General features: G+C 46.0%; 39 protein-coding genes, 1 tRNA gene and 1 pseudogene. 19 read left to right on the plus strand and 22 right to left on the minus strand.

Annotated elements, in window-relative coordinates:
• The first annotated feature begins 684 nt into the window (after window positions 1-684).
• The 5 genes from QUB61_RS02070 to QUB61_RS02090 all read left to right on the plus strand — a co-directional run bounded on the left by QUB61_RS02070 (window position 685) and on the right by QUB61_RS02090 (window position 9,486).
• On the plus strand, window positions 685-2,925 hold the full coding sequence (locus QUB61_RS02070) for a lipoxygenase family protein (protein ID WP_333122727.1): 2,241 nt from the start codon (window positions 685-687) through the stop codon (window positions 2,923-2,925).
• Window positions 2,926-3,067: 142 nt separating this feature from the next.
• Entirely contained in the window at window positions 3,068-4,432 is a 1,365-nt protein-coding gene (locus QUB61_RS02075; protein WP_333122729.1) for a hypothetical protein, read from the plus strand.
• 308 nt (window positions 4,433-4,740) lie between these two features.
• Complete coding sequence (locus QUB61_RS02080) at window positions 4,741-6,444, plus strand: hypothetical protein (protein ID WP_333122732.1); 1,704 nt, start codon at window positions 4,741-4,743, stop codon at window positions 6,442-6,444.
• Window positions 6,445-6,748: 304 nt separating this feature from the next.
• The gene (locus QUB61_RS02085) at window positions 6,749-8,035 is read left to right on the plus strand and encodes a cytochrome P450 (RefSeq protein ID WP_333122734.1); all 1,287 of its coding nucleotides are present in this window, start codon (window positions 6,749-6,751) and stop codon (window positions 8,033-8,035) included.
• 323 nt (window positions 8,036-8,358) lie between these two features.
• Window positions 8,359-9,486: a DUF4419 domain-containing protein gene (locus QUB61_RS02090; RefSeq protein WP_333122736.1), complete on the plus strand. Its 1,128-nt coding sequence runs from the start codon at window positions 8,359-8,361 to the stop codon at window positions 9,484-9,486.
• A gap of 184 nt (window positions 9,487-9,670) precedes the next feature.
• On the opposite strand, the gene QUB61_RS02095 is transcribed toward QUB61_RS02090, so the two are convergent.
• Window positions 9,671-14,674: an nSTAND1 domain-containing NTPase gene (locus tag QUB61_RS02095; protein WP_333122739.1), complete on the minus strand. Its 5,004-nt coding sequence runs from the start codon at window positions 14,672-14,674 to the stop codon at window positions 9,671-9,673.
• 391 nt (window positions 14,675-15,065) lie between these two features.
• Here QUB61_RS02095 and QUB61_RS02100 point away from each other — a divergent pair, with 391 nt between their 5' ends.
• Both QUB61_RS02100 and QUB61_RS02105 read left to right on the plus strand, forming a co-directional pair.
• Window positions 15,066-15,476: a hypothetical protein gene (locus QUB61_RS02100; protein WP_333122741.1), complete on the plus strand. Its 411-nt coding sequence runs from the start codon at window positions 15,066-15,068 to the stop codon at window positions 15,474-15,476.
• Entirely contained in the window at window positions 15,458-16,102 is a 645-nt protein-coding gene (locus QUB61_RS02105; protein WP_333123010.1) for a hypothetical protein, read from the plus strand. Before QUB61_RS02100 ends, QUB61_RS02105 begins: the two co-directional genes overlap by 19 nt.
• 630 nt (window positions 16,103-16,732) lie before the next feature.
• Here the strand turns inward: QUB61_RS02105 and QUB61_RS02110 are convergent.
• Entirely contained in the window at window positions 16,733-21,580 is a 4,848-nt protein-coding gene (locus tag QUB61_RS02110; RefSeq protein WP_333122744.1) for an nSTAND1 domain-containing NTPase, read from the minus strand.
• Window positions 21,581-21,939: 359 nt separating this feature from the next.
• Here QUB61_RS02110 and QUB61_RS02115 point away from each other — a divergent pair, with 359 nt between their 5' ends.
• Together QUB61_RS02115 and QUB61_RS02120 are read left to right on the plus strand one after the other, a co-directional pair.
• Window positions 21,940-22,236, plus strand: a complete 297-nt coding sequence (locus QUB61_RS02115) for a hypothetical protein (protein ID WP_333122748.1) — start codon at window positions 21,940-21,942, stop codon at window positions 22,234-22,236.
• Window positions 22,237-22,302: 66 nt separating this feature from the next.
• The gene (locus QUB61_RS02120) at window positions 22,303-22,473 is read left to right on the plus strand and encodes a hypothetical protein (RefSeq protein WP_333122751.1); all 171 of its coding nucleotides are present in this window, start codon (window positions 22,303-22,305) and stop codon (window positions 22,471-22,473) included.
• 60 nt (window positions 22,474-22,533) lie between these two features.
• On the opposite strand, the gene QUB61_RS02125 is transcribed toward QUB61_RS02120, so the two are convergent.
• Window positions 22,534-22,734 (minus strand): transposase, encoded by a 201-nt coding sequence (locus QUB61_RS02125; protein ID WP_445300161.1) that lies wholly within the window; start codon window positions 22,732-22,734, stop codon window positions 22,534-22,536.
• Between the two features lie 550 nt (window positions 22,735-23,284).
• On the opposite strand from QUB61_RS02125, the gene QUB61_RS02130 reads away from it, so the two are divergent.
• Entirely contained in the window at window positions 23,285-23,461 is a 177-nt protein-coding gene (locus tag QUB61_RS02130; protein ID WP_332953658.1) for a hypothetical protein, read from the plus strand.
• A gap of 920 nt (window positions 23,462-24,381) precedes the next feature.
• Window positions 24,382-25,956: a peptidoglycan-binding protein gene (locus tag QUB61_RS02135; protein ID WP_333122754.1), complete on the plus strand. Its 1,575-nt coding sequence runs from the start codon at window positions 24,382-24,384 to the stop codon at window positions 25,954-25,956.
• 181 nt (window positions 25,957-26,137) lie between these two features.
• Here QUB61_RS02135 and QUB61_RS02140 read toward each other — a convergent pair whose 3' ends face one another.
• The 4 genes and pseudogenes from QUB61_RS02140 to lipA form a co-directional block, all read right to left on the minus strand.
• On the minus strand, window positions 26,138-26,665 hold the full coding sequence (locus QUB61_RS02140; protein WP_332943884.1) for a transcriptional repressor: 528 nt from the start codon (window positions 26,663-26,665) through the stop codon (window positions 26,138-26,140).
• A gap of 270 nt (window positions 26,666-26,935) precedes the next feature.
• Complete coding sequence (sigC, locus tag QUB61_RS02145) at window positions 26,936-28,201, minus strand: RNA polymerase sigma factor SigC (RefSeq protein ID WP_333122756.1); 1,266 nt, start codon at window positions 28,199-28,201, stop codon at window positions 26,936-26,938.
• A 523-nt stretch (window positions 28,202-28,724) separates the two neighbouring features.
• Window positions 28,725-28,865: a hypothetical protein gene (locus QUB61_RS02150; protein WP_333122759.1), complete on the minus strand. Its 141-nt coding sequence runs from the start codon at window positions 28,863-28,865 to the stop codon at window positions 28,725-28,727.
• Window positions 28,866-29,158: 293 nt separating this feature from the next.
• Window positions 29,159-30,034: pseudogene (gene lipA, locus QUB61_RS02155) on the minus strand (lipoyl synthase); the annotation flags it as partial.
• A gap of 91 nt (window positions 30,035-30,125) precedes the next feature.
• Between lipA and QUB61_RS02160 the strand changes: the two are divergent.
• From QUB61_RS02160 to QUB61_RS02170, 3 genes are all read left to right on the plus strand, one after another.
• Window positions 30,126-30,199 (plus strand) — tRNA-Pro (locus tag QUB61_RS02160).
• Window positions 30,200-30,211: 12 nt separating this feature from the next.
• Window positions 30,212-30,364 (plus strand): hypothetical protein, encoded by a 153-nt coding sequence (locus QUB61_RS02165; RefSeq protein WP_333122762.1) that lies wholly within the window; start codon window positions 30,212-30,214, stop codon window positions 30,362-30,364.
• Window positions 30,365-30,677: 313 nt separating this feature from the next.
• Window positions 30,678-31,799: an EAL domain-containing protein gene (locus QUB61_RS02170; protein WP_333122765.1), complete on the plus strand. Its 1,122-nt coding sequence runs from the start codon at window positions 30,678-30,680 to the stop codon at window positions 31,797-31,799.
• A gap of 206 nt (window positions 31,800-32,005) precedes the next feature.
• Here QUB61_RS02170 and QUB61_RS02175 read toward each other — a convergent pair whose 3' ends face one another.
• From QUB61_RS02175 to QUB61_RS02185, 3 genes are all read right to left on the minus strand, one after another.
• The gene (locus tag QUB61_RS02175; protein ID WP_333123013.1) at window positions 32,006-32,881 is read right to left on the minus strand and encodes an SDR family oxidoreductase; all 876 of its coding nucleotides are present in this window, start codon (window positions 32,879-32,881) and stop codon (window positions 32,006-32,008) included.
• Window positions 32,882-33,117: 236 nt separating this feature from the next.
• Window positions 33,118-33,903 carry an exodeoxyribonuclease III gene (gene xth / locus QUB61_RS02180; protein ID WP_333122768.1) on the minus strand — a complete coding sequence of 262 codons (786 nt, stop codon included), beginning with the start codon at window positions 33,901-33,903 and terminating at the stop codon, window positions 33,118-33,120.
• The gene (locus tag QUB61_RS02185) at window positions 33,900-35,375 is read right to left on the minus strand and encodes an ATP-binding protein (protein WP_333122771.1); all 1,476 of its coding nucleotides are present in this window, start codon (window positions 35,373-35,375) and stop codon (window positions 33,900-33,902) included. The genes xth and QUB61_RS02185 overlap by 4 nt, the downstream gene beginning before the upstream one ends.
• A gap of 360 nt (window positions 35,376-35,735) precedes the next feature.
• Between QUB61_RS02185 and QUB61_RS02190 the strand changes: the two genes are divergently transcribed.
• Window positions 35,736-38,255, plus strand: coding sequence for a GTPase (locus QUB61_RS02190; RefSeq protein WP_333122774.1), 2,520 nt, complete (start codon window positions 35,736-35,738; stop codon window positions 38,253-38,255).
• Window positions 38,256-38,261: 6 nt separating this feature from the next.
• On the plus strand, window positions 38,262-40,019 hold the full coding sequence (locus tag QUB61_RS02195) for a GTPase (RefSeq protein WP_333122778.1): 1,758 nt from the start codon (window positions 38,262-38,264) through the stop codon (window positions 40,017-40,019).
• A gap of 76 nt (window positions 40,020-40,095) precedes the next feature.
• Here QUB61_RS02195 and QUB61_RS02200 read toward each other — a convergent pair whose 3' ends face one another.
• From QUB61_RS02200 to QUB61_RS02225, 6 genes are all read right to left on the minus strand, one after another.
• Window positions 40,096-40,413 carry a transcriptional regulator gene (locus QUB61_RS02200; RefSeq protein WP_333122781.1) on the minus strand — a complete coding sequence of 106 codons (318 nt, stop codon included), beginning with the start codon at window positions 40,411-40,413 and terminating at the stop codon, window positions 40,096-40,098.
• The gene (locus QUB61_RS02205) at window positions 40,385-40,729 is read right to left on the minus strand and encodes a type II toxin-antitoxin system RelE/ParE family toxin (RefSeq protein WP_333122784.1); all 345 of its coding nucleotides are present in this window, start codon (window positions 40,727-40,729) and stop codon (window positions 40,385-40,387) included. The genes QUB61_RS02200 and QUB61_RS02205 overlap by 29 nt, the downstream gene beginning before the upstream one ends.
• Before the next feature lie 56 nt (window positions 40,730-40,785).
• Window positions 40,786-41,025, minus strand: a complete 240-nt coding sequence (locus QUB61_RS02210) for a DUF2283 domain-containing protein (protein WP_333122788.1) — start codon at window positions 41,023-41,025, stop codon at window positions 40,786-40,788.
• A 92-nt stretch (window positions 41,026-41,117) separates the two neighbouring features.
• Window positions 41,118-41,339 carry a hypothetical protein gene (locus QUB61_RS02215; RefSeq protein WP_333122792.1) on the minus strand — a complete coding sequence of 74 codons (222 nt, stop codon included), beginning with the start codon at window positions 41,337-41,339 and terminating at the stop codon, window positions 41,118-41,120.
• A 147-nt stretch (window positions 41,340-41,486) separates the two neighbouring features.
• Window positions 41,487-41,714 (minus strand): hypothetical protein, encoded by a 228-nt coding sequence (locus QUB61_RS02220; RefSeq protein ID WP_445243308.1) that lies wholly within the window; start codon window positions 41,712-41,714, stop codon window positions 41,487-41,489.
• Window positions 41,704-42,042: a DUF6972 family protein gene (locus QUB61_RS02225; protein ID WP_333122797.1), complete on the minus strand. Its 339-nt coding sequence runs from the start codon at window positions 42,040-42,042 to the stop codon at window positions 41,704-41,706. The genes QUB61_RS02220 and QUB61_RS02225 overlap by 11 nt, the downstream gene beginning before the upstream one ends.
• 138 nt (window positions 42,043-42,180) lie before the next feature.
• On the opposite strand from QUB61_RS02225, the gene QUB61_RS02230 reads away from it, so the two are divergent.
• Both QUB61_RS02230 and QUB61_RS02235 read left to right on the plus strand, forming a co-directional pair.
• Window positions 42,181-42,390, plus strand: coding sequence for a type II toxin-antitoxin system HicB family antitoxin (locus QUB61_RS02230; protein WP_333122798.1), 210 nt, complete (start codon window positions 42,181-42,183; stop codon window positions 42,388-42,390).
• On the plus strand, window positions 42,383-42,610 hold the full coding sequence (locus tag QUB61_RS02235) for a type II toxin-antitoxin system HicA family toxin (RefSeq protein ID WP_333122801.1): 228 nt from the start codon (window positions 42,383-42,385) through the stop codon (window positions 42,608-42,610). The genes QUB61_RS02230 and QUB61_RS02235 overlap by 8 nt, the downstream gene beginning before the upstream one ends.
• Window positions 42,611-42,828: 218 nt before the next feature.
• Here QUB61_RS02235 and QUB61_RS02240 read toward each other — a convergent pair whose 3' ends face one another.
• The 6 genes from QUB61_RS02240 to QUB61_RS02265 form a co-directional block, all read right to left on the minus strand.
• The gene (locus QUB61_RS02240; protein ID WP_445300162.1) at window positions 42,829-44,466 is read right to left on the minus strand and encodes an acetolactate synthase large subunit; all 1,638 of its coding nucleotides are present in this window, start codon (window positions 44,464-44,466) and stop codon (window positions 42,829-42,831) included.
• Window positions 44,467-44,612: 146 nt separating this feature from the next.
• Entirely contained in the window at window positions 44,613-45,980 is a 1,368-nt protein-coding gene (locus QUB61_RS02245; RefSeq protein ID WP_333122804.1) for an NAD-dependent succinate-semialdehyde dehydrogenase, read from the minus strand.
• Between the two features lie 423 nt (window positions 45,981-46,403).
• The gene (locus QUB61_RS02250) at window positions 46,404-48,731 is read right to left on the minus strand and encodes a polysaccharide biosynthesis tyrosine autokinase (RefSeq protein WP_333122807.1); all 2,328 of its coding nucleotides are present in this window, start codon (window positions 48,729-48,731) and stop codon (window positions 46,404-46,406) included.
• 142 nt (window positions 48,732-48,873) lie between these two features.
• Window positions 48,874-50,601: an SLBB domain-containing protein gene (locus QUB61_RS02255; RefSeq protein ID WP_333122809.1), complete on the minus strand. Its 1,728-nt coding sequence runs from the start codon at window positions 50,599-50,601 to the stop codon at window positions 48,874-48,876.
• Between the two features lie 37 nt (window positions 50,602-50,638).
• Window positions 50,639-51,163 carry an adenylyl-sulfate kinase gene (gene cysC / locus QUB61_RS02260; protein ID WP_333122813.1) on the minus strand — a complete coding sequence of 175 codons (525 nt, stop codon included), beginning with the start codon at window positions 51,161-51,163 and terminating at the stop codon, window positions 50,639-50,641.
• A gap of 149 nt (window positions 51,164-51,312) precedes the next feature.
• Window positions 51,313-52,746, minus strand: coding sequence for a transposase (locus QUB61_RS02265; RefSeq protein WP_333122816.1), 1,434 nt, complete (start codon window positions 52,744-52,746; stop codon window positions 51,313-51,315).
• A 414-nt stretch (window positions 52,747-53,160) separates the two neighbouring features.
• Here QUB61_RS02265 and QUB61_RS02270 point away from each other — a divergent pair, with 414 nt between their 5' ends.
• Window positions 53,161-54,975: an FAD-dependent oxidoreductase gene (locus QUB61_RS02270; protein ID WP_333122819.1), complete on the plus strand. Its 1,815-nt coding sequence runs from the start codon at window positions 53,161-53,163 to the stop codon at window positions 54,973-54,975.
• Window positions 54,976-55,601: the final 626 nt, after the last annotated feature.

A 55,601-nucleotide genomic window follows, 5' to 3' on the forward strand; every position in this document is an offset into this window, starting at 1 on the left:
TGCTTTGGTTAGGCAAAATCGCTTTGATAATGCGATCGCGGATTACCAAACCGCACTCCAATATCACCGGGTGAAACTAGCAACTTTACATAAATTTACCCGCTTAGTTGCAACGACATGGTAAGCTCAAGCTTAATCGCTAAATCAGTCTCTCACCACTACAGGAGGGCATATGCCTTTATCTTCGGGAATCCAAATTCTCCTGCGGACAAAACCACCCTAATCAATACTCTGTTAACACTTGATAAGTTCGTCAAATTTGCTTTCAGTTTTCGTCCCGGGCAACATAATTATCATGATGATTATATTCCCAGCCTCGCTATGACGACTTAGCCTCAGATAGAGATTGACTTGCGGACAATGTAATTCAGGGCGAATGATGTGCTAATTGAAACGGGTCCGAGTGATTAACACAACTCAAATCCGATCTCCAACAAACTCAGGGAGTAGAGGGGATAATCAGCTACTATCGCTCTGGCATCGCATCCCACCCGACTACATGAAACTTTACCATCAGGCATAGATAATTAAGCCAGAGGATGCTGTAATCCGTTGGCAGTTAGCTAATGCTTTGGTTAGGCAAAATCGCTTTGATAATGCGATCGCGGATTACCAAACCGCACTCCAATATCACCGGGTGAAACGAGCAACTTTACAAAAATTTACCCGCTTGGTTGCAACGAGATGGCAAGCTCAAGCTTACTTGCTAAATACTTGCTAAATAAGTCTTTCACCACTACAGGAGGGCATATGCCTTTATCTTCGCAAAATCAAACTTCTCCTTCGGACAAATCCACCCTAATCAACACTCTCTTAACACTTTATAAGTTCATCAAATTTGGTTCCATTTTTTTTCCGGGGTCATATAATTATAATTATGATTATATTCCCAGCCTCGCTATGACGACTTCGCCTCCATTGCCTGTGATTAAACTCAACATACCAAGTCAAGAGCTACCCAATACAAAATGGGTAACGCTAGTCATACAACAAATTACACTTTTGAATGCGAATAAAGCTCGACATTTTGAGAATGACATCCCATCTTTTAGCGTGGGTGATAGTGAAGAAGAAAATGCAGGGGTCGATCGCCAGATAGAAGTATTAAAAAGTACTGAACAAGAAATTGAAGCGGCTGATAGTAAGGAAGATTTGAAAAATATTGCTTGGAAAATAGCCTCTGCTGCCAAAGAAATTACGCAAGAGATTTCTCCTGAGGAAGTATCTTTCAGCGTAGGTGATAGTGACTCAGTAGAAAGTTCTGAAATTGATGAACAGCTTAGAGAGATAGATGAGCAATTTGCTCAAGCCTACCAATCTAGTGAAACTTCAGAGGCATTAGACTTTAGTACTGGCTCTGACTTGGAAGATACGTCAGGAGAATCGCTGGATTTAGCTTTCAAGGAAATTATTAAAGAAAACATAAAATTGTTGGAGTTAGAAAGTGAGCCAAGTTCAGATGTAGCTTTTTCAATAGGAGGAGTTGAAGATTTTCCCAGCCTGGAGAATTACGATAGCTTATTTGTAGATATCCGCTTACCCCAGATTAGCAAACGCTTTCAAGAAGATTTGATTTTTGCCTATATGCGAGTTGCTGGGCCAAACCCACTTATGCTCCAGCAGCTATCAGAAGGCGATCGACCTTTGCAGGTTACCAACGAAAAATATCAGCAAATAATCGAAAGATTTAAGTTTTCCGACTCACTTGAAGCTGCTCTGCAAGAAGGCCGACTTTATAAAGCTGATTATTCCATGTTAAAAGACATGGCACAGGGGAGTTTCCCAAACAACTTCAAAAAATACCCTGGTGCGCCTTTAGCATTATTTGCGGTTCCCCCAGTTAATAGTTCATCTCGTTCTCTAATCCCAGTAGCTATTCAATGCCAACAACCTTCTGCAAGTGAAAATCCACCAGTATTTACGCCGCTAGATGGCGACAACTGGATGGTAGCTAAAACCATTGTTAATATGGCAGATGGCAACTACCACGAATTAGTTAGTCATTTAGGTCGCACTCATTTATTTGTAGAACCTTTTGTTCTAGCTACTAAGCGGAAATTGCCAGGAAATCACAAATTAAGAATTTTGCTAGAGCCTCACTTTGAAGGAACAATATTAATCAATTACGGGGCTCATAAAACCTTAATTGCTACCGGAGGGAAAGTAGATATCCTTCTAGCTAGCACTATTGAGAACGGTCGAGTTATTGCCGTTGAAGGAGCAAAAAGCTATCTGCACAACTTCAATGATGTAATGTTTCCCAAAACCTTGACAAGTCACGGTGTCGGCGACAGCGCTCAGTTACCTGATTATCCTTATCGAGATGATGGACGGCTGATTTGGGATGCTATTCATACCTGGGTTGGTGCTTATTTAAGGCTTTACTACACTAGCGACCAACAAGTACTCGAAGATAAAGCTTTACAAAATTGGGCACAGGAATTAGTTTCCGACCAAGGGGGTCGCTTAAAGAATTTTGGAGAAGATGCTTCAGGTGCGATTAAAACACTCGATTATTTAATTGATGCTGTCACTAGTGTCATTTTTACGGGAAGTGCTCAGCACGCTGCAGTAAATTTCCCTCAATCCGAATTAATGAGCTATGCGCCGGCTTTTCCTTTAGCCCTCTTCTCCCCAGCACCTACAAGTTCTGAGGAACAAGAGAACTTTATGAGTATGCTACCTTCCCTAGACCGCGCCCAAACCCAAATTGAGGTAGTTGGTTTACTTGGTTCGGTATATTACACGCAGCTAGGTCAATACAACAAAGGACACTTTAAAGATGCCAAAGTCAAGTCATATCTGGACAAATTTCAAAATCAGCTAAGAGATATTGAAATTGAGATTAGCAAGAAAAACTTTTCCCGGCTCATGCCTTACAAATTCTTGCTACCTTCTCAAATTCCCCAAAGTATCAATATTTAGCTCTACTTTATGGATTCAGGCAGCGTTACCCAAAGTAGCTGCCTGATAACGTAGGCAGAAAAGCGGAAACAAAACACCGCCATCAGAACCCCGGTTTCTTTATCCAACCGTTCGGCCGGTTTTTCTTAAGTGAGTAAATGCCATGCCAATTGAACAAGTACCTAATGCTTCCTTGAAATACTATCTGATTTTATTCGATGAGAAGGGCAATGAGCGCGATGAACCTGATGGGAAGAAACTGAGCGAACAAATCTTCTCAGAGCTAGCCAAGGATCCAATCACAGATGTATTCATAATGAGCCACGGGTGGATGGGTGATGTCCCCGCAGCACGCAAGCAATACAACGAGTGGATTGGCGCTATGGCAGGGCAAACGGCTGATATTGAAAAAATCAAACAGGCGCGACCGGGATTTCGTCCCTTAATGATCGGATTGCAGTGGCCCAGCAAGCCCTGGGGCGATTATGATTTGACAAGTGATTCGGTGTCTTATAGCGTGAACGACGAAGATCCAGTCGATCGGTTAGTCGATGAATATGCCTCGTGCATCGCTGACACTGAACCAGCGCGGCAAGCCCTACAAACAATTCTCAGGGCGGCGATGGAAGACGGCGAACCCCCCGAAACCTTACCCCCTGAGGTACTGGACGCCTACCAAGTGTTGAACCAAGAGGCAAACTTGGGTAGCGAAGGTCCGGGAGGGCCACCGGGTTCGGATTGGGAAGGTTTCGATGCAGAAGCCATCTATGAAGCGACGGCAGAGGAAGAGGAACCAGTGAGTTTCGGCGTGGGAAGCTGGTTTAGAAAAGCGCGGGAAAGCATCGCGGACGGCGTGCGACTAACGTCTTTTTGGAAAATGAAAGAACTGGCTCGCAAAATCGGTGAGAGCGGTGGTTTCAACTTGTTAAAAACACTGCAAGAGAAAGCTGGTGAAGCGGTGCGATTCCACCTGATGGGTCACAGCTTCGGATGCATTGTTGTCTCTTCCATGCTCAACGGTCCGAAAGGGGAGGGCCGCTTAGTCCGTCCAGTGGATTCTCTGGTGTTGATACAAGGAGCTGTATCGCTCTGGTGTTACTGTTCAAAGATTTCATACCACCCCGATCGTCCTGGCTACTTTAATAAAATCATCGCTCAACGTAAAGTCGCAGGTCCGATCGTTGTAACTTACTCGCAGTTCGACCATGCAGTCGGCAGAATGTACCCCCTAGCTGGAAAAGCTAACCTCTTGAATAGAAATGTGGACTTTGCCCCCGGTGAGTTGCCCAAGTATGGTGGAATTGGCAGCTTTGGTCTAGCCGGAGATGACCTGGAAGCGGAAAACACGTACATGCTCGGCCGAGCTGCCTCTTATGATTTTAAACCGGGCAAAATCTACAACCTAGAAAGCAGCCAGTTTATTTGTGAGGGCAGCGGACGGTTTGTCGGTGCCCATTCCGACATTGCCAAGCCGGAAGTCGCTCATGCTGCGTGGTTGGCAGCTTATCCCGTTAACCGCCAGAGTTAGACCCAGGAAAACACGAACATGCTCGGCGGAGCTGCCTCTTATGATTTTAAACCGGGCAAAATCTACAACCTAGAAAGCAGCCAGTTTATTTGTAACGAGGACCTGGGAGGAATGGGCACCGGCCAATCCGACATTGCCAAGCCAGAAGTCGCTCATGCTGTGTGGTCGGCAGCTGATCCCAGTTAACCGCCAGAGTTAGACCCAATAGAAACTCAGAAAGTCCTTGTTTCAAAGGCTCGTGGGGTTTCTATCTGTTTATTCACAAATCAAATGCCGATTGTTAGCCCAATCAACTAGGAACTAAAAATATGAGCGAACAAGACCTGTTATTTTTCAATGGGATTAATGGCTCGACGGGCGATTATTTGCTGCCTCCTATGACCCCTGAGCAAGTATCTAGGATTGCCCAGGGCGAAGAATTCCATCCAGACCAATTAGAAGATATCGCGCTAAAAAAGCGACAAGTAGAAGAGCCTGATTTTGCTCCGATAGAGGGAGTAGATCCCAAAGACCTCGCACAAACAGGTTGGGGAGTAATTTTCGCTTTCGGTGCCGATCCAGCAATCCGAGAAGCGCTTAGCGAACTATTAGATCATCGCAAAAAGCAAGCCACCCAAAAGCACGAGCATTACTACAAGGAATACATCGGCCCCAAGGGCTATCGTCCCGGCGAGTCAAAAAAGAACTTCCTGGCGCGTCAGGGAGTAGGGCCAGGTCCTGCCGATCCAGACAAAATGCCGTATTACCTGCTGATTGTTGGCGATCCAGTAACAATTCCCTATGCCTTTCAGTCCCAGCTCAGCGTTCAGTACGCAGTGGGTCGCATTCACTTTGATACGCTACAGGAATACGCGCAGTACGCTCACAGTGTAGTAGAAGCTGAAACTAGCAATTTATCCCTATCCCCTAGCGCTGCCTTTTTCGGTGTGTGCAACGGAGAAGACCAGGCCACTAAGCTCAGCACTAAACACCTCATTCAGCCGTTATCTGAATGGGTTGTCAAAGAACATTCCAACTGGGATGTGAAAACGATTCTTAAAGAAGAAGCAACCAAAGCCCGCTTGGGGCAATTGCTAGGAGGCAGTGAAACACCTAGTTTGCTTTTCACGGCCAGTCATGGCATGGGCTTTGACAACGGCGATCCGCGTCAGTTGCTCCACCAAGGCGCACTGCTGTGCCAAGACTGGCCGGGGCCGGGTCGTCCTGGGGCAAAGCCGATGCGGGAAGATTTTTACTTTTCTGGGGATGATATTGGCGAAGAAGCTCGGCTTTTAGGAATGATTGCTTTTTTCTTTGCCTGCTATGGCGCAGGCTGCCCCCAATATGATGAATTCGACGGTCACAGAAAAGCTTCACGACCAGAGATTGCGCCGCGCTCGTTTCTTGCCCGCTTGCCGCAGAAACTTCTGAGCCATCCCAAGGGAGGTGCCTTAGCTGTAATTGGTCATATAGATCGAGCTTGGGGCTGTTCTTTCTTTTGGTCAGATATTAAGGGTTCTACTAGAGTTGCCATTCAGACAGAAATAGAGCGCAGGCAGATCCAAGTTTTTCAAAGTAGCGTGAAGCGCCTGCTGGAAGGCCATCCAGTAGGATCGGCATTGGAGTATTTTGACGAGCGCTATGCGGAAATTTCCTCCGACCTCAACATTGAGTTAGAAGAGATTAAGTTTGGCACTCCGCCCAATCATGCGAGTTTGGCTGGGTTGTGGACGGCTAACAATGACGCCCGCAACTATGCGATTATTGGCGATCCAGCAGTCCGGCTAGTAGTTAGTAGTAGTAAAGATGCCAGCACCGCTCGCCCTACGATGGAAACTGTGCATTTGCCGGCTAGCCTGGAACAAAAGCCCGCAGAAACCAGCGCGGGATCGGTGGCTGGTGAAATTGACCTCAAGCAGGCTCAGACACAGCTAGTATCATCACTAGAGCAATTTATCAAGAGCGCCGAAAGCGTGCAAACAGCAACATCAATAGCCACCAATCTGTTGAATGTGTTGAAGGGATTAAAGTAATTGGGCGCGCTTAAGTGAACGGCTGAAGGGATCGATCGTGTTGGATAACCAAACACTAGCGAATATCTGAATTTTCACGGCATTTTGTAGTGAAGTCGCGGGTGTGGGGCGTGGGGTACGGGCAGAACACTTCCACCAAACCCTACACCCTGTCTCTACTAAATTTTGAGACAAGACGTGAAAAGTATCGAGAAAAATTTTTCTTTTACCAAAGCACAACAGTCTAGAAATAAGGATTTTACCAGTGAATAGCAAAAGCAAATCTAAAGTGAAGAGCAAAAGCAAATCTAATCCAGGTAACAGCTTGTCCAATGTCCAATTTATTAAACAGCTTCAAGATATTAACCAGCAGGTTTCCAATCCGGTGGAAGCTGCCCGCCAGAAAGCAGGCTTGGTAGGAAAATGGATGCAGGAATCCCCTCTAGAATTTTTTGGGGAAATACGAGATAACCATCCAATATTTCCGACACCTTTGTTTACAATAGTCACCCGTTATACGGATGTCATGGAGGTTTTTCATAACGACGAAATATTTACAATTGATATCTTCACACCTAAAGTGCTGCGCGACATCGGGCCTTTTCTTTTGAGCATGAACAACTCGCCTGAGTATGAGCGGCAAAAATCTATTCTTCGTCTAGCTTTTCCTAGAGAGGATGCCAATCGCTTTCATCAGATTGTCGCAGAAGAGTTGCACAAACTGCTAGGAAAAATTGCCGCTAGCGAAACTTTCGACCTTGTCAGCCAATATGCTCGATTGCTGCCGGCACTGGCAATGCGTTGCTATCTGGGGCTTGAGGAAATCCCTCCAGAAAAGGTAATGCAATGGACGCGCCCGTTATTTCGGGATGTCTTTGTTAACATAAACAACGCTCCGCAGGTATCACAAGAGGCAGTTGCTGCTCGCGAGGAAGCAGCACCTTTTATCGATAACCTGATTGCCCGTCGCCACGAACACCTAAACCAACACCCGCAGCAGCCGGCAACAACAGTTTTAGATCGATTGCTAGTGATGCAAACTATACCGGCAACTTGCCTCAGCGATGAAGAGGTCCGTAACTGCCTGTTGGGATTTTTCATGGGCACTATCGACTTAACATCGGTCGCGATTATTAATGCAGTTGTGGAATTGCTCAATCGTCCCGCAATTTTAGCAGAAGCAATAGAGGCGGCCAAACAGCAGGGCGATCAAGCGATCGCTGGATATGTTTGGGAAGCGCTGCGTTTCCAACCGCCAGCAACAGGATTGTTCCGCAGTTGCACTCAAGACTACACGCTTGCTCGCGGAACAGATCGAGAAACGCAGATCAAAGCTGGCAGCTTGATTTATGCAGCCAGCGCTGCCGCAATGCACGATCCAACGCATATAGATGCTCCTGCGGAGTTTCGTGTCGGACGCCCTCAACAAAGTTACTTGTTCTTTGAAAGCGGTATCCATACCTGCTTCGGAAAGTATTTTTCTTTAGTGCAAATACCTCTTGCAATTGAGGGTCTGCTGCGCCTCGGCCAGCTTGAGATTGCAGGAGAATTTCAAAAAGATAGGGGCTTGCCTGAAAGCTTACCTATGAACATTATAAAACCTGCAAAATAGCCACAATTGTTTTTGATTGAAGGATTGAAGAGCTAATTTTATTTGCTCATAACCTGTTACAGCTATTGTCAGCAGACTACTGAGCTGTTCTCCTTGTTGTTTGCCAAGCAAGGTAAGAGGTGGGTTACTCAATGTCCCTAACCCGACCTCCCACATCATGATAATGGAGAAACAATTTTTCTCTTACCAAAGCACAACAGTCAAGCAGGTTGTTAGGGAGCGATCGCAACAGCGGACTGGCGTCCTCGTTTTGGTTCGCATAGTGCTACTTGCCTACATAAAGCTGAGTCTAAGATATGGACTATACGAGTGATTTACGATCTATGTACAATCCAGTCACAAATTCTGAAGGTACCAGCACCGCGATCGCCAGAACTTTTGCTGTTTCAAAGGTATCTCCCACAACCACCCCCTTGCGTGAAATTCCTTACTATGAAGCAGTTGCAGAGTTTTTAGGGAGACCGGTCGAGGCTTGTTCTCGATATCGTGGGCAGTTGGTGGAGAGTGTTGATTTCTATCATCCACTCATTGGCGCACTACATACAGCTTTTGCCTTCCATCATCCAATTTGCCTTTCCCCTGACATAATTTGGCTAACTTTAACACAGGGACTAGCACAGCACATTAACATGAATGCCGAAGAACTGCGTCATCACTTCGTGCAGCATTCGGGAAAGTTGAAGATTAAGGTTCGCCGTGATGACTTTGTGAAGGGTTCGCCTGACAATCCTTGGGCAGAAGTGTTTGGGGAGTTTTCCGAACAAATTCACCAACATATTGGCAAAGCACAGGAGTTAATTGTGGCTAACTTCTCAACCACAGGCCCTATTGAACGTGCTGCCTCGGAAGTCGTATTGCTAGATGCAATGCAGTCTTACTTTCAGTACGAGGTAGTCAGCTTGTGTGGTATACCTACGATTAAATTGGAGGGAACGGTAGAGGATTGGCGTTCTATTGAACAGAGGGTGGAAGAGTTTGCTCGCTTTGGTTTGGAGTGGTGGGTTGAGCCGTTACGACCGATTCTAAAGGAATTTGTAGCGGCCGCTGCAGGCAGTGTTAATACCGAGTTTTGGGATTCCATTTACAAGTACCAAGGACCTGAGGGAAGTGGCTCGCCCTATATTACTGGATGGGTTGCTAGACTATTCCCCTACATTATGAATGATCGAGCGGGGTGGGAAGAAATGTCTGAAGGCAAGACCACTCAGCCACCATATCTACGCAATCCCTGGTTAAATTCTGAGCTGTCACCAGATATAGAAGCACTGGGTGTTTTTCCCAACCTGCCGTCTAAGGCTCCATTCAACTGGAATTACCTCGGGAATGTCTACGAAATGGAGTTTGTTGCTGGATTAATTGGTGTCAGTCAAGAGTCAGAATCTCTTTGTCTGCGACCAGAAATTGGCTGGGTAGTAATGGAAGCAGATAGGGAGGCATTCCCGACGAAGTGAATAAAGTATTTGTAGGGTGTGTCTCCACGCACCCTACAAGTGCTGGTACAGGTGAGCGGAAATAAGCCAACCATTTGAAATACCCACAACCCTTACGGAATTAGCTATTGTCATTCTAGAGATGTCTATTGTTAGGGAGCGATCGCAACAGAAGACTTGCCTCCTCGTTTCGGTCTGACGCTGACTACTTTTTTGGTAAATTACTAGCAGTGCCAATACCATCACAAACGCGACGTTCTTCAGGCATAACTTTGGAATCAGGGTTATTGAGATAGTCACGTATCCAAGCGCAACCCTGCACCATCAGCCCATCTAATCCTTCAATCCGCCACAACTTAACACTATTTTCTTCATCAGGCATAAGTACAGCAGTGGGATCGGGACTAATTTCTGCACCAGTCGTAACTAGAAGCTTGCCATCAAGACTAAAACCGACGCTGTCGATCGCCTTTTGAGGACTTTTGAATACAGCTACCTCTTGACCGGATACATCCCACAGACGAGCAGTTGAGTGAGCTTCGGCACTTGCTAGCAGCTTACCATCGTGACTCCAAAGGAGTCTCATAACCGAGCCTGTATGACCTGTTAATTCTTTTAATTTATGACCAGACAAATCCCACAAGCGGATAGTGCGATCGTTACTACCTGTGGCCAGTTTTTGACCGTCATTGCTCCAAATGACACTGTTGATCAAGTCTCGATGCGCGGGGAATTCTGTTACTTTCTGACCAGATAAATTCCACAAACGTACAATGCCATCCCCTCCGGCGGTAGCTAAAAGTTTGCTATTCGGGCTAAAACTGACAATGTGGAAGGCATTTTGAGGACCTTTGAATTCTCTCAGTTGCTTACCCGACAAATCCCACAAGCGAGCAGTGCCATCGTATCCTGATGTAGCTAAAAAATTACCATCCGGGCTAAAGTTCAGACCCGTAATTCCCTCTTTAGGACCCTTGAATTCTCTCAGTTGCTTACCCGACAAATCCCACAAGCGAGCAGTGCCATCCTTTGCTAATGTAGCTAAAAATTTACCATCCGGGCTAAAGTTCAGACCCGTAATTCCCTCTTTAGGATCCTTGAATTCTCTCAGTTGCTTACCCGACAAATCCCACAAGCGAGCGGTGCCATCCACTCCTACTGTAGCCAAAAGTTTGCCATTCGGGCTAAAAATCATTGGCATACCTAGACTTTTATGACCGTCTAATTCTGCCAACTTCTCGCCTGATAAATTATCCCACAGGCGGACAGGACCATCAACTTCAGCAGTCGCCAGCATCTCGCCATCAGGGCTAAAAATGACATACGGAAACTTTTTGTGTCCTTTAAAATCATTTAGCGGCAGGCGATCTTGCAAATTCCACAAGCGGACAATTTTGTCCTCTCCCGCAGTTGCCAAAAGCTTGTCCTTTGGGCTGAAAGTAACCTTCTCAACTGCCCCTAAATGTCCTTTAAGTTCCTTCAATAGTTGTCCATTCAAATCCCAGTAGCGAACAACGCCGTCCTTTGAACCAGTGGCAAGGTTCTGACCATCCGGACTAAAATTGACGCTCAACACCTCGCCTTTATGTCCTGAAAATTCTGCCAACTGTTTTCCATTCAAATCCCACAACTTGACAGTGCTGTCCCAAGAGGCAGTGGCAACTTTTTGATTATCGGGACTAAAAGCAACAGCAGACACCAAATTTTTATGCCCTTTAAATTCGCTTAATAGTTTTCCGTTCAAATCCCACAACTTGGCAGTGTAGTCTTTAGAACCAGTAGCGAGAGTCTTACCATCTGGGCTAAAACCGAGGCACCACACTCTTATATTCGTACTGGCAGGAAATTCTTTTAATAATTTGCCCTCCCAATTCCATAAGCGAACCATGCCATCTTCAGAATCAGTGACGAGAGTCTGACCATCTGGGCTGAAATTGATGTTAGATACCTGAAAAACGCTCAAAGGGGTAACGCTGGTGAAAATCTCAATATCTAGGGTGTCAGTGATCTTAGATACCCCCTCCTGCTTACGAAATTCTTTGATCGGGTTTCCTTTCAAATCCCACAATTTTATAGTCAGATCATCACGAGTCGCCAGTTGCCGACCATCCGGGCTAAAGTTAATATCTCTAACACGCCCTTTACTCACTTCAAATTTAATTAGTTCTTTGCCATGTAAATCTGACAAACTAACTGTGCCATCTTCTCCCGCACTCGCCAGTAGCTGGCCATCAGGGCTAAAACTGACATCCGTAACTGAGCGTGTATGCCTTTCTAGGCGATTGATTTCTGTGACTTCAGAAGTTACTGGGTGCAGCCGGCCGATGACTTTGTTCCTTAAAAGTGTGTTTGATATCCACAGTTGCTTAACTCCTTTTGCAGCTTGTAAACTTCTTATCAATGCCTGTAATTGATCGACTTCCCACTTAGCTTCTGAGGAAGTAATTAACGCCTGAATTCGCTCAACTTCTGCTTGCTGCCACTGATATCCAGCAAAGATAGCAAATCCAGCAAAGACAAAAGCTGAGCTGACAGCGGCGAAAACCAGGCGATGTCTGCGTTGTTTTTCTTGCCTGCGGAGGCGATCGCGCAACTCCAAACAAGCCTTGACATATTCAGCTTCTTCTTGGTTGAGATGCACAAATTTGGGCTGTTCCAACAGCACTATTGCCTCTTCTAATCTTCCCCCCTGATGGATTAAATAGCTGTTTTGGTCTGATTGTTCCTGATGCTGGTGCCAATCTTCTGCCGCCTGATTTATGGTTTCTCGCAGTTGCAAGTCGTTGCGGTTCTGATTCAACCATTCCTGCAACGTTGGCCAATAGCGGATTAAAGCTTCGTGGGCGACTTCTACTTCTTCCTTCCCGGTAGTTTCGTTGCGACTGGTAACGACTAGCCGTACCCCTTCACCAGCTAGCTGCTGTACCAACTTCTTAGTCTCTGCCAGATTGCTGCCACTGGGGACGAGATCCTCTAACTCCACTCGCTGGCGGGTGTCCCGTCGCTGCTCTCCCGGTATGGCATTCTTATCCAGGCGAGTTAAGCGCAAGAAAATATTCTGGATTTGCTCTTGTTTCTGAGCTGGTAGGCTATGGTAAAAATCATCAGCAGTTTTAGCGATCGCCTGCTGGACTTTACCAATCGCTTGGTACTCCTCATCGCACAGCCAGCGTCCCCGCCGTCGCTTCCACAACTCCTGCAACGCATATTGCAGCAGTGGCATCGCCCCTGGCTCTCCTTGCACATCATTGAGAATCGAGTGGCTCAAGCCAGCTTCAAAGCGCAACCCTCCCCTGTCGGCCTGCATCTTCATCGCTGTAATCAGTTCCGCAGGTTCCATCGGTCCAACCAATTTTTGTCGGGTTTCAATCCGCTTTCTCAGTGGGGGGTAGAAGGTACACTCTCCTAAAAAATCCGCCCGCATCGTTATGACAACTTTTTGGCGTTCGGCAAGGTGAAACAACTTGTCGATAAATTCTTGCTGATTGGCTTTATCCTCGCAGAGGGTGAACAGTTCCTCAAATTGGTCTACCACCAGTACCGAATGCTGTTGCGATACCTTTAAGAGTATTTCTAATTGTTTGAGCGGCTCGTTGGTCGGTGTGATGCGAACCGACTCTAGCCTTGGCTGCTGCTCTTTAAGCTTAGGAATCAACCCAGCTAGCACTACGGATGATTTGCCGCTACCGGAAGTGCCGATAACAGCTAAGAAATTATCCTTCGCCAGTTCATGTTGTAAATCTCTAATCAGCTCATCGCGCCCAAAGAAGAACTTGTGGTATTGTTCCTCGGCAAAGGAAGATAGACCGGGAAAAGGACACTCCGCCTGATATGGTGGTGGTTCTTTGCCCAAAGCAGAGAGAGCATCAAAGCTAATTTCCAGGACTTGATCGCACAGGTTATCGATCTCTACTATTGCCTGCTGGCGCTGTTCGCGCGCTGTGCGTGACTCGGCTCCTTGGGTATTTTTGAGGATCTCTACCTGTGTATTAAACCTCTGCTTGAGTACCGAAGCATTAGGGGCGCGTTCTGCCAGGATTTTGCTCAGCTTGCCAATACCATACTCGATTTCCTCGTCACTGAGCTCCCGATCGTCGAGGCGATCGCTAAATAAGGGACGCCCACCTAAGCGGCTAAACAGAGCCGGGACAGCAATATCGTGGCGCCTTCCCAGTCCGGCTGTTGCCTCTTGCAGGGCCGTGTCTACCTCTCCTGACTCTCTGAGTCGTCGATAAAAGCTCTGTCCTAAAGCCAAGCCTGTCTCTACGCTCACCTTGCGAGTCATTGCTACTACCGCAGGCATCCCCAAATTTCTGACCAATCTTTGCCCTAATCCACCTAATCCTGCTTCTGCTCTGGGGTCGGCACTTTCGCAAGTGCACAGAAAGGTAAAGTGAGGTAAGCTCCTTTGATGATTACCGATATTCTTGAGCTCTGAAATTAATTCTTCCCCTGTCACTGGCACAACTTGGTTATCGGCTTTTGCCCAGTACAGAACAGTTTCTCCGTTATCGAGCAACTTGCCGTGGGCGACAAAGTGCAGCAAGGTGTATGGCTTCTTAGCGTTAGTCAGTTGCTTTGACAGTTCTTGTAGGGTTGGCGCTCCGATCGCACCTGCAACATCATTTGCCAAAACTTCGTAAGGAATTTCACCAAGCGCTTCCTTGACTCCAGATAAGACAGCTTCAACGTCAAAAGGTGCTAATTGAAACTTGCCGATATTAGAGGGACTCGCTACCAGTACCAGTGCCCGCAAGTCACGTCGTCCAATGGGGTGAAAGCGGCGATCGATAATGGTGGGAATGTACAGAGAAAAGGGCACGCGCTGGTTGCGGGCTAAAAGATGCCAATCCCCGTCGGCATCAATCGGAGCACACAGCCTTTCCCAATGCAAAGTTTTGATAGGGTCATTGTCAGCCGCTTCGATCGAGAGTAAAATTCGTAACAGGGAGTTCTGACTACTCTTGGATAGAGCACGAACAAAGGTGTCGTACACTGCCCCTCGAAACAAAGCTTTGCCTAGTAAGGTGCCGTATTCCCTCTCGTTTTCTTGTTCTTGAGTGAGTTTGTTCAAGTCCTCCTGATTTAGCTGGAGGGTTTCTTTTGAATGGATGCTTAGCCCGTCCGGTTGCTTACACCTGACAACAATCGGCCAGCTACTATCGCCTGATTTGCTCTGGATGGTAATCTCAAACTCAAAGACGTTCATGCGTCATGTCCTCTCTTTATTTCTCGCTCTCCATATATCGGACAACGGATTATTTGTCGTTATCCTGCCTAATTAATAATTAAACATTAAACTTGCATAACCTAATCAGGGAAAGCATAAAAAATATATCACGAAGTACCTTAACTATTTTTTTGTTGAGAAAAAATACTTAAGTTTCGACCCTGACGGGGTGACAACCCCGTTAAAACCCATAGCTAACAAAGGTTTGACCGATTTATGGTAAAAAAAGATGGGGTCAATATCGTTAAACAACCCCATCTATAGAAAATGTTACCTCCATTTTACCAAATTTGTTTCCAGAAACAACTGAAACAAGCAGAATACTTAACCCGCTCGTATTTTCATTTTTCTGCTTCAAATCAAGAAACAAGTGAGCATTGAATCCCTGGCAACATTAATGCCTTATCCAATTTTGTTTGAGAGCAGGCGACGAGGGATTCAAAGATTTTTGAAGCTACCTATTCTCAATGTTGAGAATCTCTGGTTTCCCCTGATTAAATACATTTTAAGAACTCAAGTTAACCAGCAAAAAGAGTTGAGAGTTGCCATTGATAGAACGCAGTGGCGGGACAAAAATATCTTTGTCATCAGCCTGATATTTCAGCGGAGAGCATTACCATTATACTGGCAAATCTTACCGAAAAAAGGATGTAGTAATATCCAAGAGCAAAAAAGATTGATTGGCCCAATCCTGACCTTGTTAAATAAATATAAATTTGTGATAGAGACCGCGAATTTGGGAGTGTCAAACTGGGAAAATGGCTGTGCGATCAGAATGTAAGGTTTGTTTTAAGAATACAAAAGGGGCGATATATTGAACAAGCAGGTAAAGAATATAAGCGATTGAGTGAGTTGGGTTTGATGCCAGGTACTAGCTTTTATTTTAGGGATGTTAAAGTGACGAAGCAAACAGGATTTGGCAAGTTTGATATCGCAGGTTATTGGAAGCGTCGATATCAAGGTCATGTTGAAGATGAAGGTTGGTATCTCCTCACAAATGTAGGAACTTTAAAAGAAGCTGTGGCTACATTTAGATGTCGAAGTGGGATCGAAGCTATGTTCAAAGATTGCAAGACAGGAGGCTATAACCTCGAAAAAAGTCACGCTTGTGACGACCGCTTAAAAACCTTGATTTTATTAAGAGCTTTTGCCTATACTTGCGCTATTTTTCAAGGAGAAAAAATAAAAAGAATGGGGATTCAAAAATATGTGGGTCGGCTCACAGAAAGTGGGCGAACTGTAGCTCGGCATAGTAGCTTTTGGATGGGATTATCGGGTCAATCCTGGGTATTAGGCATAGAATATTGTCAGGAAATAGTTGTTGAATTAATGAAAATAAGACCTAATAAATTGCCATTTTTTCAGAAGGGTATGAGAGCTATGTCCTTGATTCAGTCTATGTTTTAACGGGGTTGTCACCCCGTCAGGTTTCGACCTTAACATAAATTACCCACTTTAACTAAAGATGCGGTAAAATGAGGGGATGAATCCATTGCCCTTGAATATATCGACTTTCAGATTGCGACGCAAAACGCATATAGCTGTAACGAAGCAGAGCGCATTCAACTGACTTAAATTAAGGTAACACAACCGATGTCAAAAAAATTGGCATAATGCGTTGCATAATTTAAAAATTACACCGCGAACTCAAACACTTAACAGCTAGAGAAGCTTGTCAAAGTCGCAAAGCCCTGATTCAAATAAATCATATTGTCTGTGCAATTCTAGGGGGGAATTTTATCAAAATAACAGTGCGCTTGATGGCAAAAACAGTAGACCACTAAAAGCAAGAATTACTGTCAGACTCCCTCAAACAAGAACTTAAAAACTCCACTATATATTCTCTAATTCTTTAACAGGAAAGTCGGTATCTTTTTGAGCTGTTAAATTTTGAATTTAATGAAGTTTGCTTACTTATTTGTCCGAGCCTTCGGAATTTTTAGCACGCTATATTATATAGCGTGCATACGTAAGTCTTGAGGTTTTAGGGGGCGATCGCCACAGAGGACTTGTGTCCTCGTTCCGGGCTGACGCTCACTACTTTTTTGGTGAACTACTAGCAGTGCTGATACCACCACAAAGCTGGCGATCGGTATCAGTGAGCTTGGGGTTCTTCAGATAGTCGCGCAACCAATCGCAGTTTCTTGTTAGAAGTTCATCCAATTCTTGTCTAATTTGATACAGCCTAACCCTATCATCTCCACCGATAGCCAGGAGTTTGCCATCCGGACTGAACGCCACGCTCTCGACATAGCCTCCATGTGCCTGGAATTTGGCTAACTCCTGACCTTGGATGCTCCACAGGCGGGCAGTGCCGTCGCTTCCACCAGTGACTAGACGCTGACCCTCTGGGCTGAATGCCACGCTCCATACTTCGCCTTGAAGTTCCGGCAATTGGTAGTTGTTCAACGGCTGACCTTTAGTGTCCCACAACTGGATGGTGCGATCTTTTCCAAGACTCACTAGACGCTGACTATCCAGGCTGAACGCCATACGATCCACCTTATGTGGCTTGTGTGGCTTGAGTTTGAACCACTGCCGATCTTTGGTGTCCCACAGCCAGAGGCTGCCATCATCTATATAAACAGCCAAGAGCTGACCATTCGGGCTGAACTCCATGCTCTTGACCTTATCTGCCTTTAGTTTGTCTAACATCTGACCTTTAGTGTTCCCTAGCCAGAGGCTGCCCTGCTTTCCCATAACAGCCAATAGCTGACCGTCCCGGCTGAACTCCACCCAATCGATTGCCTGGGATTTTTCTCCTTTATTTACTTTGAGTTTGATTAGCTGCTTCTTGCCTTTGGTGTCCCCCAGCCAGACGCTGCCATCATCTCCATTAACAGCCAAGAGCTGACCATCCGGGCTCAACGTCACGCCCTCGACCTTCTTGCCTTGAGGCCCCGAAAGCGTGACTAGCTGCTTGCCTTTGTCGTCCCACAAGGAAGCGATTTTGCCATCCTTTGTAATTTTGGCAGTCAAGAGCTGACCATTCGGGCTGAACGCCACGCTATTTACCTCGCCTTGATGCGCTTGAGGTAAACGCAAATTCTTACCCTCGATATCCCACAAGTGGGCGGTGTTCTCACTTATAGCGACTACACGCTTACCATCGGGGCTGAATCCTATTTTAGAGATAGAACCGTCAGTCCGCATTACCTTCAACCGCCGCCCGGAGATGTCCCACAGACGGACGGTTCTATCATCACTGGTGACCAAAAGCTGACCATCCCGGCTGAACGCCAGGCTGCTGAGACTGTCTTGTCCTTGGAGTTTATCCAACGTCCGGCCTTTAATGTCCCGCAACCAGATGGTGCCGTTTACTTCCCTCAAGGCCAGGATCTGGCTATCTGGACTGAATTTCACGCTATCAAACTCGTGTAAAAGTGAGAATAAATAGCTTTCACGATCTTCTGAGATCCACTTGTTGGTTTTGGTGTTCCACAGGCGGAAGGTGTTGCTGTTTTCCAATTTGAGGGCCAATATCTTGCTATCCGGGCTGATCTGCACGGTAGCAACCTTAATTTTCTCCGGAGGGTTGTACAGGAGTGTGCCCGGCTTTTTGGTTTTGGTATTCTCCAAATAGAAAGTGTTGTTATCTCGAATGATGACCAAGAACTGGCCATTTGGGCTGAACTGTGCCTTCTTGTCCCCGGGTCGATTAGGCTCTCGGGAATTTATAAACTTCTTGGTTTTGGTATCCCACAGGTAGGCAACGCCTTCCGAGCTAGAGGCGTTCAGGAGCTGGCTATCTGCGCTGAACGTCGCTTCCCAGAACTCCTTGCGCTCGCTCTGTGGGAGTATATCCGACTTCATTGTTTTGGTATCCCACAGGTGAATGTCGCCGTTAGATGTACTGATGGCCAGCTTTTGGCCATCGCGGCTGATCTGTACAAAACGATTCCAGGTTGTACCAGCGTCTTTTTCAGGAGAGTCCTTCCGGAGATATTGCGACTTCTGGGTTTTGGTATCCCACAAGCTGACGGTGCCTTTATCATCAGCAATAGCCAGCCGACCATCCGGGGTAAACACCATGCTCTCGACCGAAGATTGATTGGTTTTGAAGCGGTTAACTTCCTGTCCTCCATAAAATGTGTTGGTCAACTTACCTAACACTTGATTCCTTAACCCAGCATCTGGCCACAGGAATTGCCACTTTGACTGCTTGAGTTCTTGCGCAGCTCGTAAACTGCCTATCCTTGCATCTATTACTTGATGAGTGACCAAGCCAGTCTCTGCGGATTGTAGAATAGCCTGAATTCGCTCGATTTCTGCTTCCCTCCACTTAATTCCAGCAAAAATGGCAAATCCACCCAACATAAAAGCGGAGATCGAAACCGCCATGAGTTGACGCTGTTGGCGCTGTTCCTCAAGCTGGCGTCGTCGCTGGCGCAACTGGACACAAGCCAAAACATATTCCGCCTCAAGTTGGTTGAGATGCACAAATTTAGGGTGCTTCCACAACACCTCTGCATCTTCTAATCGTCCCCCCTGATGGATTAGATAAACGTCTTTGTCTGGTTGCTCTTGGTGCTGCTGCCACTCCTGAGCTGCCTGATTGATGGTTTCTCGCAATAGCAAGTCATTGCGGTTCTGATTCAACCAATTTTGTAACGTCGGCCAGTAGCGGATTAAAGCTTCATGGGCGACTTCCACCTCTTCCTTCCCCGTAGCTTCGTTGCGACTGGTAACTACAAGCCGCACGCCTTCCCCAGCCAACTGCTGCACCAACTTCCTTGTCACTGCTAGATTCTCGCCTGTGGGCACCAAATCCTCTAACTCGACTCGTCGGCGTGTGTCCCGTCGCTTCTGGCCTGGTACGGCACTCGCATCCAAGCGGGTTAAGCGCAAGAAGATATTCTGGACTTGTTCTTGCTCAGCAACTGACAAGCTATTGTAGAAATCATCGGCAGTCTTAGCTATTGCCTTTTGGACTCCACCGATCGCTTGGTACTCCTCATCGCACAGCCAACGTCCCCGCCGCCGCTTCCACAGTTCCTGCAAGGCATATTGCAGCAGTGGCATCGCCCCTGGCTCCCCCTGCACATCATTGAGAATCGCGTGACTCAAGCCAGCTTCAAAGCGCAGTCCCCCCCTGTCTGCTTGCATCTTCATTGCTGTAATCAGTTCCGCAGGTTCCATCGGCCCAACCAATTTTTGTCGGGTTTCAATCCGCTTTCTCAGTTCGGGATAAAAGGTACACTCTCCCAAAAAGTCTGCCCGCATTGTAATTACGACTTTCCGCCTCTCGGCAAAGTTTAATAACTTTTCGATGAATTCGACGCGCTCGGCTTTATCTTCACAGAGAGTGAATACTTCTTCAAATTGGTCTACCACTAATATTGAATGATGCTCTGATACCTTCAATAATCTTTCTAATCGTCTTTTTAGTTGCCTCAGCGGCTCCTTTCCAGGCGTCATATAAGCCCACTGGAGGCTTAGCTCCTCTTCTTTGAGATTAGGAATCAGCCCAGCTAGCACCACCGATGACTTGCCGCTGCCCGAAGTGCCGATTACTGCTAAGAAATTGTCCTTCGCCAGTTCATGTTGTAAATCTCTAATCAGCTCATCCCGCCCAAAGAAGAACTTGTGGTATTTTTTCTCACCGAAGGAAGACAGTCCAGGGAAGGGGCACTCAGCCTTGTATGCTGGTGGTTGCTTACCCAAGGCTGCTAGAGCGTCGAAACTGATTTCGATTACTTGCTCGCAGAGGTTGTTGAGTTCTACTATTGCCTGATGACGATCTTCACGGGCTGTGCGTGAGTCGGCTCCCCGTGTATTTTTCAGCGTCTGTACCTGGGTTTCAAACCTCTGCTTGAGTACGGAGGCATGAGGTGCTCGTTCTTGGAGGAGCTGCTGCAGCTTGTCAATACCATACTCGATTTCTTCGTCGGTTAAATCCCGATCGTCGAGGCGATCGCTGAACAAGGGACGGCCACCCAAGCGGCTGAACAAAGCTGGAACTGTAATATCGTGGCGCTTGGACAGTCCGGCTGTTGCCTCTTGCAGGGCCGTGTCTACCTCTCCTGACTCTCTGAGTCGTCGGTAAAAGCTCTGTCCTAGAGCCAAGCCTGTCTCTACGCTCACCTTGCGGGTCATCGCTATGACAGCAGGCATCCCCAAATTTCTGACCAATCGCTGAGCTAATCCACCTAATCCTGCTTCTGCTCTGGGGTCGGCGCTCTCGCAAGTGCAGAGGAAGGCAAAGTGAGGTAAGCTCCTCTGATAATTACCGATGTTCTTAAGTTCTCCGATCAAGTCTTCCCCAGTCACTGGCAGAACTTGATTGTCAGCTTGCGCCCAGTACAGGACTGTCTCGCCCTGAGCCATCAGCTTGCCGTGGGAGATAAAGTGGAGTAAGGTGTACGGCTTCTTGGCATTCGTCAGTTGCTTTGACAGTTCTTGTAAGGTTGGCGGACCGATCGCACCTGCAACATCATTTGCCAAAACTTCGTAAGGAATATCACCAAGAGCTTCCTTGACTCCAGACAAGGCAGCCTCAACATCAAAGGGCGCTAATTGATACTTTCCTATATTAGAGGGACTTGCTACCAGCACCAGTGCCCGCAAGTCACGCCGCCCAATTGGCGGAAAGCCGCGATCGATAATAGTGGGAATGTACAGGGAAAAGGGCACGCGCTGGTTACGGGCTAAAAGATGCCAATCCCCGTCGGCATCAATAGGAGCACACAGCCTTTCCCAATGCAAGGTCTTAACTTCGTCGTTGTCAGCCGCTTCAATTGAGAGCAAAATTCGCAGGCGGCAGTCCTGACTGCTCTTGGATATGGCGCGAACAAAAGTCTCGCGCACAGATCCTCGAAACAAAGCTTTGCCCAACAGGATGCCATATTCCTTCTCGTTTTCTTGCTGTTGCGTGAGTTTGTTCAAGTCCTCCTGACTTAGCTCAAGAGTCTCTTTTGAATGGATGGTTAGCCCATCTGGTTGCTTACACCTGACCACAAGGGGCCAGCTACTAACACCTGATTTGCTCTGGATGGTAATCTCGAACTCAAAGGCGTTCATGCGTCATGTCCTCTCATTATTTCTCGCTCTCCATATGTCAGATAACAAATAATCAGTCGTTATTAAGACTATTTATAAAGTAAATATTAAACTTGCAGAACCTAATCAGGGAAAGGCATAGGAACATACATTCAGAAGTACAGTGAGTATTTTTTTGTTAATAAAAACATACTCATGTTTCGATTTTAACAGGAGTTACCCAGTTAAACAGAAGATGCAGTAAAATGAAAGAAATGAATCCACCGAAATACACCGCTATTGAATACATCGACTTCCTGATTGCGACGCAAAAGGCAGATAGCTGTTGCGAAGCATACCGCGTTCAACCGACAACGGGGTCTGCGGCGGCACACGATACCCTTAACCATAACTGTGAAGTACCCGCCGCTAATTTGTTGGGGAAGGAATGTGTAGGAATGGTGGTATTCAGTCCCTGCATGGAATGGGAACCCGGTTTGATTCTTGCTAGTGCTATTGGTAGTATGGAAAGTCGGAAGTCGGCTCGATCCAGGAAACTATGAAATCTAGTATGAGATTATCGAGCAATTCATGGAATTGTAAATTCATTTCAGGTGAAACTCAAAAATATGCCATATCTACTCCATCAGCTTCTAGAAACCAGCGGCAAGCGATACCCCGATCGAGAAGCGGTCATTTATAAAAACAACGCTATCACGTATCAGCCGCTAGACACACTTTCCAATCAACTAGCCTGGGTTCTCAGAGATTCTGGTATAGCAACCGCTTTCGTCGGTTAGGATGCAAGGCGTAAGACGGACTCGATCGCATCTGTTAAACAATCAAACTGATTGAGAAGTTTACGAATCCGACTCCCCGACCAAGACTCTTCTTTGTTCAATTCTGTTCAACTCAGGGGAGTATGGTGGTAAATATAACAATCTACACCCCGCCTTTTGAATCAACTCCTCAATCCGACAACCTTTATGACAAGTAGCATTATCCATCACTATCACCTGTCCTTTAATAAGTGTTGGAACCAAACTTGTTTCTAACCACATTTAAAAAATTGTTCGATTACAATGTCCCTCGATGGTATAGCCACCGTCAAGGTGGCGCCGGACGAAAAGCGCAATACGTCTTCGATCGCCAGAAAGTAAACAATTAAACCTTCTGGCAAAAATCTTAACTGTAGGGCTTGGGCATGAGTTGTGCGATCGCCCTTGGCAGTTGGGACTACTTACTGTTTATGCCATAACCACCTTGGCGGTTTCTATACATATTTATCACAAAAAGTCAAGTTAATTTTTTTTACGAGATTTGGGATTGCAGTTTGAGGCGCACAGACTGTGGGTGCGATCGCCTCTGCAAAATCCTGAATTTTACATAAAATCCCAGCGCCCAAAAGGTTTCAAGAGCTAAAACTCAACAGAAAAACTCGAAAAAACATAATATTAACTTATGTTATAAATCAAAGTATGTTAAGAAAATTAGCAAAATTTTAAGGTTAGTTGCAAAAGGCAGGCCGTTGTCACCTCAGCAGAGGCAAGAGTGGTAGCTTTGATCGCAAGATGTAAGTTTTCAGATCTTCAGCTACCAACCATAAAAAATATGTACGACAAACGTCCAGATCGAGATTTGGCGAGTGCTGCTGTAACTGCGGCTTTAGGAGCTGGGGTCGTTACCTCTTTTGCGGTTAGCAGAGGGCAAAACCCGCTGGTAGCCATCGGCATTACTGTTTTTGCAGCGGGTGTAGCTGTAATTTGCGATCGGTTCGGCTTAATTTAAGTTAATGTCCCATTTTTACGCACAGTTAACCCATAAAATCCCCGCCCTATTTGCAACTAGCAAAGGTGGGGATTTTCAATCGAGCGTCAATAAGTTAGTTCGCGATCGCACGAGTGCCTCGAAACCTGGTTTTTTCACGAAAAGACGCGCTCGGACTCCCAGATTAGGTAAAAAACCCGGTTTCTTGGGTCGGAGTGCCTCAATCCTGTAAATCATATTTTTAGATTTGACATTCCCCGCGCTTGCATCGACGGGGATTCTTAAGACTTTCGGGCCTTAATATCCCTATTGCCAGGGTTTCCGGGCGCAATCCTTTGCCAAAAATGGCGGTCTGCTATCAAGCGTCTTACAACTAGCTCCTCGGTCGTGACTTTCCTCCAGTCCGGGGGTAGGTTTTAACGTCTTTTACTGACGATTTTATCGATTCAGAACCTTAGTATTGGTTGTGATTAATTATTTTGAGCATCCGTACTGCTGTTAAGCTAGATACTTGATTTCTCAAAATTCGCAACTTTCGACTCTTTTGACGATAGCACACTTGCCAGACATTTGTGCAATTGGTATATCATATAGGCAGGATAAATCCTGCCATGCCCTTTCATCCCTGGACTATAGTCACAGGGTTTTCAGGGTATTTTTTATAACAACATAAAATCTTAGCCAATAATACCTAAAAATCGATCGTTTTTCCGCCATCAAGGCTAAGATGTGGCTGCCAACTTTTTTTCTGACACTCACGTCTCTATAAACAGCGATGCTATCTTGGTTGTTACCTGTAATTATTTTTGAAGGCAAATTTTTTTCCAAGGGGTGCTTGGCGCAAACAGGTAAAACTTAGCCTTGATAGATACTTAGCAACCCAAATCTGAGCTTTGGGAGTTTGTCCAGATACCCCACCCACAATTTCACAGTAAAAAGCTATGGAATCCCTCGCCTACCTCGAACTTGCTCTTGTTTGCGAAGCACCCGCAGAGTCGAAAATTTTTGATGGGCCCAAGTGGCAAAACCTATCGAGTCAAACTTATGTCCGTTTGCTGTCTTTGGCTTTGATGCTGTCGGTTTTGAGTGCAGCCGGTTCGGCTTTTGCTCAAATAGATCCGGGAAATCCAAATTTGCGATCCGTTCAAGACAGGTTGCGGGATCTCGGCTATTTTCCCCGAGCTTCCACCGGTCAGCTCGGCCCGATTACTCAACAAGCTCTGACTAACTTTCAGCGAGACTATCAACTGTCGCTGACTGGCCGGCCCGATCGAGCTACTGTGATAGCACTCAACTATTTTGCCGGGGATAACGATCGACCTTCTAAAACTATTTATACAAATTATCGGGAGCTGCGTTTTGGAGACGCGGGTGCAGATGTTTCGGCTCTCCAGCGCAGGTTGCAGCAGCTAGGCTACTTCAAGGCGCATCCCACAGGGAGTTTTCGCCAAGTTACTCTAAATGCGGTGAGATACTTCCAGCGAATTAATCGACTGCGGGTGACTGGAGTTGCTGACAGGCAAACTTTAGCTTTGCTGTTTGGCTCCACCCGGCCGGTTCCCCCCCTTACACCTCCTGGGAATATTTCCGGGAATGGCGGTTGTAAGGGGTTGCGGTTTGGGGACAGAGGAGCGACGGTAGACTTGATCCAGCGGCAGTTAAAAGCTTTGGGCTATTTTCAAGGCGGCGTTGACGGCAAGTTTCGCGAACGCACTCTCTACGCTGTGACTCGTTTTCAGCAAGATTACAATCTCGTTTCTGACGGCTGCGCTGACACTGCTACTTTGACTGCTATCGATGCCCAGATGAGGAAAGCTCAAATTACCTCATCGACTGGGGAAAATGACCGGCAGAGTAATGCCGGAAATTTTCTGGAGTTGGGCGACAGAGGCCGACAAGTAGAACTTCTGCAGCGGCGGCTGCAACAATTGGGTTATTACAGGAGCCAGATTCACGGTTGGTTCGATCGACCAACTCAAGCAGCTTTGATCCGGTTTCAGAAAGATAGCGGGCTGTTCGGGAGTGGGAGGGTCGATAGCAGCACTCAATCGGCTTTGCGGCAAGGCAACAGGCAGGCTGCAGGGCCGTTGCCGCCGGTCGCTGGGGCTCTGCGACGGGGCGATACTGGGCCTGCTGTCCGACAACTTCAGTCTTCGCTCAGAAGTCTGGGCAAAAACCCCGGCCCGGTGAACGGAGTATTTGGAGCTGAGACAGAGTTTGCGGTGCTGTCGTTTCAGCAGGAACGCAATTTGTCACCGGCGACGGGTATTGCCACTCCGGCGACTTTGGCCCAGATCGAAAACCGATTAGCTGGGCGGCTAGCTGTTCCTGCTGTTCCAATTAGCAGCAGTTTCAACTCTCGATGGAGCATTCAGCAATTACAAAGGCGACTGCAAGACCTTGGCTTTTACACAGGTCCCATCGGCGGAGTTTTCGATGCTGCGACGAGAGACGCCCTCGATCGAGCTCAGCGCAGTTACGGGGTCAGCAGCGACGATTTGTTGAGCCAAACTTGAGGCAGGGGGCTGGCGGACGCTGTATCAAAGAAATCGGATTTCTGGTTTCTGACTGATTCCTGAAATGATTTATTTGGCCCAAGAAACCCGGTTTCGGCGTAACTGCTAATCGCGCTTCGGTCACGGATTTTTGTTAAAAGTTGTAACAAGCCGTACAACAAAATGGGAAAATAGTGTGTGTTCACTCAATTGAATCCGGGGCGGTGCTGCCGTTCTGGGCGATCGACCTCGGACAAGACCAATTGCTGGAAACCAAAGACGGCCATCCCATCCGCAAAGCTTCGTGGCACACCGTATGAATGGTTAGCTGGCAGTCTAGCAGGTGCAACCCAGACTTTTCAGCTTGCTTCATGCCAATTTTCAAAATCGAGTCGTTGTTAAATTCGATCGTTCTGTTGCACTGAACGCAGACTAGGTGGTGATGGTGGTGCGGGTAGGGCTGGTTTATTTCATAGTGTTTGTGACCTTCGGCTAGTTCGAGTTCGCGGAGGAGGCTCATCCTTGCCATTAACTTTAAAGTTCGGTAAATGGTGGATAAGCTAATGTTTTCTCCGCGATTTTTTAACAAAGTGTACAAATCCTCGGCACTCAGGTGGTTGCCTTTGGGGAGGTTCTGAAACACGTGCAAAATGGTTTCCCGTTGGGGAGTCATCCGCCAGCCTTTGTCATTGAGTTCGGATTTGAATGAGGACGCGGTATAAAGTGCCATAGTGACCCTCTCAAGAAAGTCTGCCTATTGACAATCATACACAACGATCGAGATATTTTGCAAATATCGCAGCTTATTGAAAAAAGATTGAGGAAAAAAATTGGTTTTTGATATTTTTTGACTTTTAACAAGCTTTATGCATTGATGCAGAGGACAGAGAAGTGGTTGAGAAGTAAATTTTGTTACTTCTGCCAAATGCCTCCTGCCTTCTGCACAAGCGCCGAATGCCTCGCTCCGCGATTGATGGCGCTGACGGATCATCGGCCAAATTTAAGTCAGAGACTCTAGATAGTCGCGCACGCGGTTGCGACGCTTGGGTTGGCGGAGTTTTTGCAAAGCTTTAGCTTCAATTTGGCGGACTCGCTCGCGTGACAAGTCGAGGGCGCGACCGATTTCGGCCAGGGAGTAGGGGTGTCCGTCGCCCAAACCAAAGCGCATCAGAATTACATCTCGCTCGCGGCTGGTCAAATCTGCCAGCAGTTGCTGCAAGTCGCGGTGCAAAGCTTCTCGCATCAGCATTTCTTCTGGCGATACGCAGTCGGTTTCGAGCAAGTCGCCCAACTCTGTATCTTTTTCGTTGCCCACTTTAGTTTCTAGAGAAACAGACCGGGGGACTCGCAGCAAAACTTCTCGGACTTGGGGGGCCGTCATGTCCAACTCGACCGCGATGTCTTCTATAGTAGCTGTGCGACCTTTTTCTTGAGAAATTTTGCGCTGGGCTTTTTTGATTTTGTTAAGTTTTTCGGTGATGTGAACCGGGAGGCGGATGGTGCGGCTTTGAGTAGCTATCGCGCGCGTAATTCCCTGCCGAATCCACCAGTAGGCATAGGTGCTAAACCGATAGCCCCGCGTCGGATCAAACTTTTCTACGGCTCGCTCCAGTCCCAGAGTACCTTCTTGTATTAAATCGAGCAATTCTAAACCGCGATTTTGATATTTTTTCGCCACCGAAACCACCAGGCGCAGGTTCGCCTTAATCATGTGGTCTTTAGCTTCCACGCCTTCAGCTTGAATTCTATCGAGCGTCTCCACCGTCATCTCTGCTAACTCGGCCCACTGGCGCTTGCCTTCGGACATAATTCGCTTGAGTTCTGGCACGTCACCGACGCCCGCGGTTAATGCCCAGCGTTCCAGGGAAGGTTTATGTCCTAACTGTGCCGCCAAGCGATCGCGCACGTCTATTAAATGCACGAAGCGCCCAATTAGCCCTTCTTCCTGGGAGGCGACGGTGTTGCGCAATTCCAGCAATTTGACATAGCGCTGAACTTTTTGAGCTTCCGAGACTTCTTCGTCTCTACCCAAGAGACGAACCCGACCGATTTCTTGTAGGTACAGGCGTACTAAGTCTGTAGTGCGGCGGCTCGCATTTTTTTGCAATTTGGCTGCTTGGTCTGCATCCTCTGTTTCTGCTGGGTATTGATCGATGAGTTCGTCTCCAGCTTCTTCAGCATCTTCATCCAACACATCATCTTGCAAGGGATTGACTTGCAGTTGTTCGTCGAATTCAGCTTCAGCGTAAAAAGAGGTGGCTGGCATAGTAATTTTCTCAGTTGCTCCGGGTGAAAAGATGCTACGCTTAGCGGTTATTGATAATTATGATGCCCATTTTGTTAAGACGAAGCATCACCGCTTTTTGTTTCTTTACTAACTTTCGTGACTTGGATGCTGTTGTTCGATCGAACTTTGGCGGTCCCACTTGTTTTACCAAGATTCTGGAAAACGCTAAGAACTTTCCGATCTAACAGGTTGAAGGTCCGAAAAGTGCGTTGTACTTTTTTGTTTATGTAGCAAGTATAGATACTGACTGGCTAGAAACAAGTGACCTTCGTCAGAAGTTAAGTTAATCTTCATCACATATAAGCTGGTTCCCGATCACTTCGGAAAATATTCGATTTTTTTAATAAAACTTTATATAACTCGGCGCTCTTGATTAAATACCCGCTCAGTGAGCGAAGAAGTTTAATCCCTTACAGAATATGAGCTGAGCGAGTTTGTACAGTCAGCAGTACCGAGTTATTGGTCTTCGGCAAAAACCGGGTTTCTTAACAAAACTTCTAGATTAAAACCTAAAAGTTTGAGGAAGACACCCGGTTTCTGGATGTCTTTTGCCTAAGTCGCGAATTTGAGGGGGCGATCGGCTGATAATTTTTTTGCTGTTCGCTGCTGCTTGCGGGTTAACCTCATCCAATAACAATAGCATCAAGAACCTGTTTTTTTTGCACTGGGCCTGCAACAGCGCTCAAATTAAAATTGCTAAGTAGGCCAGGGGAAAAAAACCATAGTATCTTGTAGGGGCCGGTTTAGCTAAGATCCCAAATACCAAGGAGTAGACGGCTGCAAAACCCGCCCTCCCTATGTTGACTGTTGACTGTTGATTGTTGACTGTTGACTGTTGACTGTTGACTGTTGACTAATGACTAATGACTGTTGACTGTTGACTAATGACTAATGACTAATGACTGTTGACTGTTATGTTAATTTGTAGCCACCTACTTAGCGCGGGTAAAGTTTCATCAGTTCCCTCACCTGTTCGGCGTGATACGAACTGCGAGTTAAGGGAGAAGCGACAACTTGCAAGAATCCCAAAGATTCGCCGAACTTTTTCCAAGCATCAAATTGTTCCGGAGGCACAAAGTTTTCTACGTTCAAGTGCTTTTGAGTCGGTTGCAGGTACTGTCCAACTGTTAAAATATCGCAGCCGACAGCCCGCAAGTCTTGCATCGCCTCCCGAATTTCGGCGTCTGTTTCTCCGAGCCCCACCATGATGCCGGATTTGGTGTAAACCCCAGGTGCGAGGAAGCGGCTTCGCTGCAATAGTTCCAAGCTGCGATCGTACTTTCCTTGCGGCCGCACCTTGCGGTAAAGTCGCTTTACGGTTTCGGTATTGTGGTTGAGTACCTCTGGGCGGGCTGCGAGAATAATTTCTAAAGCTTGCCAGTTGCCGCACAAGTCGGGAATCAAAACTTCTATAGTTGTGTCCGGCATCGCACAGCGCACCGCTTGAATGCACTCGACAAACTGAGACGCGCCCCCATCCGGCAAATCGTCCCGGTTGACAGAGGTAATCACGACGTGGTTGAGTTTGAGCCGCTGCACCGCTTGCGCCAATCTTTCGGGTTCCGTCGGATCTAAAGGTTGGGGCTTTTTCTCAAAATCGATGTCGCAGTAAGGACAGGCGCGGGTACAAGCCGGGCCCATAATCAAAAATGTGGCCGTACCTGCGTTGAAGCATTCGCCGATGTTCGGACACGAAGCCTCTTCGCAAACCGTATTCAGGGCTAAATCGCGCAAAATTTCTTTGACGTTGCCGACGCGCTCCCACTGGGGGGCTTTTACTCGCAACCACTGGGGCTTAACTGTCACGTCTGTCTCCGCCTGAGTAGTGTTTTACAAATCATTATATAGGAGCTTGCTCAATTTTAACTTGAATGTGATAAGCTAAAAATCTATTGACTAAATTCGGGATGTAGCGCAGCTTGGTAGCGCACCTCGTTCGGGACGAGGGGGTCGCAGGTTCAAATCCTGTCATCCCGATTTGAAAATTAAATGGGATATTCCGCAGCAAGTGAGTTTGTTTTGGGCGATCGTCCTGCTGTCTATATTTTTGGTGGGCATAAATTGGTCGATGAGGCGATTCCCTACGGGATAGCTGCGCTTCACGGGCGTGTTAATTCCCCCTTGCTAAAAAATCAACTGTAGTCGCTGTTTTTGCAAAGGGAATTAGAGCATCAAACGTAAAGAATCACAGCAGCCATAGAGAGTAGAGAACAACTCTTTGCTTTCTCCCTCTGTGAGGATTTGGGACTGTGTTCACTGATACATACTTGCTCAATGCTGAGAAATTTGACCGAGGTTTGGAACCAGAGGTAACTATTTTTACTCCTATAATTCTTATATACAAGTTCCTTAAAATTTACATCTTGAGATAGATGTCTTAATAGCTGAATCAGCTTATAATAAGAGCTAGGTTCTAGCCGTTCTAAAATTCACCCAAAAACCGGAGGATATTCCAATGCAAAGAAGTGGCAAAGCCTTCGGCTCCTGCTCTCGCTGCGAAACAGTACCCGAAAAAATAGAGGACAGGGGAGGTCTATACCTGTGGTTTCCAGTATCGCACACGCTGAACAAGGTTATTTCTGCACTGACCAAGGCTAAACTTGAATTCCGGCTTTTAGAAGAGAGCAAGTGTTTGTACATTATGCTTGAGGGAATAGCCAAAGAAAAGTTTAGCGCCCTAGTATCATCGGCGCTGACAAATCAAGAATTGAAAGAGACAAAAGTTTTGTGGATGCGCGAACTTGAACAGCCGCAACTTAGCGATTTTTATCGCAGCACTGACCTATGCTCTTTTATTAACTTCAGCAAGTCTGACTGGCTGTTAGATTTATTGTCCGAAGAACGCATTACTACACATTTTCAGCCTATTGTTTATACCTCAGATACTTCTAAAATTTTTGCCCAGGAAGCGCTACTCCGAGGAATTGACGAGCAGGGGAACTTAATTTATCCGGGTCGGATTTTTGCCCAAGCAGAATCAGCAGGCCTAATTTTTCAATTAGATGCTTTAGCCCGGACTCGCGCGATCCACGAAGCCCATGTGTACGATATCAAAGAACTACTTTTTATTAATTTTTCTCCGACTTCAGTTTACGATCCCGCTACGTGCCTGCGAAGGACAGTACAGGCTATTGATGAATCGGGAATTCCTCACAGCAATATTGTTTTTGAAGTAGGGGAATCTCAGCACCCTCCTGATATGGATCACTTGATTAAGATTCTGAGGTTTTACCGAGAAGCGGGATTTTTAATTGCCCTGGATGATTTTGGCAGCGGTTCTTCTAATTTAAATTTGATGCACCAACTGCGTCCAGATTTTATTAAGTTGGATATGCAATTGATTCGGAATGTCCATCAAGATTATTATAAGGCACTAATTACTGAAAAGATATTAGAAATTGCCTGTAAATTAGAGATTAAAACTGTTGCTGAAGGTGTGGAAACTTGGGAGGAGTTTGAGTGGGTGCGACAACGGGGAGCAACTTTTGTTCAAGGTTATTTGGTTGCTAAACCGACTTCTCCGCCGATCGCAGTTACGAGTTATATTGGTGCTCAACCCGTACCTATTTCTGCTTAACTGGTTTCGCGTTGCGATTTGGCGCCTTATTTGCTTCCAGGAAGAGGCTGGGGAGGCATATCGGGAGGCGTTGCACAATTGTTGCTCGTTCCCAGGCTCTGCCTGGGGACGCATATCGGGAGGCTCTGCCTCCTTTAAAATGAGACAACTATTTGGAGGCAGAGCCTCCGGATATTCATTACCAGGCAGAGCCTGGTAACGATAATTTAAACGCTCAAATTGCGCCGCAGAAAGCTTTCTAAGGATTCCATTCTGATGCCGTAGATTGATTCCAAGTTTTGCACTTGTTCGGGAGTACAGAAATACTCGTTACCCAGCAATACCCGCAAAGTTCCTAAGTCTTTTTGAGCTTGACGGTTCAATAAACCCAAGGCATTTCTAAAACCGTCAAACACAACCAGGGGCGGGTTGATTACGATGGGTTCGCGATTGAATAAGCGTCCAAAAATGCGGGGAATGTCGTCTCTTGTCAGCACATCCGGGCCACCGACTCGCAGAATTTGGTTGCGGGCGCCTTCGACTGTTGGCGAGTCGGCGGCAATCTTTGCTAGGTCGTCGGTACTGACAACAGAGGTGCGGTTTTTGCCGTCGCCAATCAGCAGGTAAAGTCCGGTTTCTCGAAATCTTTCTGCTAGCGGTAACAAGCTGGAAGCAAAACCGGCAGGCCGCAAGATTGTATAATTCAAGCCGCTGTTTTGCAGGTATTTTTCTACTTCTCGCTTGGCTTTGAATACTGCGGAATCTTCGTATCCCCGATCGACTCCCAGTACCGAAATAAAGACAAAGTGCTGCACTCCGGCTTCTTTGGCGCAGTCGATCAATTCTATGTTAGCGCGGTAGTGTACTGCTTGAACGTCGCCGCCGGTGCCGTGGCTGCTGATGATGTACTGCACTCCTTGGCAGGCTTTTTTAATATCTTTGTCTTGTTTCAAGTCGCCGATAAAAATCTCGGCGCCTCGGTTTTCTAGTTCTGAGTAGCGAGATGCGAGGCGAACGAATGCGCGGACAGGCTTCTCTTGCTGTCTGATTTCTCGTACAATTCGGCGGCCTAGTGCGCCTGTTGCTCCAGTTACTAAGAACATGATTTTTGGTTGTTGGTTGTTACTTACATCTTGCACATTTCTCAAGAACAGGCAAGATGCCTGTTCCACAAAGAGTGAATTTTCTTGTGGGGTGGGCATCCTGCCCCTTAAGAACAGGCAAGATGCCTGTTCCACAAAGAGTGAATTTTCTTGTGGGGTGGGCATCCTGCCCGCCATAAAAGCCTTATTGAGAATGGTGCAATATCTCAGTTGCTATTAACTTTATAACTTATAAATCAAATTTCGACAATTACGGGGGCGTGGTCGCTGGGTTTGATTAATTTTCTGGGAGCAATGTCTATTGTACAGTTTATTGCTTGTTCGTACAGGGGAAAGCTGAGATAATGGTGGTCGATTCTCCAGCCGTTGTTGCGGGGAAATGCGGCGGCGCGGTAGTCCCACCAGCTATAATGACCGCCTTCTGATGTGAATTTGCGAAAGGGGTCGTTTAAGCCTAATTCTATGATTTCTGTTAGTGCGAGGCGCTCGGCTACTGATAGGCCGACGGAGTTAGCATTGGCTTTGGGATTGTGGATATCTCGATCGTCCGGGACGATGTTGAAGTCGCCGCAAATGCACAATTTAGGGGATTTGTCTAGTGCTATTTTGAGGTATTCTTGCAGCAGTTTGAGCCACTTTAGTTTGTACTCGTATTTCTCGCTGCCGACTTCGGAACCGTTGGGAACGTATACGCAAATAATGCGAATATCGTCTATAACCCCGGCTATTAGGCGTTTTTGTTCGTCAAAAATACCTGCGGTTTCGTCGCCGAGAAGGGGGGCAAATCCTGTGCTGATTTGCGTTAGGGGCGATCGGCTAAAAATTGCGACGCCGTTGTAGGATTTTTGACCGGAAATGTAGCAGTTGTAGCCGAGGTTGATGAAGGGTTCTAGGGGGAAGTCTTTGTCTGTAACTTTGGTTTCTTGGAGGCAGAGAACGTCTGGGGAGTTTGTTTGCAACCAGCTAGTAACGTGTTCTAGGCGGGTGCGGATTGAGTTGACGTTCCAGGTGACGATTTTCATTTTTTGTTTGTTATGTACTCTCTGATTATTGGCCCGATCGTAAAGTGCGATCGCCCGTTTTGTTTTACTGTTTCCACTAATGACCGCCGTCCTAAAGATTGCATGACTTTCAAGAGTTCTGGCGGTGATAGTTGCAGGTCTTCTGGTATTTTTGAGATGTCGGCTGGTTCGGGGGTTTTGGCTAGCCAGGCGATCGCCTGTTGTTCGGATGCGGTTAGGCGATCGAAATGCTGGTGCAGGAGTGATTCTAAGTCACCTAAGAATAGGGTATCATAGGAGAGGAATTCGGAAACGCTACCGCCGAATAAGTCTTGAATCAATGTGGCAACTATATTTAACCATAAGGGATTGCCTCGGTAAAGGTCGATCAGTTCTGACCATTTCTCCGGTTCTGCTAAACCTTTTTCTCTGAATATTTCTTGTGCTTCCGGACCTAAACCGTTGAGTTGCAGAGATTTGCAGGGGCGGTTTTCGCCTTCTAAGGCGGCGATTTCTCTGGGTTTTTCCCAACTAAGGAGGATGAGGCAACTGTTGTGGGATGATTCTGTTATTTGTTTGAAGAATGCGCCGTAATTTTCATATCCAGGTTGGTAATTTCCTGCGAGTTGTTGGCTGCTGAAGATGGTTTGGATATCATCGAGGATGATGAGACAGCGGTGCGATCGTAAATAGTTGATTACCCCCCCCAACCCCCCGTTGCTAAGGGGGGGAGAAAGAGGTTGAATCTCTTCGCCGCGCCTGGGAGAAAGAGGTTGAATCTCTTCGCCCCCCCTTGATAAGGGGGGGTTGGGGGGGTTAGTTTCTTGCTGCTGGGAGAGGAATTTAATTAAGTCGGTTTGGAGTGATGCCAGGGGTGGCGCGTTGCGGAGACTTCGCCAGATGATGTAGTCGAATTCGTGTTGAATTTGTGAGATTAGTTGGAGAGTAAGGGCGGTTTTGCCAATACCGGATAAGCCTAAGATGGTGATGAGGCGGGTGCGGCCCAAAATCCAGTTTTCGAGGGTGGTGAGTTCGGATGTGCGGTTATAGAATAGGTTGGGTTCTGGTGCGTCGCCTAAGTCTTGACATAGTTTTGGTTTAGTATTGCTTGTTTGTTCCTTAAAAGTTTCCTCTTGTAACGATTCAGGTTGTGAGACTTTTGGAGAGTAAAAAGTATCTGCGGAGATGTTACGAATATGAATACAGCCATTCCCGACGAGTGAGACATTGGAAACTTGTAAATTTTCCAGCTTGGCTCTAAAATTTGCTTTAGATACTTGTTCCTCGCCTAATGCAACTGACATAAGTTTCCATAATTTAAAGCCAACCTCTTTAACGTATTTCTCAGAGCGATGGTTGCGAGCTGCAATTTCCTTATATTTTTGATTGTTCCAAGCGCCGCGCAGTATAGCCTTTTGCAGACTATCTAAGTGTTTTCCCGTAGAAGTCAAAGCTAGATGGTCAACAAATTCTAAGGCATCTTCAATATCCATTAGTCACGCAGATGCAAGGGTTTGACTTGATTGTAACCCAACTAAATATGACTTTTTCGGTAGAAACCAGCTAAATTTGACTTTTTATGTCTAGTTGGGATGGAAACAACCTACTAAATATGACTTTATCTGGCTTGACAAGCTTTGGTATTTAGGAAAGAATTTATACTTAAGACAACAAACAGATAAATAAACCAACAAAAAGCTAAAAAATAATTCAGTTAGGTTTTATACAAGGAAACGCAAAATCTAGGAAATGGGGAGAAGCATTTAAAATCGTTTTTTTTGCCCCTAACATCTGTCGGGAGTGCCACTCTATTGTCTTAATCAGTGACCAATCCAAATATTGAGTAAGTTAAGATGTCTGACCTAAGCTCAAGAACCACCGAACACCTAGACTACCCATTCCTATTAGTCACGCACATGGTCTGTGCAGATCAGCAGATTCACAGTGAAGAGTCGAAAGCACTACGCGAACTAGCAACGCAGATCGGCGCTTCTCAACGCACTCTCGCTGAGATGGAAAAAATTCTAGCTCAAGAGGAAAACCAGCTTTCTGTAGAGGATTTAGCTCCGAAAGTGTCACCCGGTGAGCAAAGTGAGGCCATGTCGCAAATGTTGGCGATCGCCTATGTTGACGGTTTCTGTTCAGCATTAGAACGCCAGATGGCGGAACAAGTAGCACGGATTTGGAACTGGCCAGCGGGAGAAGTACAGCGACAGCTTGTAGAAGCAGGAGCCTTCACTGATACCCGATTCCTAGGCGAACACAACCAACAACAGAAAGTTTCTTTCGGTGCGCGTTTCCTTAAAGGGGCTGATTCTCTCCTTTCACGCGCATTGGTGGATAATGTAGCAAAGCTCACTGGGAGTGAGCAAAAAGTTGAGCAAATACGCCGGGAAATCCTGTTAACAGGGCCAGAATATGACGAGGCAATTCGTCAGTGTGCAGTCATCGCTGATGAAGATTACAAATTTGCCGAATTGGCACTTAAAAGAGCTTTACTAGCACTTTCCAATTTTGGCAAAAATATTCAAGTGACTATCGAAGACATCAAACATAAAACAGGTAGTAAAGGTCAAGCTACCACTGCAAAAGAAGTAACCAAGCAACTTGAGGAAACTAGAAATGCTCTAATTGCAAAGATTATTAAAGAAATGGAAAGTGTGCGCGAGTCGCTTCGGGCAAAGGAACGCGCTCTCAATCATTTCAGCATTACCTTTATGGGAAGGACTAAGGCTGGCAAAAGCACTCTCCACGCCATAGTTACAGATGATGGATGGGATGCTATCGGTGTAGGTAAGCAGCGCACAACTAGGTTTAATCGGGTGTACGAGTGGAAGAATATTCGCATCATTGATACTCCTGGGATTGGCGCTCCGGGTGGCAAAAGTGATGAAGAAATTGCTAAAAGTATTATCGATGAGTCAGATGTAATTTGTTATGTCGTGACAAATGACAGTATCCAAGAGAGTGAGTTTGCTTTCTTGCGGTTACTAAAGGAAAAAGCCAAGCCATTAATTATCCTCCTGAATGTCAAGAATAACCTGCGGGACTCTCGTCGGTTGGAGCATTTCTTACAGAACCCTGATAAACTGTTTGAAATGGATGGTCAAAGTGGTATAGGTGGACACATTGAACGTATTCGTCGCTACGCTCAAGAGCATTATGTTAATGACTACTTCGATATTGTTCCTGTGATGCTGTTAGCGGCGCAGCTTTCCCGCGAACCAGAACACGAAAAGAAGAAAAAGGAGCTTTTTAAGGCAAGTCGGATGCAGGATTTTCTTGATTCAATTCGTGTATCTCTGGTTAATCATGGGGCAATTCGTCGCTCTCAAACTCTGCTAGGTTCTACCGTAGGTGCAATTGATAATCCTTACCAATGGGTAAATCAACAAGCTTTAGTCTATGAAAAATTGACAGAGACGCTGAGAAATAAGCGTGAGGAAATCCAAAAGGACATCCAAACAGCAGCTAAGGATGCTAAAGACTCTTTACTGCAACAAATCGAGAGGATTTTTCAAGATGCTATAGAAGCCGTTCCATCTTTTGCAGAAGACCATTGGAACTGTAACCAAGTTACCCAGAAGCTGGGATGGGAACAAAAACTAAAAGCCCTTCGATTTGAAGATCGATTAAAAATAGCTTATGAAGAGGCTAGCAAAAAATTTAATAAGGAAGTTCAGGAAGCTCTTGAGGAAATAGGGAATGAATTACAGCTAATATCTCAACTTGGCAGCAGTGATTTCAGCTTTAATGAGCAGGATTCAAACAATTTTCAAGATTTTGTCCGAATTTGTGGAAGCCTTTTAGGGATAGCAGGAATTATAGCGTTTGTCGTCGCTCTTCCTTTTGCCCCCGCTATCGGGATTGTAACTGCTGTTGTTAGCGGGATTGCCGGAATGTTTAAATCTCAAGATGAAAAGCGACGCGAGGCTGTTATCAATATCTCAACTTCATTGGAAACTCAGCTCAAGACTCAGAAGCAAAACACTCTACAGCAGGCTCAGCGCGAATTTGGTAAGTATTCTGATTCTGTAACCACTAATATCAACATCTATTTTAAAGAATTGATTGCAGGACTAGAGGCGATCGCGACTCAGCTTGAAGAAGCAAAAAAGGAGTTATCGGATTCAGAAAATTATCTAAATCGTGCTTATGCCAAGCGAATCATTGACTGGTCTACTGAACAACAGGAACCCTTGACTGTTAAAGGTATCAACCAAACCATTTATAAAGTCGAACGTGATTTTGGGCGCCATATGAAGATTGTCACAAAATCCAAAGTTCAACGACTAAAATTACTAGAGGATATTAAACACATCGTTCAAGAGGATATTTCCTTTAGCAATCTCAAACCTACCCAAAAGGACTAAACTATCATGACTCAGAACAACCCCAACTTTAAAGCGGCTGATGTCGGTGCTTATTTCAAGAAAACGCTAGTAAAATTTGACAATTTGCTGGCTCAGGGAAACACAGCCGAACTAACAGCGATTCGCAAAAAAGTGCGCGATGAGTTAAAAGAGTATCGAGAACAGGGAATTCTCGGCGTAGCTTTTGTGGGGCAGTACAGTGCAGGCAAATCAACTATTATCTCTGGCATTACAGGACGGCGCGATATCCGTATTGATGCTGATATTGCTACTGATAAAACTACCAATTATGACTGGAACGGCATCAAGCTAATTGATACGCCTGGACTTTTTACAGACCGCCAAGATCACGATGAGATTACTTATGAGGCAATCAACAAATCAGACTTGCTGGTTTTCTGCCTCACCTATATGCTCTTTGACTCACTGACAGCAGAGAATTTCAAGAAGTTAGCCTATGAAAAAGGCTATCGCTGGAAAATGATGCTGGTTATCAATAAAATGTCTGATGAAGCAGGAGAAGAAGAGGAAAAGATTGTCAACTACCGCCAAAGTCTTGCCGATGCACTGAAGCCTTACAGTCTTGATGAATTTCCTATCTGCTTTATTGATGCCAAAGACTACTGTGAAGGCATTGACGGCAAAGATGATTTTCTGACGGAAATCAGCCGCTTTCCAACTTTTATTGAGGCTCTCAATCAGTTTGTAGAGCGTCGTGGCTCCCTGGCTCGTTTTGATACACCCGTCCGAATTGCTCTAAGCTGCGTTGATGAGGCTCAGTTGAGTTTTACTCGCAACTCTAACGAAGATTCGGCTTTTTTTGAAGTGCTGACACGGTTATCTCGCACAGTGCGTAAAGAGCGCGATCGCCTGCGAACCAAGGTTAAAAATATAGCCCTGGAGATGTCTTCAGGAGTTGCTAGCGAAGGTAACACTCTTGCCGCAGCAGTAGGTAGCGATCCGAACTTTGAAAGGCTTAATAAACAAACTGAACTCAACGTGCAGAAGCACTATGAGAAAGCAGAAACCAAACTGCAAGAAGCTGTTAATGTAGCCGTTGAAGATATCCGGCAGGAGGTTGAAGAAGTGCTAGAAGGTAATCTAGTCAAGAGTTTTGTTGCTTGCCTAGATAAAAATCAAAACATATCAGCCCAAAATCTGGGGGCTGGTATGGATGTAGAGCGACTTAAAAGCCAAGTTGGTTTGCTTAAAAACATCGGTGAGACAGCAGGGGTGAAACTGACCACTTTAGCATCGAGGGGTTTTGCAAAAACCGCTGCTCAACAAGGATTTCTCCGCTCGATAGATGTAGCAGGAAGCGGTTTACATCAAAGTGTTGTCGCTGTAGGAAAATTTGTCGGCTTTAAGTTTAAGCCTTGGCAGGCGGTTGGTATGGCCAAAAACATCGGCAATGCTGCTAAATTCCTGGGGCCGGCTGTAGCACTTGTTTCGGTAGGAGTAGATATTTTACAAATGCGACAAGAACATGAGCGAGAAAGGCAAATGTCTGATGTCCGTCGTGATATTACCAGTCAGTTTCAATCAATAGCAAAAGACTTGGAAAATCAAATTGAAATACAGCTCTTTGAATTTGAGCAACAGGTTTACGGAGAGATTGAGAAGCAAATTGCAGCGGCTCGCCAGAAGGAAGAGGAAGTGATTTATGCTTCTAATAATTGGGTAAAACAACTGGCAGAAATCCGTAAGGATTTTGACGGGATTATCCAGTACATCACGAAGGCAACAGCTAATCCGAATACTTGAAGCTGAAAAAGTGCGATCGCCCTTACATCCCAAATTGTCCCAAAGCGCGATCGCCCTAACTATTTTATTAATTAACCTATTTTACTGCGACAGCCAACTGCAACCCCAATTTATCTAGTAGAGTTATTAAAGCATAAATTTCCTCGCCCCCACTCTCAGACAACATTCGATCGAGCTTCTCATATATAAGTTTAGCTTCTGTCGATAACTTATTCATCTGTAAATAAGCATCCACCACATCTTTAAGTCCTGCTCGCAGCAATTCAGGTTCGGGGCCTTCTGACTCCAATTCCAACATAACCTCGATATAGCTAGCAGCACTTTCAGGGGTTTTTAAAGAAGAAATTAAGTATTCGTGGTAGCTTCTAGTTGTTGGCACTTTGAGTTCTTTCATAATCTCTCCAGTATTTTTTAGCTTGGCTAATATCTTGTTCTTGAGTGCTTTTATCACCGCCACATAGCAGCAACACAACTGTTAACCCGATTTGTCCAAAATAGATCCGATAGCCAGGGCCATAATCAATCTTAAGTTCATAAACTCCGGCTCCTACGGAGCGATAGTCTCCCAGATTGCCTAGCTCAACTCGCCTGAGTCGTTTCTTGATTTTAGATACAGTTTTCGTATCTTGAAAGGAATCAAGCCATCCTTCAAATGGACTTGTCCCATCGGCTTTCAGATAGTTCTGTACTTCTCGTGGTTGAGCTTCCATAATTTTAACACAGGCGATCGGGATTTTAAGGGGAGTGGTAGCGTGTCGCTACTTTTTTAAACCTTCTGACTCAAGTGCAACTCACCCACAATCGGTAATTCAAATACATTACTCTCTCGCAACCGCTTTGAGAAAAACATAACTTCCAGATTTTCAATTTCCTCCGTATCAGAATTGAGACGAGCCACAATTCCATAGTCTAGTTCTTGCGATTCTTGCTCGGCATAAGGCGAACATTTATTGACGTACAAAATATCCCCGATAGCATCGTATTTAAAAGTTAGTTTTTCGGCCATATAATCTCTCCTTGGGTAACATTTTTTGTTAAGTAAGCTGTCACGATCCATCCACTAGCGATTTCTGGGAACTGTATCATTCACAACAGCTACTACAACATACCTACCCTTGCGACCCTTACCATACTGCTGTGAAAATAGAAAAGTATTGCCGAAACGTAAATCACATCGAAATCTGGGTCAGCTAGAGTTTTAGCAATTTTTTCCTGATAAGATGGTAGCAAATCGGGATGTGTATCCACAATATGTAGTTCTCGCTCTTCAGTGAGTTCAACCTCGCTATCGAGATAGGGACATAAAAATTGTGTTGTCACATTCCTCCATTCTTACCAGTCCTAGTTACCTAACTTTTAGATGACCATAATTACCTGACAAGTTTAGCGATCGCCCTTACACCCCAAATTGTCAAAAAGCGCGTGAAGCGCAGCTATCCCGTAGGGAATCGCCCCTACATGAATTATTCAAGCTAACTCCGACACACTCAGCCGCCCTTCTACGGGTTCATACTCATCCTCTAAAAGCCAATACTGCGCCTCATCATAACTCTGACTAGAAAACACAACTTTATAACCCTCAGCCGGATCGTATATCCGACAATTTCCCTCAGCGTCACTTAGTAACAAAAGCAGATAAGGCGGTGAAAGATTGGGATCGATCCATACCTCTGTAAATTCCCAGTTATTCTTCACTAAATCGGCTTCGAGGCGTAACGTGGTATCGGTTTTCTGCATCAATTTTTATCTCTCCGTAGTAAAGTAAAAGACGGCTACCATCCGGGTCAACTCTATAACCAATTGATTCAGCAAAAAACATACCATAACGATCGTAGCCCCGAATCGTACCTGTAAATTCTCCCTCTTCTATTATGGCTTGAGCTACCTGATTCATAGTAGCCTCATCGTTAAAAATATGAGCAGCACGTCCTTTATTAAGCAGTCTTCTCATTTGTGGCGTGTCTGGCAAGTGTTTAGCAATGTGCCTGCTGTCAAGGGTGATTTGGCGATTAATTCCACTCATTAATTAATTACTGAGCATACAAGTATGATTAAATCATGCGACCGCCCATCTTCCCCCCTATACTTGTAAAAATTCTTCATCCGAGATACACTAGGTAATAGAAAGCAAGCAACCTCTGATGATGGAAGCAAAAACCTTATGAACACTCAAAGCTTCACAGCCATCATTTACAAAGAAGAAGATATGTACATTGCCGAATGTCCAGAAGTCGGCACAGTTGACCAAGGCGAAACCATAGAAGAAGCAATCGCCAACCTCAAAGAAGCTACAAAACTCTATTTAGAAGAGTGTCCCTTACCAAAAATAAGTCCCAGGTTTGTAACGAGCATAGAGGTTAGCTATGCCTAAATTGCCCAGAATATCAAGCCTAGAAGTAATTTGTGTACTAGAACGTTTAGGCTTTTATCAAGCTAGGCAAACGGGTAGCCATATTGTCCTCAAAAAACCTCTCCCAGACGGAGAAATTGTTTGCGTTGTGCCACTCCACCGCGAGTTAAAAATTGGTACTCTCAGCGGTGTTCTCAAGCAAGCAAAGATCACACCCGATGAGTTTATAGCGAATTTATAAGTGCCAAACTCATAAATTATAGAAAAGTAAAACCCGATCGCCCTTACACCCCAAATTGTCAAAAAGTGCGATCGCACATAACCCTCAACAAGACAGCGATGGAGGGAACGGCAATGCCGTTTCCCTCCCCCAAAATAATCCATCGCACTTTCAGGATGTAACCATCGCCAGATTAACAGTAGGGAAACGGCACAGCCGTGTCCTGATTTCGGCTACTCTTAGATATTGCAACTCATATCCCCAGATAATTGACTGAAACGCGCATTCTCCCGGTAGTCTACCGGACAGTCAATCACGCAAGGGACATCTTGAGCAAGGGCTTCTTTCAGAATCGGAATTAAATCCGTTGCAGCTTCCACTCGATAGCCTTTTAAACCCATACTTTCGGCAAATTTAACAAAGTCTGGATTGCCAAATTTGACGAAATCTGAATGACCAAAATAATCTTGCTGCTTCCATTCAATCAACCCGTAACCGCCGTCATTAAAGATCAGCGTCACAAAATTAGTACCGACACGCAAAGCAGTTTCTAACTCCTGACAATTCATCATAAAGCCGCCGTCGCCGGTGACTGCTACTACTTTGCGATCGGGATAAACGAGTTTTGCAGCCACCGCGCCCGGAATCGCAATTCCCATCGCCGCAAATCCGTTGGAAATCAAACACGTATTCGGGCGATCGCAATGATAGTGCCGCGCCATCCACATTTTGTGAGCTCCCACATCAGATATCACAATATCTTCCGGGCCCATGACTTGCCGCAAATCGTAAATGAGTTTTTGCGGCTTGATCGGGAAACCGTCGTCGGCTGCATATTGTTCGTACCCAGCGCGAATATCCGCCCGCAATTGCTTAGCAAAAGGGTCTACTTTCTCCATGCGATCGGCACGCTGCAAAATTTCATTGAGGGAATCAGAAATATCCCCCACAACTTCAACCAGAGGAATATAACTGCTGTCAATTTCTGCTGCCAGAGCTCCAATATGAATAATCGGGATTTTCCCGTCTGGATTCCACTTTTTCGGGGAATATTCAATCAAATCGTAGCCAACAGCAATCACTAAATCCGTTTCTTCAAAAGCACAGCTAATGTAATCCCGTTTTTGCAATCCCGTCGTCCAAAGTGCCAAAGGATGAGTGTAAGGAATTACGCCTTTGCCCATGAAAGTATTAGCTACAGGAATATTCAATCGAGTAGCAAATTGTGTCAAAGCCTCGCTGGCATTAGCGCGGATCGTGCCATTTCCTACTAACATCAGAGGACTTTTTGCCTTGGAAATTGCCACAGCCGCTTTATTCAGGCTTTGATAAGCCCCAAAAGTTTTTTCGCGGTTGTCTTGGGTTAGCGGATGTCCTTCAACAGTCATTGCTGCGATGTTTTCTGGCAAGTCAATATGAACTGCTCCCGGCTTTTCACTTTGAGCTACTTTAAAGGCTTTGCGGACAATTTCTGCCGTCGTGCTGGGTCGGACAATTTGAGCATTCCACTTAGTAACAGGTGCAAACATGGCGACCAAATCTAAATATTGGTGCGATTCAATGTGCATTCTGTCTGTGCCCACTTGTCCGGTAATTGCTATTAAAGGAGCTCCGTCTAAGTTAGCATCAGCAACTCCTGTCATTAAGTTAGTTGCGCCCGGTCCCAAGGTGGACAAACAAACGCCTGCTTTGCCGGTGAGGCGGCCGTAAACGTCTGCCATGAAGGCGGCGCCTTGTTCGTGACGAGTAGTAATAAATTTAATTGAAGAGTTTCTCAGGGCTTCTAAAACTTCTAAGTTTTCTTCGCCTGGAAGCCCGAAGACGTATTCCACTCCTTCGTTTTCTAAACATTTTACGAGTAGTTGAGCAGTGTTCATTTCCGTTTTTTTCCTCTGTAAGTGTGGATTTTTTATCGGGTCAAATTCTCGTAAAAATACTCAATTAATTTCGGTTAGCCGCAGACAAACGCGGATTAACGCAGATTAATTAATAATATTTTTACGAGCAGTGTATCGAGTTTTACTTATTTTACCCACACTGTTTTAATGTTGACAAATTCGTGGATTCCTTGGATGCTCAATTCGCGTCCGTAACCGGAGCGTTTGATGCCGCCAAAGGGCAATCTGGGGTCTGATTTTACTAAGCCGTTGATGAATACGGCGCCTGCTTCTAGTTCGGAAATAAACCGATCGCTCTCTTCTCTTACTGTAGTCCAAGCCGTCGCACCCAAGCCAAAAGATGTGCTGTTTGCGAGTTCGATCGCCTCATCGATGCCTGCAACCCGGAATACTAAAGCTACCGGACCGAAAAATTCTTCTTGACGCGCCGCAGCATCCGGGGGAATCTCTGCCAGAATAGTTGGCAAGTAGAAATTACCGGCATTCTCTGACAATGCGCGGCCACCTGTCAGAAGTTTTGCTCCCGATTGGATGCAAGTTTGCACTTGATTGTCCAAGTCTTTGAGGATTGCTGGAGTAGCTAAAGGGCCGATATCGGTTTCGGGCAACATCGGATCGCCTACTTTTAATTGCTCGATTTTTTCGACAAATCCTTTGATGAATTCGTCGGCGATATCTTCTGCTAAAATAAAGCGTTTGGCCGCGATGCAAGATTGACCGTTATTTAGCATCCGCGATGTCACAGCAGTTGATAAAGCTGCTGCTAAATCAGCACTGGGCATCACTATAAAGGGGTCGCTTCCTCCTAATTCCAGTACAACTTTTTTCAAGTTTTTGCCCGCATTTGCTGCTAAACTAGCACCTGCAGGTTCGCTGCCGGTGAGGGTTGCTGCTTTGATCCGATCGTCCGCAACGATATCGGCTACTTTGTCGGCGCCCACTAACAAAGTTTGAAAAACGCCTTCGGGAAAGCCCGCTTCCGTGAAAATTTCCTCTATTTTCAAAGCGCACTGCGGCACGTTGGAAGCGTGTTTTAGCAAGCCGACATTGCCCGCCATCAGCGCCGGCGCCGCAAACCGAAAAACTTGCCAAAATGGCAAATTCCACGGCATGACGGCTAAAATAGCCCCTAGTGGTTGGTAGCGAACAAAGCTGCTGCTAGCGTCAGTGGTTGCCGGTACGTCTGCCATAAACTGAGCCGCATTTTTGGCGTAATAGCGGCAAACTAAGGCGCATTTTTCCACTTCGCCGATCGCAGATTTGAGCGTTTTGCCCATTTCCAGGGTCATCATTTCAGCGTAAATTTCGCGATCGCGCTCCAAGATATCTGCCGCTTTTTGCATCCACAGAGCTCGCTGCTCAAATGGCAGGTGGCGGTATTTGTTAAAAGCTTGCTGTGCTAATTCCAGCTTAGCTTCTATTGCCTCCGAGGAGATCGCCTCGAAAGTTTTCAGCGTTTCTCCCGTTGCCGGGTTGATAGTAGCAATAGCCATTGTTTCATCTCCTGCCTGAAAAACACAAAAACCCCCTCTAGTTTTCAAGCTAGGCGGGGATTTGTATCAACCTATTACAAAATGGGAATTTACCAGCCACGTTTTCTTTCAAGTCTTGCGAATTTGCAAGTGTCGTGATTTGTTTAAAACTCTCTACTTTTAATTATAGTCCAGAGTCTCGATCGCAAATCTTAAGAAAATTCGTTCTTCAACTGGCTCTCTTAGTCTCTTACAGAGGGACTTCGTTTGGCTCTTGAGCGATTTTCATATCCGAATCATCTCTTAAAGTCCCCCTTCTTAAGGGGGATGCGAGGGGGAGCGAGACTTCTATACAAAGTTAAAAATTAAAACAGACATCTTGCAGAATTCTCGCTTAACAGGCCCGACGGCCTGTTCCCCTCTACATTTCTCAATTCCTCTCCCTCAAACAGACTGTTCCTGGACGTAATCCTGCACGTAAGACTGATAGTAATACCTGCTGCCCTTATCGTTATTCGCCACCATTCCCAACAGCGGAATCCCCGCCATTTTCAAATCTTCAAAAGCCAACACCAGCGCCTCCCGCTCAGTTTGATGCAGCCCCACTACCAGCATCAATCCGTTAGTGTGAGCCGCCAACAAATTCGCATCCGCCAAACCTAAAAGCGGCGCAGTATCGTAAATAACTAAGTCAAAATGACTTGACAAAGCTGCCATTAAATGCTGCATTTTTTTGGAAGAAAGCACCTTTGTGGGATCGAGAGGAACCGGACCGGAAGTTAACACAAACAAATTTTCATCGCGGGGCGATCGCAAAATCAACTTTTCCACATCCACATCATCCGCGATCGCATTGTGTAAGCCTTGCCAATTCGGTAAACCCAGCATTTCGTGTACCTGCGGGCGCCGCAAATCCGCATCCACCAACAGCACTTGCTGGCCCATTGCAGCCGCCGCCCGCGCCAGATTTACTGCGACAGTAGACTTGCCGTCAGCTACTTGACAAGAAGTAATTACACAAGAATTGATCGGAGTATCAACGTTTAGCAACCGAATATTAGCATTGAGCGATCGAAAAGCTTCTTGAAAAGCATCCGTCGGCATCGGCGAACTTGCCACATCCACCGAACTTGTCTCAGCAGGAGGAAGTCTCAAAATTTTATCGCTAGCAGGAATCACCCCCAACAAAGGCAGCCGAATCGAATGTTTGACATCCTCCGGAGTTTGGAACACCGTTTTATTGTTAAACCGTTCCGCCAACTGCGCCGCCAGCATACCGAACAGCAAACCAGCCAATCCTCCCAAAGCCAAATTCAAAGGCATAATCGGAGCAACAGCCATCAACTCGCCATTTTTGTAGCGCGGAATTTCCGGCTTAGCAATAACTTCCCAAGCCACCTCTTTTTTACCCACTGATTCAAGCTGCAAAGCTTGCTGTTTTGCCAGCAAACTATTCAGCGTATTGTTAGTCAAATCCAACTCGCGCTGCAAATCCGAATAGCGCCGCAAAATCACCGGTAATCCTTGAGAGTATTGATTCAACTGCTTAGCAGCTTGTTCCAAAACTTGATTCCGCACGCCCAGCACCTGAATTAAATTAGCAGTACCAATAAACTGCTCGATTAACTTAATCCGCACCGGATCTTGAAAAGCCAGCACTTGCGAATTTACCTTAGCCAAATCAGTTCCCAGAACCTCTTGGGCTTCTTTCTTCAACACAGGAATTAGGTTTTTGCGCTGTTCTCGCAACAATTGCATTTGCGGAGTTTCGTCTGTAAACGTAGCCGAGTTAATCGCAATTTGCCCTTCTAATTGCTGCAATTGAGTCAGCATCGCTTGATAGCGGGGAGCTTGACTCAGAGCCGAAGCCATCAGCGCTTGCTTCTGGTTCAGTCCGAGCTGATTTTGGAGATTGGAATAGAGCAATCTCTGCTGATTTAGCTGCGTTTGCGCGTCCAATCTTTGCGTTTGAAGTTGGCTGATTTGCTGCGCCAGTTGTTGGGTTTGAATTTGCGGGTCGATGAAATTGTACTGCTGCCGCAACTTTTGAATTTCTGTTTGCAGAGCTTGTTGGCGCTTTTGCTGGTTGGGAATTTGCGATTTCACAAAATCCAGAGTCTGACTAATTTGAGTTGTGGTATCTTGCACGCTGTAGTTGCGGTAGCCTAGCGCAACTTTTTCCAAAACAAACTGAATTTTTTTCGGGTCATAATCCCGATATCTAACTTCGATAATTTTGGTATTTCTGAACCGATTGATTGACAGCCTGGTTTCCTGAGAAAACGGCAAATTATCGGCTTTTTGGTTCAAGAGGTAGTTGTAATTTATTTCCGGATATTTAGCCTGCAACTGTTTAATAATCGGCGACATTACTTGCGGGCTTTGCAAAACTTGAATTTGCGATTCGTAGTCAAAACCGGCATTTTCTGTCGTTGCGGGGGCCGCTGGTTGCACTTTCAGCTCACCGGAGTATATCTTGGCTAAAGTATTTTGCGTAACTGCTGGTTCTACTAATAATTGAAAGCGCCCTTCGTATTCGCTTTTTTGAGTCAGCGTCCAGGCGAAAACCCCGGTAGTCACTGCCGCAGCTACGCCGATGACTAAGAGGGAGCGATTGCGGCAAACTTCCCAAAAACTTAACTCTTCTTCCTCTGTTTGGTTTATGCCTAAAAATTGATCTTCTTCATAAAGCACGGAAGATATTTTTTGCAGATCGGCGGTTTTTTTAGGGTTATTAAACAGTGCTAATTGAGATCTTTTCCCTGGTTTCATTTGATTTCTACAACTTATTAGTTTAACTGTCTGTACCGTTGGCGCCGTTTCAGAAACCCGGTTGATTCCTATAATTTCGTTAGCAAACCGAAAACTTTTCTAGAAAGCGGGTTTCTGAGACCTTAATGCTAGTCTATTCAAATCACTGAAAAATATTGAACAATCGAAATATTCCTAACAGGGGGCTTAAAGGAGCGAGAGTCCCGCCTACATTATCCGAGAACGTAGCGCGGCCCGATCGCCTTACCATAATTACATCATTATTTTGCAGTTTGGGATTAGTTTCTTGATTTGCTGTTGCGGAAAAATTCACCTTAACAGTTAGCTGCGAAACAGTGCCGTTAGGATTGAGGCGAATTAAATCCACCGAATCCATTTGGGCCCGCGCTTTATTAAAACCTCCCGCTGCTACCAGCGCTTGATTTAAAGTAGTGTTGGGCACCATAGCAATCGATCCGGGTTTCACGACTTCTCCCACAATGTTCACCTTAATTGTATCCGGTGAAAAATTAGAATTAGCAACTTGTTCGTCTGGGGCTGCATCGAGATTTTCAGCTTTGGGAACGATTACCGTATCTCCCTGTTGCAGCGCTAAATCTTGGGATACATCTCCCCCTTCCAAAAGTTGCCACAAATTCACATTAATAATTTGTTCTGTACCCGCCCGTGTCAGGCGGCGAACTTGTATTTGTCTGATATCAGCTATCGGCGTAATGCCGCCCGCCATTTTAATTGCCCTCGTTACAGTTTGCTGCAAAACAGTTTCCCCGCCGTCTGTTTCCTTGGCAGCAAACAAACCTGAATTTGCACCCATTTCATTCTCTTGTACCCTACTTTGAACATCTCTTGCCAAAGTATAAGTACCGGGGCGAGTTACTTCGCCCACCACAGCAATATTAATTGGTTGAGTGCTTTGTCCGGTAATATTAGCTACTGCTAAAGTTGGTGCTTCTTGGCGGTTGAGGCTAGTTACAGTGGGAATAAATATAGTATCGCCGTCGCGCAAAGTCATATCGGCCCGCAAATCGCCGTTTTGCAATAATTCCCACAAATCCACACTAATAATTTGTTCCGCTGCGTTGCGCTGGGGGCGGCGGATTTTGATTTGCCGCACGTCTGCTGACTGCGTAATTCCGCCGGCCATTCGCAGAGCCCGCGATATTGTCGGCATTTGAGTTCCCATTTGCTCTGCTGTGCCTCCGGGACCTGCTGCTGAGGATATTGTATAAGCTCCGGGGCGGTTGATTTCGCCCGCGATCGCAATTTGCAAAGGACGCGGCGCTAGCAGTTTCAGGGTAATCCAAGGACGTTTGAGGTATTTGCCGTATCGGTCTTTAACAGCATTAGAAGCTTGTTCTAAGGTCATCCCGTACACCGAAACGCTGCCAATTAACGGCAAACTCAGGGAACCGTCTGCCTGTACTTGGTGTTGACCGTTGGGGCCGCTGTATTCCGGGACGTTGAAGATGTCCATTTGAATGCGATCGCCCGCTCCCAAAGTGTAAACTTCCGATCGTACACTTGAAGGTGCACTTGCCGGAAATCCCTGAAATCCCGGTGCTAGAGGTACCGGTACAGCAACAGGAGAACCCGAAGCAGGAGGAGGAGGAGGAGGCAAAAACTGCGCCGCTGCAGGAGATGAACCCACCGCCGCCGCCAGCACTGACACTGTTAAACTTTGAATCATTAAACTTTTGACAGCATTGCTTGCCCAATAACCCAGCTTGCAGCTTTTGCTGGAAACGTCTCCCTCAAATCCTCTCCTTGCAGGAAACGGGAGAAATTCTTCCCTTGGACTCTCCGCGAAGGGGACACAAGGGTGAGATTTTTTCTCAAGTTGCACGCCGCGCAAATAAATTTTCACCACCATCGCTTTTTGCCTTTATGCTCATCCAACCCTGCCAACCTCAAATGTAACCCAACTGCTCTAACTTGGTCAGAACTTTTTTAACACTCTCTTCCACACTTTCTCGCTCTGTGTAACAAATAATCTCAGGATTGACCGGTTCTTCATAAGGATCGTCTATTCCGGTAAAACCCTTAATTTCTCCTGCTCTGGCCTTAGCGTACAGCCCCTTGACATCGCGACCTTCGCACACTTCTAACGGCGCTGTGACATATACTTCAACAAAATTTGGCTCCATTGCTCTAATTTCGTCGCGAATTGCTCTGTAGGGGCTAATAGCTGCGGTCATTGCGGCTACTCCATTGCGGCTCAGCAGGTGAGCTACAAATCCAATCCGCCGAATATTAGTATCTCGGTCTTCTTGGCTAAATCCCAAACCTTTTGACAAGTTGGTGCGAACGACATCTCCATCCAATATTTCAACTTTGCAACCTCTTGCCTTCAATTCGGGTTCGAGAGCTTTGGTGATAGTTGTCTTGCCGGAACCGCTCAGCCCGGTGAACCACAAAATAAAACCTTTTTCCATTTTCAATTGCTTGGTTAGTAGTGAATAGTGGGGAAATTACGCGACGTATTATTTTACTGTCTCGGTTCCCCATTTTCTGATTCTTTTTGATTTGAGATGCGATCTGACTCTCACAATAACTAATTTTTTTTAGTGAACTAACCTGACGGTCAACTGAGTACAGTTAGACCGCAGGCTTCTTTTTCCTTTTTTTCAAATGCTTTTTTGAGTGACGGAGTTCCCCCGCCACTTTCGTAACTCAATCCAATCTTCTTTATAAGTTTGGCTGAATTTTCATCTCGATCCAAGGATTCTCCACACTGACAAGAATGCCACCGATCTGATAATTCTTTCGGAACTTTGTTGAGGCAATCCCAGCAATGTTGAGAAGTTCCTTTGGGGTCAACAAATAGAACAGTTTTACCTAACTTCCAAGCAACATATTTGAGAACGCTGGCGAATTGTCCGTGAGCAGCATCAAGCATGGATTTGTTCAAGCCACTTTTTGCTGACTGGCCGTTCGGCAAATAAACCAAATTGCCATTCTCAATGTCAGTTTTAGGCTGGGCGCGTCTAGTTAGATTTTTAACACTCAAGTCTTCAACAACTAAAACTTCACACTTGCTAAGTAACTCATGTGCAGTTTTGAATTGAAAATCTAATCTAGCTCTAGCTACGAACTGATGGAGTTTGGAAATCTTGTCCTTGATAACTTTCCAAGGCTTAGAACCCTTAACTCTATTAGCTAACTTCGCTTGAAGTCTTGCTAATTTCTGGGCCGACTTCCTTAAAAACCTAGGATTCTCAACCCTTTCGCCATTGGATAGGTAAACGTAATTGGTTATTCCCAAATCAATACCAACAGTATTTTCTTCAGTCGGTTGAATTTCTGCAACCGTTACGGGAACCGTTTTATCTTCTAGCGTCAGGGAAATATACCACCCATCCGCTTCTGGGATAACTGTACCCGTCTTAACTTTGAACTTTGTTGGTATTGGACGGTGGAAAACCATAGGCACTTGACCTATTTTGGCGAGACTAATACAAATCCTATCTTGCTCGTCCTTGACAATATCTAAGTTATCTAGTTGAGGATAAGTGAAGGATTTGTAGTAGTGAAGCCCTTTGAATCTGGGCTTCCCTCTACGATTGCCGTTTTTATCGGGCGTGGTGAAATTTGAAAAGGAAGTTTCAACTCTGTTGACAACATCTTGCAAAACCTGAGAATCCAACGCTTTGTAGTCAGGAAATAGTTTTTTGGTGTTTTTTAGGTCGGCAATTTGTATCGTTTGCCACTGTACATATCCGCCTTCAATGTTCGAGAAAACATCACCTTTATTGGTCAAACAATTGCCTGACTCATCCTTTTTTCTGCCGTCCCTAGTTTGCACCCTAGTTAAGGGAATATTTTGATAAATTTCCTCAATCGGGACTATCGAAACAATCAATGGGCAGGCGTTGATAGGTGTTCTCGTGGCTTCCCACCACCTAAATCTTTCGCCGAGTCGGTAGTTGTACTGCCGACGGCAGAGTTCTAAATGAGCCACAATAGTTGTTAGTTGGGCTTTTGTGGGTTTGAGGCGGTATTTGTACGTGAGTTGCATTTTTTAAATTCCTTTTTTCGACCTACCTTAATGTACCATTTCTTTTGATTTAATGTTTAGAAAGTACATCAAAATTAAAGGTACTCGCAATGTCTAATTGTCGGTTTCCGTCCGCGACACCCGACGCTTCTGGACATCCCTACGGTAATTTATTCGGGGTACTTCGCGCAGCGCTCTGATATATCCCCTCTAAATATACCGAGGGACTTCCCGGCTGGTTGTTAACCGCAGAGGACGCAGAGGACACAGAGGCAGAGGGAAGAGGAGAAAGAGCTAATTTTAAAATCCGTAGGGTGCGCCGCCTGTGTACCCTTACATTCAATGGGCGATAACAAACGCCGAACATCTATCCGTAGCGCACCCATCACCTTACTGATCCCTTCCCAATCTAAAATCTAAATTCTAAAATCTCAAATGGTATTGCCTATGTTTTCCGTTTTGAAAGCAGATGTTTTGGTAGTCGGTGGCGGCACCGGCGGCACCGCTGCTGCCGTGCAAGCAGCCCGCCGAGGTGCCAAAACTATTTTAGTAAGCGAATTCCCCTGGCTGGGAGGAATGCTGACTTCCGCTGGCGTTTCGGCCCCCGATGGCAATGAATTAGCAGCTTTTCAAACCGGTTTGTGGGGCGCGTTTCTCCGGGAACTCCAGCAGCGACAGCCGGGAGGTTTGGATTGGGGCTGGGTCAGTTTTTTTACTTACGATCCCCGCACCGGTGCTGAAATTTTCGCTGATTGGGTTAAATGTTTGCCGAATTTGCACTGGATTTCTGGACAAACTGCTCAAGATGTGCTAAAGGAAGGATCTCGCATTTCAGGCGTCCGGTTTGCAGATTTTACGGTTTCGGCCAAAATCACTTTGGATGCAACGGAATTGGGAGATTTGCTGGCTTTAGCTGAAGTTGGGCACCGCTGGGGTTGGGAATTTCAAGCCGAGTGGGGAGAACCCAGCGCGCCGGCTGCCTCTAATGCTCTGACAGAGCGGTATTCGGTGCAAGCTCCGACTTGGGTGGCAATTATGCAGGATTTTGGCTTAGGTGCGGTGGCGCCAGAAATTCCCGCGCCGCCTCTTGACAATCCCGATCGATTTACTGGTGCTTGGGACGGTTACACTCCCGAGCAATTTCTCAATTATGGCCGGCTTCCGGGCGGATTGTTGATGATTAATTGGCCGATTCGAGGTAATGATTATGGTGAAGGAGTCGATCGACTCATTAAATCTGAAGCATCTCGACAAGAATTCCTCCAAGAAAGTCTGTGGCACACTCAAAGTTTCGCCCGCTACATTCAAACCCAACTCGGCCCCCGCTACGGCTTAGCAAAGAACATTTTCCCGATTTCAAAGATCGAAAATCAACAAAATTCTTCCCTTCTTCCTTCCTTCGCCTTACATCCTTACTACCGAGAAAGTCGCCGCTTGCGAGGGATAAGTACAGTCACAGAACAAGATATTTTGCCTGTTGTCGGTGGAAAAGTAGCTTCGTTGCCAATCAATGCCGAGGGAATTTGCTCCGCGGTGGCTATCGGCAACTACGCTAATGACCACCACTACACCAGTGGCGACATTCCCTTGCAGCCAAAATCGATCCGCTGGGGTGGCCGCTGGACGGGAACTCCGTTTACCATTCCTTACAGCGCGCTAATTCCTGCGAGTACAGACGGTTTGCTAGTCTGCGAAAAAAATATTTCCGTCTCTCACATCGCCAACGGTGCAACTCGCTTGCAACCGACGGTAATGAATATTGGACAGGCGGCGGGGATGGCGGCGGCTTTGTGCGCGGAATCTGGATGTCAGCCGCGGGAGTTGCCGGTGAGAGTTTTGCAATTCGCTTTGCTGCAAGATTCCGAGGCGAGTGCGGCGGTTATTCCTTTATTTAATTTGACACGGGGGCGATCGGATTGGCTCGATTGGCAGCGCTATTATCTCGATCGACCTCAAGCATATCCCGCCAGCGGCGAATGTCCGGAGTCAGTAGAGAAAAAAAGCCGTCAAACAGCAAATACCCACAGCCAATTTTCCGGCATTTTCCGCCGCCTCGGCGAACAAGACTGGACACTAACGCTGACAAGTCCCGCATCCTTAGCCGGTCAAACTTGGCAACTCGTGACTTTGGACTCGGAAACCGACAGATTTTTACAGAGTTGCGAAACCGAAAAGCCCCTGACAGTATGGGGCAGGCTGAATTTTGCCGGTGCTTGGCTGCTGTCGGTATCAGTAGAATTGAAGAGTTGAAACTCAAGCGGGCCCAAGCCTCGCTCGATTGCAAGGTTGCACTGATATACCTTTAAACTGTCTATCCTTTCGGCCATACTTAGACCTAAAACCCGTTTAATTAAACCAAGTCTTGACCGAAAGCATCCAGGATACAAGCCCCCGGATTCATCCGTCCAGAAATAAAAAACCTGTATCCGAGAAACTTGCCCCCCGAATTTATCCGTGGGGTCAATGCTTCAATTCTTTAATCTAAAATCTCAAATCTAAAATCGATTGACCCTCATTTAAACAGCCCGCCTAGGGCACAGATCCCCAAGAATCGCCAGAATCACTTCTCTTCCCTGTGCCCCACGGTACACCTAATTAATAAGTTTTTGATTTTTCTGGTATGGGTGCGCGTTGGCTACCGCTTCTAAATGTGTGGACAAAGCTACCCAAAACTAGATAATTTGTCCATCCCTCACTCCACGGTGTAAGTGAAAGCATTCTTTCAAGCGTGCTTACGCTTCCTCGGTTTCAAGGTTGGCTAGGAAACTCCAGTTAGAAACGGTAAAGTAATCGTGTCTACGATTAACCTTGCCGGAACGCTTGATCTGTTTATTTAGTTGGTTCCACATCGACCATACGTGCTTTTGCGAGTTCAC

The organism is Microcoleus sp. C2D2 (assembly GCF_036702495.1).
Classification (GTDB): domain Bacteria; phylum Cyanobacteriota; class Cyanobacteriia; order Cyanobacteriales; family Microcoleaceae; genus Microcoleus.

Excerpts from the sequence above, each read along its gene's own strand:
- QUB61_RS02210 (WP_333122788.1), bottom strand. The coding sequence starts at position 41,025 with ATGGCCGAAAAACTAACTTTTAAATACGATGCTATCGGGGATATTTTG.
- QUB61_RS02240 (WP_445300162.1), bottom strand. The coding sequence starts at position 44,466 with ATGAACACTGCTCAACTACTCGTAAAATGTTTAGAAAACGAAGGAGTG.
- QUB61_RS02230 (WP_333122798.1), top strand. The coding sequence starts at position 42,181 with ATGAACACTCAAAGCTTCACAGCCATCATTTACAAAGAAGAAGATATG.
- QUB61_RS02265 (WP_333122816.1), bottom strand. The coding sequence starts at position 52,746 with ATGCAACTCACGTACAAATACCGCCTCAAACCCACAAAAGCCCAACTA.
- QUB61_RS02185 (WP_333122771.1), bottom strand. The coding sequence starts at position 35,375 with ATGGATATTGAAGATGCCTTAGAATTTGTTGACCATCTAGCTTTGACT.
- QUB61_RS02090 (WP_333122736.1), top strand. The coding sequence starts at position 8,359 with ATGTACAATCCAGTCACAAATTCTGAAGGTACCAGCACCGCGATCGCC.
- QUB61_RS02205 (WP_333122784.1), bottom strand. The coding sequence starts at position 40,729 with ATGGAAGCTCAACCACGAGAAGTACAGAACTATCTGAAAGCCGATGGG.
- QUB61_RS02200 (WP_333122781.1), bottom strand. The coding sequence starts at position 40,413 with ATGAAAGAACTCAAAGTGCCAACAACTAGAAGCTACCACGAATACTTA.
- QUB61_RS02115 (WP_333122748.1), top strand. The coding sequence starts at position 21,940 with ATGAAAGAAATGAATCCACCGAAATACACCGCTATTGAATACATCGAC.
- cysC (WP_333122813.1), bottom strand. The coding sequence starts at position 51,163 with ATGGAAAAAGGTTTTATTTTGTGGTTCACCGGGCTGAGCGGTTCCGGC.
- QUB61_RS02075 (WP_333122729.1), top strand. The coding sequence starts at position 3,068 with ATGCCAATTGAACAAGTACCTAATGCTTCCTTGAAATACTATCTGATT.
- QUB61_RS02270 (WP_333122819.1), top strand. The coding sequence starts at position 53,161 with ATGGTATTGCCTATGTTTTCCGTTTTGAAAGCAGATGTTTTGGTAGTC.
- QUB61_RS02235 (WP_333122801.1), top strand. The coding sequence starts at position 42,383 with ATGCCTAAATTGCCCAGAATATCAAGCCTAGAAGTAATTTGTGTACTA.
- QUB61_RS02255 (WP_333122809.1), bottom strand. The coding sequence starts at position 50,601 with ATGGTGGTGAAAATTTATTTGCGCGGCGTGCAACTTGAGAAAAAATCT.
- QUB61_RS02120 (WP_333122751.1), top strand. The coding sequence starts at position 22,303 with ATGCCATATCTACTCCATCAGCTTCTAGAAACCAGCGGCAAGCGATAC.
- QUB61_RS02225 (WP_333122797.1), bottom strand. The coding sequence starts at position 42,042 with ATGAGTGGAATTAATCGCCAAATCACCCTTGACAGCAGGCACATTGCT.
- QUB61_RS02190 (WP_333122774.1), top strand. The coding sequence starts at position 35,736 with ATGTCTGACCTAAGCTCAAGAACCACCGAACACCTAGACTACCCATTC.
- QUB61_RS02130 (WP_332953658.1), top strand. The coding sequence starts at position 23,285 with ATGTACGACAAACGTCCAGATCGAGATTTGGCGAGTGCTGCTGTAACT.
- QUB61_RS02150 (WP_333122759.1), bottom strand. The coding sequence starts at position 28,865 with ATGCTATTGTTATTGGATGAGGTTAACCCGCAAGCAGCAGCGAACAGC.
- QUB61_RS02095 (WP_333122739.1), bottom strand. The coding sequence starts at position 14,674 with ATGAACGTCTTTGAGTTTGAGATTACCATCCAGAGCAAATCAGGCGAT.
- sigC (WP_333122756.1), bottom strand. The coding sequence starts at position 28,201 with ATGCCAGCCACCTCTTTTTACGCTGAAGCTGAATTCGACGAACAACTG.
- xth (WP_333122768.1), bottom strand. The coding sequence starts at position 33,903 with ATGAAAATCGTCACCTGGAACGTCAACTCAATCCGCACCCGCCTAGAA.
- QUB61_RS02250 (WP_333122807.1), bottom strand. The coding sequence starts at position 48,731 with ATGAAACCAGGGAAAAGATCTCAATTAGCACTGTTTAATAACCCTAAA.
- QUB61_RS02165 (WP_333122762.1), top strand. The coding sequence starts at position 30,212 with ATGGGATATTCCGCAGCAAGTGAGTTTGTTTTGGGCGATCGTCCTGCT.
- QUB61_RS02170 (WP_333122765.1), top strand. The coding sequence starts at position 30,678 with ATGCAAAGAAGTGGCAAAGCCTTCGGCTCCTGCTCTCGCTGCGAAACA.
- QUB61_RS02140 (WP_332943884.1), bottom strand. The coding sequence starts at position 26,665 with ATGGCACTTTATACCGCGTCCTCATTCAAATCCGAACTCAATGACAAA.
- QUB61_RS02195 (WP_333122778.1), top strand. The coding sequence starts at position 38,262 with ATGACTCAGAACAACCCCAACTTTAAAGCGGCTGATGTCGGTGCTTAT.
- QUB61_RS02080 (WP_333122732.1), top strand. The coding sequence starts at position 4,741 with ATGAGCGAACAAGACCTGTTATTTTTCAATGGGATTAATGGCTCGACG.
- QUB61_RS02070 (WP_333122727.1), top strand. The coding sequence starts at position 685 with ATGGCAAGCTCAAGCTTACTTGCTAAATACTTGCTAAATAAGTCTTTC.
- QUB61_RS02135 (WP_333122754.1), top strand. The coding sequence starts at position 24,382 with ATGGAATCCCTCGCCTACCTCGAACTTGCTCTTGTTTGCGAAGCACCC.
- QUB61_RS02175 (WP_333123013.1), bottom strand. The coding sequence starts at position 32,881 with ATGTTCTTAGTAACTGGAGCAACAGGCGCACTAGGCCGCCGAATTGTA.
- QUB61_RS02125 (WP_445300161.1), bottom strand. The coding sequence starts at position 22,734 with ATGTGGTTAGAAACAAGTTTGGTTCCAACACTTATTAAAGGACAGGTG.
- QUB61_RS02245 (WP_333122804.1), bottom strand. The coding sequence starts at position 45,980 with ATGGCTATTGCTACTATCAACCCGGCAACGGGAGAAACGCTGAAAACT.